The organism is Nonlabens sp. (assembly GCF_018401815.1).
In the GTDB taxonomy this organism is placed as follows: Bacteria; Bacteroidota; Bacteroidia; order Flavobacteriales; family Flavobacteriaceae; genus Nonlabens.
Window position 1 is genome coordinate 1 of record NZ_JAGYKG010000003.1, and the last position, 57671, is coordinate 57671.

General features: G+C 37.7%; 38 protein-coding genes (1 of these 38 running past the window's edge). 22 read left to right on the top strand and 16 right to left on the bottom strand.

The window, feature by feature from the left end; genetic code table 11:
• Window positions 1-326: 326 nt before the first annotated feature.
• Window positions 327-3578, bottom strand: a complete 3252-nt coding sequence (locus tag KG732_RS06730; protein WP_213521762.1) for a S41 family peptidase — start codon at window positions 3576-3578, stop codon at window positions 327-329.
• A gap of 456 nt (window positions 3579-4034) precedes the next feature.
• Here KG732_RS06730 and KG732_RS06735 point away from each other — a divergent pair, with 456 nt between their 5' ends.
• Window positions 4035-4790: a GH25 family lysozyme gene (locus tag KG732_RS06735; RefSeq protein ID WP_213521764.1), complete on the top strand. Its 756-nt coding sequence runs from the start codon at window positions 4035-4037 to the stop codon at window positions 4788-4790.
• Window position 4791: 1 nt separating this feature from the next.
• Here KG732_RS06735 and KG732_RS06740 read toward each other — a convergent pair whose 3' ends face one another.
• From KG732_RS06740 to KG732_RS06795, 12 genes are all read right to left on the bottom strand, one after another.
• Window positions 4792-5964, bottom strand: a complete 1173-nt coding sequence (locus KG732_RS06740) for a cytochrome c peroxidase (RefSeq protein WP_213521766.1) — start codon at window positions 5962-5964, stop codon at window positions 4792-4794.
• A gap of 108 nt (window positions 5965-6072) precedes the next feature.
• Window positions 6073-6564: a DUF2807 domain-containing protein gene (locus KG732_RS06745; protein WP_213521774.1), complete on the bottom strand. Its 492-nt coding sequence runs from the start codon at window positions 6562-6564 to the stop codon at window positions 6073-6075.
• 373 nt (window positions 6565-6937) lie between these two features.
• Entirely contained in the window at window positions 6938-7756 is an 819-nt protein-coding gene (gene kdsA, locus KG732_RS06750) for a 3-deoxy-8-phosphooctulonate synthase (protein WP_213521776.1), read from the bottom strand.
• Between the two features lie 15 nt (window positions 7757-7771).
• Complete coding sequence (locus tag KG732_RS06755) at window positions 7772-8173, bottom strand: rhodanese-like domain-containing protein (RefSeq protein WP_213521778.1); 402 nt, start codon at window positions 8171-8173, stop codon at window positions 7772-7774.
• On the bottom strand, window positions 8173-8493 hold the full coding sequence (locus tag KG732_RS06760) for a rhodanese-like domain-containing protein (RefSeq protein WP_300980369.1): 321 nt from the start codon (window positions 8491-8493) through the stop codon (window positions 8173-8175). Before KG732_RS06760 ends, KG732_RS06755 begins: the two co-directional genes overlap by 1 nt.
• 7 nt (window positions 8494-8500) lie before the next feature.
• A complete protein-coding gene (locus KG732_RS06765; RefSeq protein ID WP_213521779.1) occupies window positions 8501-9916 on the bottom strand; it encodes a rhodanese-like domain-containing protein in 1416 nt (471 codons plus the stop codon).
• A gap of 179 nt (window positions 9917-10095) precedes the next feature.
• Window positions 10096-10794 (bottom strand): thioredoxin family protein, encoded by a 699-nt coding sequence (locus KG732_RS06770; RefSeq protein WP_213521781.1) that lies wholly within the window; start codon window positions 10792-10794, stop codon window positions 10096-10098.
• On the bottom strand, window positions 10791-11270 hold the full coding sequence (locus KG732_RS06775; protein ID WP_213521783.1) for a TlpA disulfide reductase family protein: 480 nt from the start codon (window positions 11268-11270) through the stop codon (window positions 10791-10793). Before KG732_RS06775 ends, KG732_RS06770 begins: the two co-directional genes overlap by 4 nt.
• Window positions 11271-11371: 101 nt before the next feature.
• A complete protein-coding gene (locus KG732_RS06780) occupies window positions 11372-11869 on the bottom strand; it encodes a YkgJ family cysteine cluster protein (RefSeq protein WP_213521785.1) in 498 nt (165 codons plus the stop codon).
• A 434-nt stretch (window positions 11870-12303) separates the two neighbouring features.
• Window positions 12304-13191, bottom strand: a complete 888-nt coding sequence (locus tag KG732_RS06785) for a bifunctional 5,10-methylenetetrahydrofolate dehydrogenase/5,10-methenyltetrahydrofolate cyclohydrolase (RefSeq protein ID WP_213521787.1) — start codon at window positions 13189-13191, stop codon at window positions 12304-12306.
• A gap of 193 nt (window positions 13192-13384) precedes the next feature.
• Window positions 13385-14713 carry a signal recognition particle protein gene (ffh, locus tag KG732_RS06790; RefSeq protein ID WP_213521789.1) on the bottom strand — a complete coding sequence of 443 codons (1329 nt, stop codon included), beginning with the start codon at window positions 14711-14713 and terminating at the stop codon, window positions 13385-13387.
• A 175-nt stretch (window positions 14714-14888) separates the two neighbouring features.
• A complete protein-coding gene (locus KG732_RS06795) occupies window positions 14889-15770 on the bottom strand; it encodes a Brp/Blh family beta-carotene 15,15'-dioxygenase (RefSeq protein WP_213521791.1) in 882 nt (293 codons plus the stop codon).
• 86 nt (window positions 15771-15856) lie between these two features.
• On the opposite strand from KG732_RS06795, the gene KG732_RS06800 reads away from it, so the two are divergent.
• Window positions 15857-16588, top strand: coding sequence for a bacteriorhodopsin-like (locus KG732_RS06800; RefSeq protein ID WP_213521793.1), 732 nt, complete (start codon window positions 15857-15859; stop codon window positions 16586-16588).
• Between the two features lie 333 nt (window positions 16589-16921).
• Here the strand turns inward: KG732_RS06800 and KG732_RS06805 are convergent, their stop codons facing one another.
• The 3 genes from KG732_RS06805 to KG732_RS06815 form a co-directional block, all read right to left on the bottom strand.
• Window positions 16922-17353, bottom strand: coding sequence for a peptidylprolyl isomerase (locus KG732_RS06805; RefSeq protein ID WP_213521795.1), 432 nt, complete (start codon window positions 17351-17353; stop codon window positions 16922-16924).
• Window positions 17354-17616: 263 nt separating this feature from the next.
• On the bottom strand, window positions 17617-18792 hold the full coding sequence (locus KG732_RS06810; protein WP_213521797.1) for a hypothetical protein: 1176 nt from the start codon (window positions 18790-18792) through the stop codon (window positions 17617-17619).
• A gap of 62 nt (window positions 18793-18854) precedes the next feature.
• Complete coding sequence (locus KG732_RS06815) at window positions 18855-23996, bottom strand: DUF4347 domain-containing protein (RefSeq protein ID WP_213521799.1); 5142 nt, start codon at window positions 23994-23996, stop codon at window positions 18855-18857.
• Window positions 23997-24378: 382 nt separating this feature from the next.
• Here KG732_RS06815 and typA point away from each other — a divergent pair, with 382 nt between their 5' ends.
• From typA to KG732_RS06915, 20 genes are all read left to right on the top strand, one after another.
• Complete coding sequence (gene typA, locus KG732_RS06820) at window positions 24379-26184, top strand: translational GTPase TypA (protein WP_213521801.1); 1806 nt, start codon at window positions 24379-24381, stop codon at window positions 26182-26184.
• 617 nt (window positions 26185-26801) lie between these two features.
• Window positions 26802-27743, top strand: coding sequence for a GNAT family N-acetyltransferase (locus tag KG732_RS06825; protein ID WP_213521803.1), 942 nt, complete (start codon window positions 26802-26804; stop codon window positions 27741-27743).
• Between the two features lie 279 nt (window positions 27744-28022).
• Window positions 28023-28322: a hypothetical protein gene (locus KG732_RS06830; RefSeq protein WP_213521805.1), complete on the top strand. Its 300-nt coding sequence runs from the start codon at window positions 28023-28025 to the stop codon at window positions 28320-28322.
• A gap of 44 nt (window positions 28323-28366) precedes the next feature.
• Window positions 28367-29467: a DegT/DnrJ/EryC1/StrS aminotransferase family protein gene (locus tag KG732_RS06835; protein ID WP_213521807.1), complete on the top strand. Its 1101-nt coding sequence runs from the start codon at window positions 28367-28369 to the stop codon at window positions 29465-29467.
• The gene (locus KG732_RS06840; protein ID WP_213521809.1) at window positions 29468-30760 is read left to right on the top strand and encodes an O-antigen translocase; all 1293 of its coding nucleotides are present in this window, start codon (window positions 29468-29470) and stop codon (window positions 30758-30760) included.
• Between the two features lie 304 nt (window positions 30761-31064).
• Window positions 31065-31832, top strand: coding sequence for a 3'-5' exonuclease (locus tag KG732_RS06845; protein ID WP_213521811.1), 768 nt, complete (start codon window positions 31065-31067; stop codon window positions 31830-31832).
• A 136-nt stretch (window positions 31833-31968) separates the two neighbouring features.
• Window positions 31969-34746, top strand: a complete 2778-nt coding sequence (locus tag KG732_RS06850) for a triple tyrosine motif-containing protein (protein WP_213521813.1) — start codon at window positions 31969-31971, stop codon at window positions 34744-34746.
• A 302-nt stretch (window positions 34747-35048) separates the two neighbouring features.
• Window positions 35049-38213, top strand: coding sequence for an arabinogalactan endo-1,4-beta-galactosidase (locus KG732_RS06855; protein WP_213521815.1), 3165 nt, complete (start codon window positions 35049-35051; stop codon window positions 38211-38213).
• Window positions 38214-38224: 11 nt separating this feature from the next.
• A complete protein-coding gene (locus tag KG732_RS06860) occupies window positions 38225-39646 on the top strand; it encodes a glycosyl hydrolase family 16 (protein WP_213521817.1) in 1422 nt (473 codons plus the stop codon).
• Window positions 39647-39703: 57 nt separating this feature from the next.
• A complete protein-coding gene (locus KG732_RS06865; protein ID WP_300980371.1) occupies window positions 39704-40534 on the top strand; it encodes a glycoside hydrolase family 16 protein in 831 nt (276 codons plus the stop codon).
• Between the two features lie 84 nt (window positions 40535-40618).
• Complete coding sequence (locus KG732_RS06870) at window positions 40619-41392, top strand: PKD domain-containing protein (protein ID WP_213521821.1); 774 nt, start codon at window positions 40619-40621, stop codon at window positions 41390-41392.
• Between the two features lie 175 nt (window positions 41393-41567).
• The gene (locus KG732_RS06875) at window positions 41568-42980 is read left to right on the top strand and encodes a glycosyl hydrolase family 16 (protein ID WP_300980372.1); all 1413 of its coding nucleotides are present in this window, start codon (window positions 41568-41570) and stop codon (window positions 42978-42980) included.
• A gap of 30 nt (window positions 42981-43010) precedes the next feature.
• Window positions 43011-43859, top strand: a complete 849-nt coding sequence (locus KG732_RS06880; RefSeq protein ID WP_292889194.1) for a glycoside hydrolase family 16 protein — start codon at window positions 43011-43013, stop codon at window positions 43857-43859.
• Window positions 43860-43999: 140 nt separating this feature from the next.
• Window positions 44000-47461, top strand: coding sequence for a hypothetical protein (locus KG732_RS06885; protein WP_213521828.1), 3462 nt, complete (start codon window positions 44000-44002; stop codon window positions 47459-47461).
• Window positions 47462-47635: 174 nt separating this feature from the next.
• Window positions 47636-48802: a glycosyl hydrolase family 17 protein gene (locus tag KG732_RS06890; protein ID WP_292889204.1), complete on the top strand. Its 1167-nt coding sequence runs from the start codon at window positions 47636-47638 to the stop codon at window positions 48800-48802.
• Window positions 48803-48890: 88 nt separating this feature from the next.
• Complete coding sequence (locus tag KG732_RS06895; protein WP_300980397.1) at window positions 48891-50360, top strand: glycoside hydrolase family 30 protein; 1470 nt, start codon at window positions 48891-48893, stop codon at window positions 50358-50360.
• Between the two features lie 5 nt (window positions 50361-50365).
• Window positions 50366-52705 (top strand): MFS transporter, encoded by a 2340-nt coding sequence (locus KG732_RS06900; RefSeq protein ID WP_213521834.1) that lies wholly within the window; start codon window positions 50366-50368, stop codon window positions 52703-52705.
• Between the two features lie 2 nt (window positions 52706-52707).
• Complete coding sequence (locus KG732_RS06905; RefSeq protein WP_213521836.1) at window positions 52708-53637, top strand: glycosyl hydrolase family 17 protein; 930 nt, start codon at window positions 52708-52710, stop codon at window positions 53635-53637.
• A gap of 235 nt (window positions 53638-53872) precedes the next feature.
• Window positions 53873-56152: a beta-glucosidase BglX gene (gene bglX / locus KG732_RS06910; protein WP_367271491.1), complete on the top strand. Its 2280-nt coding sequence runs from the start codon at window positions 53873-53875 to the stop codon at window positions 56150-56152.
• A gap of 124 nt (window positions 56153-56276) precedes the next feature.
• Window positions 56277-57671, top strand: the beginning of a protein-coding gene (locus tag KG732_RS06915) for a VCBS repeat-containing protein (protein WP_213521840.1). 1896 nt of this gene lie beyond the right edge of the window; the window shows 1395 of its 3291 coding nt (coding positions 1-1395); its start codon is at window positions 56277-56279; its stop codon lies beyond the right edge, outside the window.

The following is a 57671-nucleotide window of genomic DNA, read 5'->3' on the forward strand; positions in this document are numbered from 1 at the left end:
CGAGGTCACTTTGCTTTAAAGCGATAATACAGCAGATTCCTTAACTAATAAAAGCGAGTTATTTTTCAATAACTCGCTTTTGTATTTGTAATTGCAGGTGCTTCGCTTTCGCGAAAGCGTACCCAGCTCTCTATTCTTAGCATTACAAAAGCAACATATAGTGGGTTCTAACAAGGAATTGTTTTTAATGTTGTTGCAAATGCCGCACAAAAGAACGGCTTGCACCATCTAGCGCAAGCCGTTCTTATCATGTTTCTGGATGTCAAAAGCTCTAGTCTTTATGCTAACACCACAAGTCTTTACTTTTTAGCAAGCAGCAATGATTCTTAGTTTTTATCCCAACCTGTTGCTTTTTTCCAGCGTACCGGTGCCGCAGGTTCCGGTTTTGCTTTAAACTCTTGAGTAGGTAACAGATTTAATGCTACTTGAACTGCTTTTTCTAATTGTGGATCTATTCCTGAGGATACGTTTTTAGGATCTTGAATGACTTCTATATCTGGTGCTACACCAACTCCTTCTACCGCCCAATTTCCATCGAGATCAAAGAAGCCACCGCGTGGTGCCACCATTCTTCCGCCATCAATAAATCTTGGGGTGTCCCAAGTTCCTACTAATCCGCCCCAAGTTCTGGTACCTACTATAGGCCCTATGTTTTGTTGCTGGAACATATAAGGAAGTAAATCACCACCAGATCCAGCCCGTTCATTAATAAGCATCACTTTAGGGCCAAATATTCCTGCCATCGGAGTGGTCCAAGGCTGGTTGTCATTTGCCTTGCTGTTAAAATACCCCATAGGCTCGCGATTCATAATATCAATTATGTAGTCTGCCGCAGAGCCACCACCATTATTACGCTCATCTATAATTACTCCTTTCTTATCTTGTTGAGAAAAATAATACCTATTAAAGGAAGTAAAGCCACCATCACCGGTGTTGGGTACATAGACATAAGCCAGTTGGCCGTTGGATAACTCATCCACTTGACGTCTGTTAGCTTCTATCCATTCTACCGTTCTTAAACCACGTTCACTTCTTACAGGTTTTATGATCAACTTTTTGGCATCTTTCTCTTTACCAGTAGAACTCACTTGAAGACTTATGGTACGATTTGCTGTTTGTTCTAGAAGTTGGAACGGATTTAGGTTTTCGCTTAAAGCGGTACCATTAATAGCGTGTATATAATCTCCTTCTTGAACCTCAAGTCCAGGCATAGCAAGTGGACCAGTTATATTGGGATTCCAGTTTTCGCCGGTATATATTTTCTTAATTCTATACATTCCCTTGTGCAGCTCCAAATCTGCTCCCAATAAGCCTACAGGAACATCATTTACATCTGGTAGGTCTCCGCCAGAAACATAGGAATGACCTATGGCGATTTCACCACTCATAATGTCTACCACATAATTGAGATCTACGCGATGCCGCACGTCTTTGATCCAGGGTGCATACCATTCATAAACTTGATTCCAAGGAGCTCCATGCGTATTATCTACATACAGGAAGTCTCTCATATAACGCCAGCCTTCTTTAAAGATTTGGGCATATTCCTCTTGCGGATTGACCTTAATTTGCATGGAAGTGTTAAGGCTTTCTTTTCCAGCGGCATCTGCTTTGGTATCGTTCAAACTCCAGTTACCTGATTTATAAATTAGAATATGGCTGCCATCATAGGAGGAAACCATAGCGTTGACAGCAGTGGCAAATTCTTTTGCTTTCTGTTCTTTTACATCGTATTTGTGAACTTGGAGTCCGCTTTTATTAGGAATATTTTCTGCAATAAAAACAACTCCAGCAGGACCTTTAGTCATGCTGATATAATTTCTAGCTGGAAGGTCCATTGGGACGATGCGTTGGTAGATTCCTTCTTTATCTATAATTACTGTTACATCGGTATCTTCTTTGTCAGCATCCTTCTTTTTGTCCTTGTCCTTGTCCCTGTCGGTTGTTAGGTCTGATTTTTCTTCATCCGTTTCGGGTAGGTGAGGTGCTTTAGCAGTTTTAGACAGTACGACGGCATATAGAGATCTGTTTAAAGATTTATCCATAGAACTCATGTCCAACCATCCAGAAGAAAGACCGTAATCCGTGCTGGTCAATGTGTATAGATAGTCTCCAGATTCATCCCAAACCGGGTCGATAGAATCTGCTAGTGGGTCTGTGATTTGAATGGTTTCCTTGGTGTCTATATTGTAAGCAAAAATGGCTTTGAAGTGGCTTTTCAACTGTTTGCTGTAAGCGATCCACTTACTGTCTGGTGACCATACAGGGTTTAAAGTTCTGTTGGGATGTGCAAAATTATCTGTTGCTACTATTTCAGCTGTTCCAGAAGCAATTTCAAGTACATAGGCGTTAAAGTTGGTATCTGTAAACGTGAGGTACTTTCCGTCTGGAGACCAGTCAGGTTGAAAGTAAAACGTAGGATTTGCTAGGGCTATGGTTTTTTTATCAGCCCCATATTGATCGGTAATGATCAATTGGTATTCTCCGCTTTGATCAGAGAACCAAGCTATTTGATCTCCTTTAGGCGACCAGATGGGACTGCGGTCTGCAGCTGCGGTAGAGTTAGAGATGTTACGCCAGGTACCCTTTTCTTTAGGTACTGTAAAAATTTCACCTCGGTGTTCAAATAGAACCCGTTGTCCATTAGGCGATATATTAGGATTGGTTAAGTCTGAAGCTTTTACTTCTTCCCATCGCTCTCTAGCATAGTTGTAATCGGCATTTACATCAATGGCAAGTGGAGTGGTCTTTCCTGAAATCGGATCCAAAAGATGCAAATAACCAGCTTGTTCATACACGATTTGATTCTGGTCGGTGTCTAAGTTTTTTACATCAAACCTCTTGTGAAAAGTAATTTGTTGTTCTTCTTTGGTTTTGGGATTATAGGACCAGATGTTACTGGTATAATCCCGCTCAGAAATGTAATAAATTACTTCCTTATGCCATATTGGGGTTAGATGACGTTCCTGATCTAATTGAGGAGTAGTTTGCAATTCTTTAGTCTTTAGATCTACGATCCAAATAGGAAGGGCTTGTCCACCGCGGTAGTTGCGCCATTCTGAATCCCAAGAAGTGATAGGTGTATAGGCCAGGTATTTCCCATCGCTAGACATATTTCCAAAAGCAGCTCTACCTATATCTATTTTACTAGGAAAGTGCTCCTTAAGGCCTATGGTAAATAAATGACTGGATTGAGTTGGTTTTGATTCCCGATCAGACCTAAAAATAATTTTATGATCAGGGGTCCATCCTTGGACAAAATCTCCACTGGGATGAAAGGTGATTCGTTGAGGTTCACCGCCAGAAGAAGGAATCACATAGACATCCATATTACCATCGTACTCTGCGGTAAAAGCGATCATACTTCCATCTGGTGAAAATTGTGGCGTCATTTCGTAGCCTATATCGCTTGTAAGGCGTACGGCATTACCTCCAGAGGTACTGGCTTTCCAAAGATCATTTGCATAAGAAAAGACAACTTGACCTTTATGTATACTGGGTTGTCTTAAAAGTTGTGTTCCTTGACTTGTTGCCAAAATTCCAGAAAGTGCGAGAAAAATGCGGAATATGTTTTTCATAGTTGCTGTATTGTGTTTACAAGATATAACATTTATATATGTGGTGGTATTCGGTTTTTTATTTTCTGGAAAATAAAAGCAGTTGCGCAGGACATGAAAGGAGAACCCTAATTTTTTAATAAGGCTAAAGTTCAAAGCTTGAAGTAGCACTATTGATCTATTCGGCAGCAGGTCAAGCTTCCATTAAAAAAGCTGTAGATAGAGCCTCTTAAAGCATCGAGTTTTTAGAATTCTACCTACAGGGATTTAGTCTTAACTATATAAATGATAAAAGGCTGATTTATTTTTAAAAAGCAAGAGAGACATTTGTAAATTTATAACCTGATACAAGTAGCTAACAAGGAACCACCAATAGGGACTTTTTATCGATTGAGAACGCTGTAATAGCATTTGTTCTCTGCAAGTGGTACCAGGAGAAGAAACTAATCAGCAAGTATTTAAATCCATAACAAAGAAATGAAGCCTAAAAAATGGACAATAGGAATCGCTATAGCAGGAATTCTTTTAGTTGCGGTCGCCATTATAACCATCGAGCGTTATTCTTATCACAGCAGTCCTCGACAGCCTGCTAATACCTATTTACACCAACGAATCAAGAAATTCCAAATTCAAGGAATAGATATCAGTCACCATCAAGGAGTTATTGATTGGCAACAAGTACGACATCCAGATACCACCCAAAGTTTTAATTTTGCTTTTATAAGAGCAACGGTTGGCATGTCTAAGGATAGGCATTTTAAAAAAAATTGGGAAGCAGCTTCGCAACAAGGCTTCTCTCGAGGAGCCTATCATTATTACTGGAGTAATGTCAATAGTACCAAGCAAGCTCATCATTTTATGGAAAGCGTTTCTATAGCAAAAGGAGACCTTCCACCTGTACTCGATATTGAAGATATCTCCACTATTCAAAATAAAAAGTCCTTAAGAAAAGGACTTAAAAATTGGATTCAGATCATTGAAACTCATTATGGGGTGCAACCTATTATATACAGTGGGGAAGCTTTTTATAGAGATGTTTTAAGATCCGATGCCTATTTTAACGATTATCCAAGAATATGGATTGCTAACTATAATGGAGTTGCCTCGCCTCGTATTTCATGGAAGTTTTGGCAATACACCGATCGCATGCCTGTAGATGGTATTGAAACATTAGTAGATGCCAATGTTTTTAATGGTTCACGGGAAGAATTTAACAGGCTTTTAGTTCCTTAATTTATGGTTGAATAAAAGGGTTGCTCCATTTTACATTAGTGTATATATCATTACCGGTTAAGGTTTTTAAAAAATTTACTAAAGCTTGTTTATCAGCAGCAGATAGGTTCAATTGTTGACCTATTGGGCCATTAGGTCCTAATCCTTGAAACAATAATGGGTCTAGAAGTTGCTGGTCAGTCATATCTATATGGTTATAGTGTTCTACCATTTCTAGTAAGGAATTCAAAGAGCCGTTATGCATAAGAGGTCCATTAAGGTTGCCTGCTGGGTTTTCCAAATCTCTTAACGTAGGAGCTCTTGTGTTATTGTGATCAAAAATGCTTGGATCTGCAATGGTCGCTATAATTCCATTGTTGTGTATATTATCTTTTATCGCAAACTCTGGTGGTGCATGGCAACTTATGCATCCTGCACCTCCATTTTGTGGAAGGGTCGTAAATAAAAATTTCCCACGGTTTTCTGACATGTTATAGTTAGGGAACGGCTGCCCAGGAGTTCCAGCTAATGAAAGGCCCTCATCGTACTTAGAATCAAATGACTGAATACTTAAAACAAATTGAGCAAGACTTTCTTGTAAACGTTCTTCAGTAACCATCTGGTCACCATAAACATGATTAAAAAGTACTTGGTAATAATCAATTTGAGATAATTTACTTAATAGGTCGTCAAAATTAGGAGCAGCATTTTCGCCGCTAAAACCCATTTCTAAATGATCCTTAATGGGGTCGGTAACTTGTCTTTCTAAAGAGTTCACTCTTTCATTCCAGAAATAATTATTTCCTTCTTGAAAACCAGTATTTACCAACCTCATACTATGTCTTACTGTTATTCCGTTAACACCTATGCTAGCTATTGCAGTATCACCGAACGCATTTTCTTGTTGATGACAACTAGCACAAGCAATCGAATTATCAACAGATAATTGTTTGTCGTAGAATAAAATGCGTCCCAAAGTAGCTTTTTGATTATCTATGGTATTTCCTGTTTCAGAAAAGCGTATGTAGGTTGGAATACTTGTGTTTTGATAATTAAAAGTGGAATTAAGGTTTATGTTTGTACCAAACACATTTTCTAAAATAGCTTGATCTACAGGTAGGTAATCCTCTTCACTGCTTTGACAGGAAGTAAAAGAAAAGAGAATAATTAAAGCTAAAACAACACCAATTTTCATAAAGAATATTTTGTTAAGATCGTTCTAAATATAACACGTTTAATTTTAATAGTAAAAAAGGCTTTAGCACCACTCCTAATTCCTTTTTTAAATCCATAAATAAACGTTTTAATTGGTGGCTACCCGGATCCCATCAACCGTTTCATCAGTAGATTTGGCATTATTACAAATAACTTTACTGTCATTGGAGCGCAGTATTTGGAGTTTTTTGATCTCGGTATCACCCGTGTTGACAACAGCACCGTTTTGGGCAAGAATAATCATCTTGTCTTGATAGTTGAAATTTGTTAAGGTCACCTGGGTATTACCTGTTATAGAAAGTGCTTCTATATCGTTGGTATAAATACGAATTTTAAGTCCAGGAATACTTTGTTTTGAATTTTGTGTGATGACCAAAGAATTATGATCAGATGTAACGTTTAAGCCTTTTAGATTTTCTGTGTTTTTATTGAAAATAATTTGACTTTTATTAGAATGCACTAGTTCTACTTGAGCGTCGGTGTTAATTTTGATTTTGGAGAAGTCATCAACTTCTTGAATACTTTGTGCGGTACATAATCCTACAAAAAGGGTGGCAGTTATTACTAGTATTTTTTTCATGTCTTAAAATTTTTAATTGTTAGTTTATTACCACATAGACCTGTCATTTCATAAATTGTTACAGGTTCAGCTGGTTTTGTTGCATTCATAATTTTTTTCAATTATTAATGAAACAACAGTTAGGATACAGCACTGTAGTTGCTCATTTCAGCAGTAGTCGGAATAGGAATAAAATAGATTTGAATGGCATCTAATCCAATAGCCTTTGTTTAATTTGATCTTACTTATTAACATTTACTGGATCTCCTCTTATCTGTAAGCGCTATCAGAAGCTCTTTTCGACGTCTCTTTATAAAAATTTTGATGGAGAAAGCGCATAAAAAAACGCTGCTATTTTTAAAATAGCAGCGTTGCGTTTTAAGAGAATGGAAAACTAAAACGAGTTGATTGTTTTTCTAATTGCCACCAGCCTAGTTAGAAGGCCTTCTAAATATTGAAGATCCAGCATATTGGCCCCGTCGCTTTTTGCGTTTGCTGGATCAAAGTGTGTTTCTATAAATAAGCCATCTACTTGATTGACGATACCTGCGCGAGCAATAGTTTCAATCATATCTGGTCTACCACCAGTAACACCGCTGCTTTGGTTGGGTTGTTGCAAACTATGTGTCACATCAAGAACGGTAGGAGCAAATGCCCTCATTGTTGGAATCCCTCTGAAATCTACAATCATATCTTGATAACCGAACATCGTACCACGATCTGTGATCCATGCTTTATCACTTCCAGTATCTTTTACTTTTTGTACGGCATGTTTCATTGCTTCCGGTGACATGAACTGACCTTTTTTAAGGTTCACCACTTTGCCGGTTTCTGCTGCTGCGACCACTAGATCCGTTTGTCTTACGAGAAATGCAGGAATTTGTAACACATCTACATATTCTGCTGCCATTGCGGCATCGCTTAGTTCATGAATATCGGTTACCGTAGGGATGTCAAATGTTTCAGAAACTTTACGTAAAATTTTTAAGGCCTTTAGGTCTCCTATACCAGTAAAGCTATCAATGCGACTGCGATTTGCTTTTTTAAAACTGCCTTTAAACACATAAGGTATTTTTAAATGATCGGTAATTTTGACTACTTTTTCGGCTATTCTTAATGCCATATCTTCTCCTTCGATGGCACATGGTCCAGCGAGTAGAAAGAAGTTGTTGGCATCTAAATTTTTAAGTTTAGGTATCTGGTTAAGTTGCATAAAATGCTTTTTTAATTAATTATTAATAATTACTTCTCTGCCGCTTTTTTCCCATTTGGAAATTCCACCTTGCATATCATAAACAAGAGTGAAGCCCTTATCTCGCAAAATCTGAGCACATCTGATACTCTGTCGACCTTTATTACAATAGACAAGAAGCGGTTCTTTCTTATCCAATTGATCCAGAGAATTATTAAAATCCTCGTTTTCTACCTCAATATTGATCGCATCTTTAATGTGTTTATTGGTAAATTGTAGCTTGCTGCGTACATCAATTATCTTCACTTGATTCCATTCCATCATCTTGGCGGCTTCTTTAACAGACACTTGATTGATGACTCCTGGTTGATCATTAAAACAGCTTTGCACTGAGAACATTACTAAGGATGCTAGTACTATTTTAATCAGGCGTTTCATTATTCTGGAATCACGGTGTCTCCATCCCAATTGCTGTAACCACCTGTAAGGTTAAAGGTGTTTTTTAAACCCAATTGTTCCATAATCTGGCAAGCCTGCATACTTCTACTACCAGCACGGCAATAAACGTAATAATTTTGGTCGCCGTCCATGTTGTTCATGGCGTTCATAAACTCTTGAGGTTTAAAGATATCGTAATGTAAAGCACCTGGGATCATCCCTTCACTTACTTCTTCATCGGTGCGAACATCGATAATGAAGCCATTAGTATCTTGAGCAGTTTGCTCTTTCCATTCTTGGTTGTTGAGATCTGTTATCATAATTCTGTTATAAGGAACAATTGCTAGTAGCAACTATTTTTTGATTTTTTAAAGTAGTATTCTTAATGGCTCCATAACCACCCGCTACATTTACTACATTTTTAATTCCGTTAGCCTTTGCAATACTAGAAAATATTACGGACCTGTAGCCACCTGCACAATGGATGTGATAGGTGTTATCGGCATTTAATTTTTTTATTTCTTCATGCACCGCACTCAAGGTATGCAGCGGCACACCACAAATATGCCCAGATTCATATTCACCTGGTTTGCGCGTATCTATAGGATTCTTTATAGAACCATCTTCTAAACCGTCTACAAAATCTTGTGCGCTACTATTTTTAATGGTCGAAACTTCCAACCCATTATTTTTCCAAGTGTCAAAACCACCTGATAAGTATCCTTGGGCATTATCATAACCTACACGTGCAAGTCGGGTCACCGCTTCTTTTTCTCTCCCTTCAGGGACCACTAGAATTATTTTTTGATCTATATTTTCAATTAAAGCACCTACCCATGGGGCAAACTGCCCATCCAGACCTATAAACCAAGAGCCTGGAATGGCACCTGCCGTAAATTCTTGTGGGGATCGCGTATCTAAGACCAAATATTCAGGATCTTCTGCCAGCGTTTTAAAAGAAGCTAGTGGTATAGGAGTTACTCCTCTTGACATAACTTCGTCTATGCTGGAATTAATGCCTTTATTCATCCAGACATTTTTAGGAAAGTAAGCTGGAGGAGCTTCTATACCGGTAGTGAGTTCTTGTATAAACTCTTCTTTACTTAAAGTAGTAGACAGTGCGTAATTGGTCTTTTTTTGGTTGCCTAAGGAGTCACTGGTTTCTTTACTCATATTTTTACCACAAGCGCTACCTGCTCCATGAGCTGGATATACGGTAATGTGATCAGGTAAGGGCATGATCTCGTTTCTTAACGAATCGTATAAATGTGCTGCCAGATCTTGTGGGCTTAAGTCAGATTTTACAGCCAAATCTGGCCTACCTACGTCACCTATAAAAAGAGTATCACCTGTAAATAAGGCTTGCTCACCCCCCTTTTCATCCTTTAAAAGGTAACAAGAAGATTCCATGGTGTGGCCAGGAGTGTGTATTAATTGTAAGGAAACCTTACCGAGTTGAAATACTTGTAAGTGTTCCGCTTTCGCGAAAGCGTAACTTGTAACCGCATTGGGACCTATTACAATGGTAGCCCCAGTTTTATCTGCTAAATCTACATGTCCAGAAACAAAATCTGCATGGAAATGCGTAAGAAAAATATAGGTAATGGTCACGTCATCCTCCTTAGCACGATCTATATATTGTTGCACCTCTCTCAGAGGGTCAATGATAGCAGCTTCTCCATTTGAGGCAATGTAATAGGTTCCTTGAGCAAGACATTGTGTGTAATATTGTTCTAGGATCATGAAAATAATTTTATGCGAAAATACAATTTATAAATCTCAGAAATAAGAAAAGCTTATGGGTAGATGCCGAGTTTGTATAGAAAATAGTGATAGTAATTTGCACCAGTAACCATCTGAGGCTATCTAGATAAAAGATTTTTTTAGCCTCTATTTTGAAATTCTAACATCAATGGATAGGATCACTTAATACGGCATCCTATGGCCGTAGATCTAGTTTGCTTTATAGGTTCACCGCTAAGCAAGGCTTGTAACGCATTTTCAAGGTAGGTATTCTTGACCTCATTTGCATCTTGATACTTATCGTCAATTGCCCCTATATATTTTACAATAGGGTTCTTACCTTCTTTTTGAAGTAAGAACACATGAGGGGTTTTGGTAGCACCGTACTGTGGATAAATTTTTTGTCCAGCATCTAACAAATAGGGAAAAGTAAACCCCTTTTCTTTTGCTCTTACTTTCATAGCCTCAAAACTGTCAGTAGGGTATTCTTTTGGGTTGTTAGGATTGATGGCGATAACCGGGTATCCTACATTTTTATATTTTTGGTCTATAGCTATGATTCGGTCTTCATAGGCCACACTGTATGGGCAATGATTACAAGTGAAAATAATAACAAATCCTTTTGCATCCTTAAAGTCTTTAAGAGATGTGGTACTTCCATCTGTATTTTTTAAAGAAAAATCTGTAGCGGTATCACCTATATCGTATCCTTTTATAGTACTGATTTCTCGCGCTGCGCTTGCATTTTTTTTCTCTTTATAAGGTGCAGGTCTTTCGGCAAAAAGGTTGTTACGTTCTTTACCCTCTAGCATTCCAGAAAAAAATGAAATGGCAAGTCCACCTATTAAGAGGATCACTAATATTTTCAAGGTCTTCATAAAAATTCATTTATGGCATCCTCCAATTCTTTATAGGTCAATGCTTTGTTGTAAAATTGTTTTTTGTCTTTAGAGATGATTAAAGTCACCGGTATAGCTCCGTCCCAGTGTTGGTCAACTATGGGGATCCACTCTGCTGCATAAGGATCGTCTAGAAGCAGTACCTGAGATCTTATTTGATTGTTTTCTAAAAAAGGTTGGACCTCACTTGTTATATTTTTTGCATCGTCTAAAGAGATTAAAATGACCTCTACCTGATTCTTATAGGAAGCTCCTATTTTTTCAAAATAAGGCAATTCTTCCACACAAGGGGCACACCAAGTAGCCCAAAAGTTGATCACTTTTATCTTTTCATTATCGGCAACAAGAGCTTGTTGTAATCCATTTTGATCTATAGCGACCGCCTTAGCAATAGGTCGTTGATCACAAGAAACCAAGCTAAGTATTAAAAAGGCGATAAGTAGATTCCATTTCATTAGCTCAAATATAAGAGAGGAATCGCTGACTCAAAAGGGTTTAACAAAAGTTGGCTCAGAATTTAAGAAACTATAACAAAAAACGTTGTGGCCAACTATTCTTATGAAGCAGGTAGGTTAGCTTTCATGCGTTCAACTATCTTATAGGCAGCCGGGCAAATGGAAGTGTTTGTCACAGTAAGTGTTCCTATTTGATAAATTTTTCTTCGGTCGGTATGTGGGTATTCTCTACAGGCTTTAGGTCTCACTTCGTATATAGAACAATAATTATCTGTTCCTAGAAAATGACAAGGTGTTTGCTGTAATACATAGTCTTGGTCTTCATCAACCTTTAAAAACTGATCAATAAAATCACTAGGCTTCATTCTAAAATGCTTGGAAATTCTGTTGATGTCTATATTGGTAAATAGAGGCCCTGTAGTCTTGCAACAATTGGCACAAGTAAGACAGTCTACTTCTTCAAAAACTTCATTGTGAATTTCTTGAACGGCAGCGTCAAGTCCTTTTGGTTTTTTCTTGCGCAGTTTTTTAAAAAAGTCGGTGTTTTCTTTTTTCTTTTGTTGTGCGAGTTGAGGAAGTTGTTGGAGGAAGTCTTCCATAAGTGCTGCTGTTTTTATTTTAATGAACTCCTCATTAAGTGGAGCAATTCTTTAGAGCAAGCACTTAATTATAGGAATAAAAAAAGAAGTGTGTTGCTTTGAAAAAATCTAAGATACTATCTATTTGCCATACTGTTAGCTCAGAGGGCAAGGAATGCAATGATCAGGTGGAATAAAATCAAAATTCTGGAATCACCTTAATATAAATAGCTGTTCCGTAGCTTCTATATAAGGGTCTACCTACTGGAATAAGCTCTAGTTAGAACCGATCGCTCAGCTCACCTTAAAAAAAATTATCATCACTTTTAGATTACTAAGAATCCATAAGTTTAGAATGCGTGATAACCGAATCCTCCTGCATAGAACAATAACGCTTGGGTTTTTTATACGATCTCACTTTCGCGAAAGCAGCTTTCTAAATATTACTTATAGGATTATTTTGCAGCCGCTCTATGACGTTCTCTAGCTAACAAGGTGTTCTTAAGCAGCATGGCAATGGTCATAGGACCAACGCCGCCTGGAACAGGAGTGATGTAACTTGCCTTTTTAGAAACATGTTCAAAATCTACATCACCAGTGATGTAATAACCTCGTTCTCGAGATTCATCAGGTACACGAGTGATTCCTACATCTATAATAACCACATCGTCTTTCACCATTTCAGCCTTTAGGAATCCTGGAACTCCAAGAGCAGTAATAATAATGTCAGCTTGAGAAGTGATTTGAGTTATATTCTTGGTATGACTGTGAGTAAGTGTTACTGTTGAGTTTCCAGGAAATCCTTTTCTTCCCATCAATATACTCATAGGTCTTCCAACAATGTGAGATCTTCCAATAACAACCGTATGTTTCCCTTGAGTTTCCACACCATAACGATCCAATAATTCCAGTATTCCAAAAGGTGTAGCAGGGATAAAGGTGCTCATATCTAGCGCCATTCTACCAAAGTTAGTAGGGTGGAAGCCGTCCACATCTTTATCTGGGTCTACGGCCATCAAGACTTTTTGGGTGTCAATTTGTTTAGGTAAGGGCAACTGAACAATAAACCCATCTATTTCTGGGTTATCATTGAGTTGTTTGATTTCTTTAAGAAGTTCGGTCTCGCTGGTGGTATTAGGTAAGCGTACCATGGTGCTTTCAAATCCTACACGTTCACAAGCGCGTACTTTAGAACCTACATAAGTAAGGCTTGCGCCGTCATTCCCTACGATTACTGCTGCAAGATGAGGTACTTTTTCCCCATTAGCTTTCATTTCTTGAACGATCTCAGTGATTTCGTTCTTAATGTCATTACTGGTTTTTTTTCCGTCGAGAATAATCATAGTTATGCGTAATGGTTAATGCGGTTGTAAAATTCACCAATAACTAGTGAATTAAAAACTTTAGAGACCCACACTTATTACCTATTTGTTAACGATAAGGTTTGCGAGGTGTTCCATAGTGATCTAACAATACTTCCTAAGCGTTGTCTTAGGATGTGTTAGTTTAAAATGTATTCCAAAAACAGGTAATGAATTATTTCATATTACCCAAAGCACTCATCATGGCTTTTCCTTTACCACCTTGCATCATCTTCATCATTTTGCTCATCTGGTTAAATTGTTTCAGCAGTTGGTTGACTTCAGTTACAGAAGTACCACTACCTTTTGCAATACGCTTTTTACGAGAGCCGTTTATTACTTGAGGTTGCGTGCGTTCTTCCATAGTCATGGAGTGTATAATGGCTTCGATACCTTTAAAGGCGTCATCGTCTATATCCACATCTTTGAGCATTTTTCCTGCACCAGGAATCATACCCATAAGATCTTTCATATTACCCATTTTTTTAATTTGCTGAATCTGAGAAAGAAAGTCGTCAAAACCGAATTGGTTCTTTGCAATCTTTTTACTCAGCTTTCTTGCCTCTTCCTCATCAAATTGTTCTTGTGCGCGTTCTACCAGAGAGACTACATCTCCCATTCCTAGAATACGGTCTGCCATACGTTCTGGATAGAAAACATCGATGGCTTCCATCTTTTCTCCAGTACCTATAAATTTAATAGGCTTATCTACCACAGATTTGATCGATAAGGCAGCACCACCACGGGTATCACCATCTAGTTTTGTAAGAACAACACCGTCAAAATTTAAAATATCATTAAAAGCCTTTGCCGTATTCACAGCATCTTGACCGGTCATGGAATCTACTACAAAAAGGGTTTCCTGAGGTTGAATTGCTGCGTGGACATCTGCAATTTCCTTCATCATTTGTTCATCTACCGCAAGACGACCAGCGGTATCAATAATCACGGCATTAAAACCCTTTTCTTTTGCGTAGGCAATTGCGGCTTGGGAGATCTTTACTGGATTCTTCTCTTCGCGATTAGAAAACACTTCAACTCCTATAAGTTCTCCTACTACGTGCAATTGATCTATTGCCGCAGGGCGATAAATATCACAAGCTACTAAAAGTGTTTTTTTGCTCTTTTTAGTCTTTAAGTAATTGGCTAGTTTACCAGAAAAAGTAGTTTTACCAGATCCTTGAAGACCAGACATTAGAATTACGCTAGGGTTACCACTAAGATTGATACCAGCGGCATCCCCTCCCATCAGGGCTGTAAGCTCATCTTTTACGATTTTGGTAAGAAGTTGGCCGGGTTTTAGTGTGGTGAGTACACCCTGACCTAGTGCTTTTTCTTTTGCACGAGCTGTAAAATCTTTGGCGATTTTATAGTTCACATCGGCATCTACAAGAGCGCGACGTATTTCTTTAAGAGTATCTGCAACATTTACCTCGGTAATGCTGCCGTATCCCTTAAGGACGTGCATGGCTTTATCGAGCTTGTCAGTTAAATTATCAAACATATTTTTAACTCATTTTTTGAAGATTGCAAAGATAGTATTTCAAGGGTTGATCTTCAAGGTTTTCATTTGGTTTGTGAAGTTGGTTAAGATCTCACATTTACGATGTGAATAGCAAGTACTAACTTCTTTAAGTGTTCCGCTTTCGCGAAAGCGAACTAACAACAAAGCTTATAACTTATTTTTTGTGCAATTGATTCATTACAAACACATGGGGGAAGGTAATGCCGCCCAAAAATGCAATAATGGTAGAAAGGAAGAGGCTGGTGTAGTCTTTTAAAAAATAATAAAGCAGTGCTAAAAACACTAAAGCACCAACCCAATAAACTAAGGAATTCAGCAGGTATTCTTTAAGCGTTGCTATAGTAACTTTTCCATTTAAGAAAACAATTTGATTGTAAATGGAGGGTATGCTGTGCCATAAAATAAAGTAAATGGCAAAACCCATAAGTAAACTTGCTGTTTGAAATAAAACGTAAAGTATAAAAAGGTAAAACAGTTCTCTACTTATCATACTCCATGACAAGGCCTTTAAAACTTTCTGTGAGCTGATAATCATTATGGTCGCCGAGACTATAAAAGGGTACAATAAGTAATTGAAGGTAATCTCTGTTTTTAAGAGGTCATTAATAATAAGGACACTTTCGGTATGATGGATAATTAATAAGGTAAGGATGATGTTAAACCCATAAGAAGTTAAAAATAGATGGTACACCCATGAAGAGGCGATCTTATATCTTTCAAAATGTTCTTGTCCAAAATGATAACCGCTTATTAAAATAAATAGGAATAAAATGACTTCTGGAATGATAAAAAACAAGGTAAAACCAGTCAAAACTATTACTGCGTAGATCAAATTAAAAGAAAAAAGCTTTTTTTTTGTAATTTTTTTTTGGTTAAAAAAAATTTTAAGATCATTGGCTCCATGGCCTACGCCAATGGTCAAAATTAAAAAATATCCAAGCGCAAACTCCACATTATCAGGTATTTGAATAGAGCACCATAAGGCGAAAAAACTAAGTACCATGATGATGTTATAGAGCTGGAATTTCATAGGCATGAACATTTGTTTAATATTAACATTGTAAAGTTAAACAATATTAATTCTGTTTTTGTATATTTACTGGAATATATAAACCAAATATTATGACTAAATTACTTTTAAATCTTGAGGTAGCTAAATTGGCTGCTGATGATTATGTAGGATTTACATTCTTCGTAGGATGTATGGCTATGATGGCAGCTAGTGCCTTCTTTTTCTTATCCATGAGCAGTTTTGACAAGAAGTGGCGAACTTCTATCCTGGTTTCTGGATTAATTACCTTTATTGCAGCAGTGCATTATTGGTACATGCGCGATTACTGGGCTAGTTTTGCAGAGTCACCAGTATTCTTTAGATACGTTGACTGGGTACTTACTGTTCCGTTGATGTGTGTTGAATTTTATTTAATTTTAAAAGTTGCAGGAGCAAAGAAGTCTCTAATGTGGAGACTTATTTTCCTTTCTGTAGTGATGTTAGTTACAGGTTACCTAGGTGAAGCTGTAGATCGCGATAACGCATGGTTATGGGGTCTTGTTTCAGGTATAGCGTACTTTGTAATTGTTTATGACATCTGGTTCGGTCAAGCAAAGAAATTAGCTGTTGCTGCTGGCGGGGAAGTACTTGCCGCTCACAAAACACTTTGCTGGTTTGTACTAGTAGGATGGGCAATTTACCCAATTGGGTATATGGCTGGAACTCCAGGATGGTATGAGCCTATCTTTGGTGGATTTGACCTAGATATTGTTTACAACATCGGTGATGCTATCAACAAAATTGGTTTTGGACTAGTAGTTTACAACCTTGCTGTATTAGCTTCTAAGAAATCAGAAGCATAATACTTACCGACCATTAACTAATTATAAATGGCTCCTTTAACGGGAGCCATTTTTTATGTGTTTTATTCAAGCTAATTGCTGTAATGGCAATTGTATAAATGGGGTTAGGGGAGGACTAGGAAGCTTTAGAAGGTATTGTGAAACATACCCTCTTTAGTCCACTAGATCTCCAAAGCATTGCTTAGATCTCTTTGATCAGAGTTATTTCTTGCGGTAATACCGGTTGTTAGGCTATACTATTACTGGTTATAAATGACAACCTAAACATGCCAATATAAAAAAAGCCCATCGAGATGTTACTCGATGGGCTTTATTACATCTAGGCAGTAGGGATTAGTGAATCTCTACAACTTCAAGTTCAAAAACCAGGTCTTGTCCTGCTAGTGGATGATTAGCATCTACTATAATGTGATCTTCTTCTACTTGTGCAACACGCAATTGTTGTTCTGTACCATCAGGGTTTTTGGACACAAGTCCCATTCCTACCTCAGGGTTAATTTCTTTTGGAAGTTGAGTCCTTTCTACTTTATGAAAAAGTTCTTCAATAATTTCTCCATAAGCTTCTTCTTTAGGGATTTCAATGGTTTTCTTTTCATTTACTTTCATATCAACTAGGCCTTTTTCAAAACCTGGAATCAACGCTCCCTGACCTAATTGAGCTTCTAACGGTTCTCTTTTGGCTGAAGTGTCAAATACTTGTCCGGTTGCTTTTAATTTTCCTGTGTAATGCACTTTTACAGTGTCATTTGATTTAACTTGACTCATAAAAATTGTTATTTTTTGTATCAGTAACAAAGGTATGGTTTGTAAATACGTATCAAAGTTTAAGGGACTATAATCCCTTTTATTAAGAAAGGCTTAACGGTTAGAAGATTAAAATCCCTGATTTAATGAGAGAATTGCTATTTAAAGCAACAAATCTTTACAATGCCAACTGGTTAAAAATGAGTTTCGACTATTTTTTAAAACACGGAGCAGGTTGGTATTGAAAAAGGTAGACAAAATACAGTTGTTGGATAGGATATTGTTTAATTCAAATTTTCCCAAACACTGCCATTCCATAGTCTGACTTTGTTATTACTGCTGTCGTAATAGAGATCTCCTGTCGAAGGGGTAGTAGGAGCAAGAGCTCTAGGAGTTAAATGTATGATATCGCTTATTTTTAACTCCCCTCTTATTTCTACCTCATCGGTATCAAATTTTCCATAGATTAAAGGGTCGTCATTGGGATCATTTTGAATAATTAGGGTATTGCTCGCAGTAGTTTCTCCGTTACCAGCTCCAAAACCTATAAAAACATTGTTGTTTCCAGTATTCCAAGCGCCACTAGTAGCTCCTAAATAAGTATTGGAGTTTCCTGCAGCATTATCCCGTCCGGCTATGGACCCAATAAAAACATTTTCATTTCCTACACTGGAGTTCAAGCCGCTAGCGCTGCCTAGAAAAGTATTGCGCAGTCCCGTGGTGTTAGATTGGCCTGAAGTTTGTCCAAAAAAACTATTTTCAGCACCTGAAGTGTTCTGGATTCCTGTACGTTCTCCAAAGAAGCTATTTTTAGAGCCATCTAGATTTGATACACCACTTTGAGAACCGAAGAAGCTATTTTTATCTCCTGTGGTATTGCTTTGACCACTATTAGCACCAAAAAAACTATTATCTAGACCAGAGGTATTAGAGGCACCACTATTAGCTCCTAAAAAGGTAGATCTAGTCGTAATGGTGTTATCGTTGGCTTCCCCAGCATTTTCGCCAATAAAAACCGATTCTCCTGTGTTTAAAAAATCCAGTTGCCCTTTTTGAGTGAATCTAAAAAATAGGATGTTATTGGTTTTAACATCTAGATCTTGAGCGTCTGTGGTTCCAATAAAATCCACACCATTGACCGTGCCAGTGTTTCCATTTAAAGTCCAATCTTTAGAGGAGGTATCACTGGTCACCAAACGCACCCATTGTGTGCCGTTCCAATAATAAAAACCAGTGGTTACATCGCTTACAGTTGCCGTGTTGTACACCAGTAAGCTTTCAATATTTCCATTTACAATGGTCGAAGCGTCATTGGTTCCTGTTAGCGGTAGTCTAGGTATGAGTATTCCAGTGTCTTCAGATACGACGTCTAATGAGGAAGATCCGCTAGGAGTTGCGGTATTTAAACCTACCTGTCCTGGCAGGCTGCTAGAGCATAGGATCAACAGTAGCCATAGCATGCATCGGATTTTAACTTGCATTGGTTGGTAATTACATTTATTTAAGTTCATAATTTATGGTATTAATTAAGTGATTCCCAAACAGTACCCGTCCAAACTTTTAGTTTATTATCTCTGGAGTCGTAATACATATCTCCTGTATTAGCTGTTGATGGGATTTGAGTTTTAGGAGATAGGTTTAATTTATTTTGTATGATCAATCTTCCATTAATCTGAAGCGAATTTGCTTGAAAATCTCCAATAATAAGAGACGCATTTAGGTTGTCATTTTGAAGTACAAAAAGATCGTTAGCGCCAGTTATCAAACCATCTGCATGGTGACCAATAAAGATATTGCCCTGACCTGTATTGGTAACGCCCGAATAACTTCCTAAAAAAGTATTGTGATCAGAAGTGGTAGTTGCCACGCCAGCGTTCTTGCCAATAAAGACATTGTAATTCCCTGTGGTTAAAGCAAAACCGCTATTTTCTCCTATAAATAAGTTGTGATTCCCAGTGACATTAGATAGGCCTGCAGCATTTCCAAAGAAGTTGTTGTACACCCCTTTTGTGTTTTGATTCCCACTGCGTTCACCGAAGAAGCTATTACCACCAATACCACATGCTGTCAAGTGGACTACTGTAGGAAGGTCGTTGTAGATCGTAGAACCAGAAAGATCCGTTACAGTTTGGGCACTACTTGTTCCTTGAACAGTCGCTTGGTTGGTTATAAAACCTGTGGCAATATTTGTTGGATGAATAGTATAAGTGGCCGTATAGACCCAAATTTCTGTTGTATCTAACTCGCCATTTCCATTGGTGTCCCCATTACTATAACTTATAACAGGTAATTCAGCATCTGTAAGGCTTACTGCTGTTAAATTAGTGTTGCCAAGGTTGGTCACTTCAAAAGTATAAGTAACTGTCTCAGAGGCATCGGCACATCCGTTGCTATTGGTATCAATAAAAGCTGCTGTTTGCACCAACGCAATGTTTGTTACTAGCACACTAAGCGTTCCCGATTGTACTTCTCGTGCACAAACATAATCCACATGTGTAATGACTACAACATATTGTTGACCGTCTAAAGCTTCGGTTGCGATAAGGTCTAAACTGGCATTAGTTTCTCCAAATATGGCGGTACCACCTGTATCAGGATTGCCTAGATACCACTGATATCTGATCCCCGCGTTGGCATTACCTAGTGAGGTATAACTAGGTGTTGTGGTTGGCGCATTACCTATAAAGGTAGTGGTCTCGTCTCCGCGAGCACTAACGCTAAAGCTTACGGCATCACCGTTGTTTGCCGTTTGGTTGGTTGTTGCACTTGTTATTTGAAGTCGAGTAGCTATGTATTCATTGCCGGTAATACCATTGTAACCACCTGTGCCGCCGATAACAAGACCGTTAGCGTCAAAACCAGTACCGTCTAAAATACCGTCATTATTAGCATCTATCCCTCCTGATTCCACTACATCATAGCAGCCATCGTTATCAGAGTCAAGATCTAAGGAATCGATAATACCGTCTAAATCGGTATCTCCTACCGTTTGTTCTATTTGAAAAGTCAGATCTCCATCATTATCTCCATAAAAATCATCAGCAAAAACAACATAGATCTCCCCTGAAGTTGCTGGAGTAAAAGAAAGGGTGTTGTTAACCGCAAAAACTTCTCCTAATAGTTCATCCACTCCTGGGTCGTATTGCCCGTTTCCGTTGGTGTCCACCATACCTAAAAACCTCAAGCGGTTGGTGTAATCTGCAGCTACTAAATTGGCAAATGGAAGATTCACTGATGTATTGGGATTTCTAACATGGTTATTTGCATTATCTCTGTAGTAATTTCCATCTAAATCTACCCACCTGCGGTCGGCACTCTGATCAAAAAAATACTTTAAAATAGACTGACCACTATAAGGTCCACCACTGACTATGGCACTGCCTATGGATGAAGTAGGGGAGGTAAATCGGATGGTAATACCCGCGGTGATAGAAACACCAGAAGATTGCCATGCCTGGGTAGCTGTATTGAAGCTCGAAGATGTGGAAAGCACAACCACTTGATTTTCATTAACGTCTAGTATACCATCATTGTCGTCGTCTAAATCACAAATATCAGAAATACCATCTCCATCAGTGTCAAGATTGTTTGAAATAGCAGCGTCACATTCATTATTTGAAGCATCACGATAATCGTAATCAATAGTTAGTGCGATGGCATTACCACCGCCTGGATTCACATCGTTATCACTGTCTAATAAGGTGAATAAGCCACCGGTATAAGCGTTTCCATTGACGTCGTTATAATTGTCTATGGATTCTGAATCGTCCGAAAGGCCATTAGCGCCTACTCCATTTGTAGGGATAGGTGTGTTGGTAAAACTTTCTACTCTATCATTAATCCCATCGTTGTCGGTATCAGTGTCGAGGTAGTCCATTTCATCAGTACCATCTGTATTTACAGGGATTAAACCAATAGAGCCTGTGCCATCTGAGTTTCCGTTTGGTGTGGCATCATAGGCGTTATCAAGCCCATCATGATCATCATCAAGACCTGTAGGAGGAATGTATCCTGCGGTGGTTTGTGCTTCTATGTTGTCTGGAATACCGTCGTTGTCGGAGTCCAGGTCAATACTGTTTTTGATGCCATCGTTATCTGAGTCTTTCGATAATGGCAAGCTACACGCATCGGCTATACGAATACTGTGGTTATTAGTACTACCTCCAGTAGACGCGGTAAATCCAAAATGCACATTTGATTCTCCTGCAAAGAAATTGGTGATTAAATCAGCAGTGTAAGCATCGCTGTAAAGGTTATCAAATAAGTAAGAAAGTGTTTGGGTGGTGGCATTCCACGAGATAACTATAGTGTGCCATTGTCCATCTTCTATGTTACCTGAAGCTCCTAAGGTTACATTTGGTCTTAATATAGCAGTTGGAGAAGTCTGATCTGAATCCCAGAAGCTTGCATGATCTGCAGCGATCTCAGGAAGGGAAGTATTAGAATTGTCGAAGGTGTCGAATTCCATAACAATACCATTTTGAATGCCTCCAGCACCAATCGCATTTCCTGGTAGACCAACAGCATTAGTGCCTAAAGGGTCGTTGTGAAAGGTAACCGTTATGCCGTCAGCTCCATTATTAGTAGTTCCAAAATTTGCCTCAAAACTTAAAGTAAAACTTTCATTAAAATTGATTCTGCCAAAAGACCAAGCCTGTCCGCTTTGATTGTTTAGATTGGGGGTAAGTTGAAACTCGTTGGCTGAAGTTTCTGAAGCGTCTCCTGTAATATTTAAGTATTCTGAAACGTTGCCAAGCAACTCTTTTTCTCGACAATCTACGATGCCATCATTGTCATCGTCTATATCGCAAATATCAGAGACACCATCTCCATCGGTATCTACATTTCCAGAGGCAATAGGGTCGCAGGGGTCAGGGCAGTTTGCATCTTGTACAGCATTATTCTGGCTACTCCCTACAGGTTGACCACTTCCAGTGGCTATGGTTGGAACTCCATTGGCATCTACTCCACCTACAAGCATGTCGTTAGCATCAGTGTTGGCGGTAGTAAAATTTGCTCCTCCTTCAATTGCATCACTACAGCCATCATTATCTGAGTCGGTATCTAAATGATCTGGAATCCCATCGTTGTCGGTATCTTGTCCACTGCATGCAATAGTAATAGATGATCCAAATTGACCGTCTACACTAAATTCAAATAGATGAGGATCTTTTCCATCGTCATCTTGTCTACTTCTAATTATTATAGAGGTTATTGGAGCTGAAGAGAATACGTCAAACACTCTGATAACTGGTGAGGCAACCGCATCATAGCTCGTGGCATAGGTAGGCCCTACTTGTGTGGCTCCATTAAAAAGCACTACTTCTAACCCTAAATATTTGACTGGGTCATTGCCTTGTTCACTGTTGCCCCAATAAATACTTATTGGAGTAGCACTAGGTAAGGTGGTCCCAAAATCCAAATGAAGATCGTTGTTTGGTGGATGATGAATTCTACGTCTATTATTAACAGCGTTAGCCGTATTGGCATCAAACAAGTCGGTAAAAGTAGCATTCGAAAAATGAGCAGGGAGTCCTCCGATCAGTGTAATAGTAGCGGTAGTTTCTACACAACCTTCGGCAGTGTCTAAAATCCCATCATTATCGTCATCTAAGTCACACACATCAGAAACTCCGTCACCATCGGTATCTAAGTTTCCTGAAGCAACAGGGTCGCATGGGTCTATTATGGTTTCTGTAAATAAAATTTCTTCTATCCAAGGATCCCATCTTATTGGACCACCACCTACCCAGAGAAGTCTGTAACCTATATAGGCAGTTGTATTGCCACTTAGGTTGATTACTTCTTCCTCTGCAGTTACCGTACCCGTCATTGTAATTGTTCCTGTTAGATCAGTATAACTGGCACCGTCAAAGCCTTCCACTCGGAATTGTGTCGTTGGGCTTAAAAATGAAGTGTTAGGATTATATGAAGTATCTAATAAAAATCTTAATTCTGTAATAATAGCGGCCTGATTAAAGCCTATATTAAATATTTCTCTATTAGTACCTGGGTAATTTTGGTTGTTTAAGTAAAAGTTTTGTTGGTTGAGAGTCCCATCGTTTAAGACGGCAATGTTACCTGTGCTGCTCAATTCAGTAGTTACTGAGGTAATAGTTGACTGTAGGGTATACTCATAATTTTTAACTTCTAACGGGGTCGCATTTCCGCCTATTTCTAAAATCCAATCTCCAGTTACACCAGTAAGATTAGTAGAAGCTGCAACTTGGATATGTAGTTCTTTTTCTAGGTAGGTAATTGCTGCTTTTCCTTTTTCGCCTTGAGCGAAATAGCAACCATAGATGTTAAGGCTCCTTTGTCCTGCAGAGATTTCGTGACCTCTTTGTCCTGCGGCCATTTCCCCAAAGGGGAAAGAAAAATGAGTTTTTACAAAAGTTGCTATTTCTTCTGCACCTATCCATTTATTATTGATGAACAGTTCTCCTGGGCGGCCATGAGAGAATAGGTAAAAACCTAATTCATCTTTAGGCAAAGCATTTTGCAATATATGGGTGTCCTTTAGAGCGTTATCTATATGATAATTTGGCACCTTATTGGTGTACTGGTAAGTAATTGTTGCACTTGAAAAAGCAGTGAATAAAAAAACTGATATTAAGCACCACAACGTTCTACTAATCGTATACTTGAAATAATTTCCCCTCATTATCATAAATTATGGATTCCTTAAACTCTGAAATTGAGAATTTTAGCAAAAATACTTTTTTTATTATCCAAGTATAGGGTTCATTACATTTATTTACCTTTAAAAAGGTGTATTTCAACGATTTTAACAGTAATTAAATGAAAAAATTATCAATTGTTAATAAAATAAAGGTATTTAATGCTTTTAAATTAACCGTTAGTCAATTATTCTATATTTAGAAGGATCCTAGAGGTTGGAGGTTGTTTTGCTTTCGCGAAAGCAGTATTCCCAAATGAGCCTATTGAAAATCAGATAGTTGGTGATAACGATCATTTAACGCAACAAAGTGTTAAAAACCAATAAATAAGAGTATTTTTGCAGCCGCTTAGAAGCATTTTTTTTTATGAAAGATATTAGAAACATCGCGATTATTGCTCACGTAGACCACGGTAAGACTACGTTAGTAGACAAGATTTTACACCATTGTGAAACCTTCCGTGAGAATGAAACTACCGGAGATTTAATTCTTGATAACAACGATATTGAACGAGAACGCGGGATTACCATCCTCGCAAAGAACGTATCAGTAATGTACAAAGGTACCAAGATCAATATTATTGATACTCCTGGTCACGCCGATTTTGGTGGTGAGGTAGAACGTGTATTGAACATGGCTGATGGGGTACTACTTTTAGTAGATGCTTTTGAAGGTCCAATGCCACAAACTCGTTTTGTATTGCAAAAAGCAATCGACTTGGGATTAAAACCATGTGTAGTAGTTAATAAAGTCGATAAAGAAAATTGTACTCCAGAGGAGGTACATGAGTCTGTTTTTGACTTGATGTTTGAACTAGGTGCTGAAGAGTGGCAACTTGACTTTCCTACTGTTTACGGTAGTGCAAAGAACAACTGGATGTCTGACGACTGGAAGAATGAAACCACTGATATCGAGCCTTTATTAGATATGGTGATTGAGCACGTGCCTGCTCCTAAAGTAGAAGAAGGAACAACTCAATTATTGATTACTTCTTTAGATTTCTCTAATTATACTGGACGTATTGCAATAGGTCGTATTAAAAGAGGATCTATTAAGGAAGGTCAAAACGTATCTTTATGTAAGCGTGACGGTTCCATAACCAAAACTAAAGTTAAAGAAGTTTATGTCTTTGACGGTATGGGAAAAGCCAAAGCAGAAGAAGTAATGGCTGGTGATATTTGTGCCATTGTAGGACTAGAAGGTTTTGAAATAGGGGACTCTGTTGCCGATTTTGAGAACCCTGAATCCATGCCTACTATTGCTATAGATGAGCCTACGATGAGTATGCTATTTACTATTAATGATTCTCCTTTCTTTGGTAAGGATGGTAAATTTGTGACTTCACGTCACATTAATGACCGTTTAACTAAAGAATTAGAAAAAAACCTTGCCCTACAAGTACATGATACTGGTAGTGCAGATAAATTCATGGTTTATGGACGTGGTGTGTTGCACCTTTCTGTATTGATCGAAACGATGCGTCGTGAAGGTTATGAAATGCAAATAGGACAGCCACAAGTTATTATCAAAGAAATAGACGGTGTTAAATGTGAGCCTATTGAAGAGCTTACCATAGATTTACCTGAAGAAGTAAGTGGTAAAGCGGTTGAAATGGTTACTTTAAGAAAAGGAGAAATGACTAGTATGGGGCCTAAAGGGCAACGTATGGTGTGCGAATTTAAGATTCCATCTCGTGGGATTATCGGGTTGCGTAATCAATTGATTACAGCTACTGCTGGAGAGGCAATCATGAACCATCGTTTTATAGGTTTTGAACCTTTTAAAGGAGAAATTCAAGGACGTATCAATGGCTCTATGATTTCTATGGAAAAAGGAACGTCCATTCCTTATTCTATGGATAAACTGCAAGATCGTGGTAAATTCTTTATTTACCCAGGTGAAGAGATTTATGGTGGTCAGGTAGTAGGAGAAAATTCTAGACCAGATGATTTAGCGATCAACCTTACAAAAACGAAGAAACTTTCTAACGTGCGAAGCTCCGGTAATGATGATAAAGTAAAGATCGCACCGCCGGTTAAATTTACTTTAGAAGAAGCATTGGAATACATACAAAAAGATGAGTATGTTGAAGTGACTCCAAATCACTTAAGATTGCGCAAAATTATTCTTGATGAAGGAATGCGTAAACGTGCAGGAAAACAACTTTCTTAATTATACTTAAGAAGTAGTAGGTAAAAAAGACTGTCTGAAAAGACAGTCTTTTTTGTTTAAAAAGCTTTTAGAGTTTGTTGACATTCTTAAAAGTTGCATTTAGTTGGCGTTCTCCAAACCTAAAGGCTGCGAAAACTTCTGTTGTATTAGTAAGGAGTGTGGATTAGAAAGCTCTCCCTTTAGGGCAGGGGAAAAGCATTTAGAGTTCGTTTCCGTTCCCCATCCCTAAAGGGTGCGGAAACTTCTGTTGTATTAGTATGGAGTGTGGATTAGAAAGCTCTCCTTTTAGGGCAGGGGAAAAGCTTTCGGAGTTCGTTTCCGTTCCCCAGCCCTAAAGGCTGCGATTCGTTTCCGTTCCCCAACCCTAAAGGCTGCGGAAACTTCTGTTGTAGTAGTAAGGAGTGTGGATTAGAAAGCTCTCCCTTTAGGGCAGGGGTAAAGCTTTTAGAGTTCGTTTCCGTTTCCCAGCCCTAAAGGCTGCGAAAACTACTATCCTATAGTTTAAGGGGGTGGGTTACAAAGTCCCCTGTTAGAGCAAGGGAAAAGCATTAATTTTAAATTAGTTTATCAGTTCAAAAAGGTCGCTTCTACTTATCTTAGCGTCTTAATCATTTTAATTGAGGTTACAGGTCCAAAAATATCATCCAGAAAATGCTGCAGAGTGGAACGCTTTTGTAAAGCAATCGGTGAATGGGTCTTTTCTTCTTGAACGTGATTTTATGGATTATCACCAAGAGCGATTTGAAGATCACAGTCTAATGTTGTATTTAGAAGGGCAATTGATGTGCTGTATTCCAGCTCATGTAAAAGCGGGTGTTTTTTACAGTCATCGGGGTTTAAGTTATGCTGGTTTGGTCATCAGCGCTGCCGCAGTATCAATTATAGATCGTATAGTCGATGCGTTGTTGGAGTATGTGAACGGTTGTGCTTTCGCGAAAGCGGAATTACAACTGCCACCAGTAGCCTATCAACGTATAAATAAAGAAATAGCAGCCGTTTTACAATATAAAGGTTTTATCTCTAATCGAAAATTGCACAATCAGTCCGTAGCATTAGATCAAGAAATACAGGTATCACCTAAAAAGTCTATAAGGTATCGCAATGGAAAATACGAAGGATTGAGAATAGAAGTTTCAAATGATTTTAAGAGTTTCTGGGAAGAAGTTTTACTACCACAATTGGCAGCACGTTACCATTCAAAACCAGTACACAGCTTAGCAGAAATAGAATTACTCGCTTCAAGATTTCCAGAGAATATCGTTCAATATAATGTGTATAGAGAGGATGCATTACTTGCAGGGATCACTTTTTTTATAAAAGGGGAGATAGTGAAGTCTCAATATACTGCTAGTTCTCCAGAAGGCTTAAAGACAGATGCAGTAGCTTATGTTTATATGGAGGCAATGAAGGAATTTAAAGAAAAAGGATGTTCTATTATGGATTATGGGCCAGTGAATGAAAAAGGCGGATCGGTAAATAAAGGATTACAGCGTTTTAAAAAACAACTGGGCTGTCAAGAAGAGATATGGGAACGATGGGAATTTGATCAAAACATCTAAGGATAAAAAAAACCACCAAATAATAAGTTGCTGTCAAACACTTACTATACGGTGGTCATTCAACCAAACTTAACTTATTTTTCTTTTTCATAATATTTTCGGGTGGTTATAATTAAAAAAGGCTAATTCAATAATCTACACTTGTACGTCCAATGTTATGATGATACAAATTTAATAGATTTACATACTTGAAGGTGCTAACATCTAGTTAAGCAATGTTAAGTAGTGTTACCTTTATATATTAAAAAACAAATTAAATTTGCAACAGAATTTTAACAAATGAAGAATACAAAGAAATCATTTCACTTTGCCGTGTTTTCGAGTGTATTGCTAATCGTTTTTACGATTTTAGGCCAGACCGTAAGGACGGCAGCCAATACCATCAATGATATCACTGCTTACTTCATCACCTTATTTTTTATAAGCATTTTTTTTGGTGCTATTTTTAGTGTTTTGAGTTTTAAAGAGCCCTTTCACTGGAAAAAATATGTGGGAATAGGAATTAACTTCTTCTTTTTGGTGATGACCAGCCTTGCTTTGATCGGTAATTTAAAAGACGTCGTAGAAGCTTTTAGTTAAAGCACTTTCGATGTGTTATCTTCGTTATCTAGTCCAAGAATGAAATGATACCATCTTATATTCCATATTTAGACCTACAACCTCATAACAAAAGGTTTGCGCAACAAGATCTAAAGACGTTTAAGGAAATCCACGCGACGGGAAAGTTGATAGGTGGAGAATGGGTGAACAAGTTTGAAAATGCTTATGCCTCCTATTGTGGGGCAAGTAACTGTATAGGGACGGCAAATGGGCTGGATGCATTAACCATTATTCTTAAAGCCGAAGTCGCTTTGGGAAACCTACCTGAAAAGGCAAAGATTGTTGTGCCAGCGCATACTTATATCGCTACTTTTCTAAGTATCCTGCACGCGGGGATGCAACCTGTTCCTGTAGATGTGGAGGAGCTTACTTTAACAGCACAAGTGCTGCGGCAGGTCGATCAAAGCTATGATGCCATTATTGCAGTAGACATTTATGGCAAGTTAGTAGATGATGAGGTATATGCCTATGCAAGAGAGAAGTCAATTCCTATTTATTGTGATACGGCTCAGTCACATGGGGCAGTTAACGATAGAGGTGTCAAGTCCGGAAATCTAGCTCGAGCGAGCGCCTTCTCGTTTTATCCAACAAAAAACCTAGGTGCTCTTGGAGATGCAGGTGCGATAACCACGAGTGATGAGGATTTGGCAATTACTTGTCGCAGCATAGCCAACTATGGTAGATCAAGCCGTTTTGTCAATGACTTAGTGGGAATTAATTCTAGACTTGATCCGTTGCAAGCTGGTTTTTTAATCAATAGATTGCCACAACTTGATACCGATAATCAAAGAAGAGTAGAAATAGCTAAGTTTTATATCAAGCATCTTCAAAATAACAAAGTAAGATTGCCTTCAGAGCACTTTATTAAAAATAATGTAGTCCACGTCTTTCCAGTTTATGTAGGTGATAGAAAGCTTTTTGTAGATCACTTAGATCAGGAAGGCATAGGTACGAGTGTGCATTATGAAGTGCCGCCACATCAACAAAAAGCATTGAAACAATGGAATCATCTTAGATTTCCAGTTACAGAAAAATTACATCGCACTGAAGTAAGCTTGCCATGTCACCCTTTAATGACTTTAGAGCATCTGCAAAAGGTAGTACAAGCAGTAAACGCCTACTAAATGAGAAGACTTTTTCATCAACTTCATAAAAATGTACTGCTCAAAGTAGCTGGGTTCAATTCTATTCATGTAGTTCTGAAAATAGGAATAGGTGCCATCATGTCTAAAATTCTTGCTGACTACGTAGGTGCGGCAGGATTGGGAATCCTTGGTAACCTGCGTAATTTTACTCAAGGGTTACTTACTTTTTCTGTGTTAGGACTGGAAAATGGACTGGTTAAAAATACAGCCCAATTTCAGCAAGAGCCGGCTGAGTTAAAAAAGGTATTTGGCACCGCTTGGGTATGGAGTATATGCGCCAGTATCATAGCAGCTGTTGTGATATTCTTTGCTGCTTCATGGTTGGATCAAAAACTTATAGCGACAGAGGTAGACTTTTCTATGGTTTTTAAGGTTCTTGCCTGTTCGCTGCCTTTTTATGTAGTATTCGTTTTCATTACCAGCCTGATGCAAGGTTTAGAGTGGTTTAAGAAATTTATTATTCTCAATATCATTATAAGTATTTTGGTTTTTGGAACCTCTGCGATTTTGGTGTATCAATACAATCTTACCGGAGCTTTATATTCGCTTGCTTTGGTTCCTTTTTTACAATGTATTGCAGCTGTTGTTTTTTGGTGGTTTCAAGGACAAAAAAGCTTAAAACTCCAAGAACTGCTAAATCTTCACTTTGATAAAAAAGCCAGTCGACAGTTGCTTAAGTACAGTGTTATGGCACTAGTAAGTGCATTGCTGATTCCGTTGGTAAACATCTTGGTAAGAGATCAGGTCAGAGCAGAGGTGAGTGATGAAGCCGCTGGATGGTGGGAGGCTGTCGTGCGTATTTCTGGATTCTACATGCTCTTTGTAACCAGCTTGATCAGCCTTTATGTCTTGCCTAGTTTGAGTAAAGATAACAGTCATAAGAACTATAGAGCTACCGTCTGGAAGTTTTATACCACTATAGTACCACTTGTTATTGTGGGGCTTATCCTTATTTATCTCTCTAGAGATTTTATTATTAGTATTTTGTTTACGGCAGAATTTGACGCTTCTAGTGGGCTATTTAAATGGCAACTCCTAGGTGATTTTATAAAGATTGTCACTACGGTTTTAGCCTTTAGATTTATAGCTATGAACGACCTTAAAAGCTACCTAATAGCCGAGCTATTAAGTATAGCGTCTTTCTATTTATTAGCTTTTTATAGTATACCCGCTTACCAAGAAGAGGGTGTTGTAATAGCGTATTTAGGTAATTATTTATTTTATTTAGTGGTATTGCTCTTCCTTTTGCGTAAAGAACTTTTTACTGTGTGATACCACCTTTAATTTTTATAGAGAATACTGTTTTGTCTATTTCTTATAGGGTCGCTAATAGCAGTAACAGTTCATTTGACTCAAAAGGATTTTTACAGCAGCAAGCAACTATCCCGTTTATTACAGCCTATTTTTATAGGGGTTGTGGTTTGGCTTAAAAATATTTAAATAAAAGGGTTCTTAAATGATGCGCGACTAGGGATGACCAACTTATATTTGTAAATCATTTTGTTTTAGTTTTTGTCGTTTGTGGGGATTCCGCTTTCGCGAAAGCGCGTATTTTAAAATTCAATCGACACTCCTTATGGAATTACAACTCAATAGACCTATTTGCTTTTTTGACCTAGAAACGACAGGTACGAATATCTCTAAAGATAGAATCGTTGAAATTTCTATACATAAAGTTTTTCCTAACGGAGAGGAGAAGACTTATACGTTTAAAGTAAATCCTACAATTCCCATTCCAGCAGAAACTACTGCAGTGCACGGCATCACAGATGACATGGTCAAAGACGCTCCTACTTTTAAAGAAAGAGCTCACGAGGTTAATAATATCATCAAAGATGCAGATCTGGCAGGCTTTAACTCGAATAGGTTTGACATCCCATTGTTAGCCGAAGAAATGTTGAGAGCCGGAATAGATTTTGAAATAGGAAATAGAAATGCGATTGATGTGCAGAATATTTTTCATAAAATGGAACAGCGTACCCTAGTGGCCGCTTATAAATTCTACTGCCAAAAAGACCTGACCGATGCCCACAGTGCCGAGGCTGATACTATTGCTACTTATGAGGTTTTAAAAGGGCAGTTAGACCGATATCCAGAGTTGGATAATAATATGAAATCTCTAGCAGAATTTTCTACTCGTCGAAAGGCAGTCGATTTTGCGGGAATGCTTGCTTTTAATGAAGCTGGTGAAGAGTGTTTCAACTTTGGGAAGCACAAAGGTAAGCGCATCGTTGATGTATTAGATCAAGAACCTGGATATTACAGCTGGATACAAAATGCAGATTTCCCGCTTTATACAAAAAAAGTTCTTACCGCTATTAAGCTACGTGGCTTTAATAGCTAAGGATTTGTTGAGGTAAATTCGATGAATGATGTATTTAATTGACTTCATATACAGAGTTTTAGCCGATTATAGGATCTTTATTGTATTAGATATGTTGAGGTATTTTTTTTACTATATTTGAGTAAATGAATTTATCTTGAAAACACTACTTTATTTATTCTTATTTATAAATGTAATTTTTACCTCTGCTCAGGAGCTTCCACCGATTCATAATTATGAGCCATCCTTATATCTTGCTGGTAATCAAAACTGGATGGTATCAGAGTCCGAGGACCATTTTATCTATGTAGCTAATAACAAGGGGTTGCTAGAATACAATGGATCTCAATGGACGTTGTATACCACTCCTAATGAGAGCATAATGAGGTCTGTAAAGGCTCAAGGGGATCGCATTTATACAGGTTGTTATATGGATTTTGGGTATTGGATAAGAGATGACAGCGGTATATTGAATTACACTTCCATCATTGAAAAGACAAACTTCCAATTACAAGAAGATGAGCAGTTTTGGAATATAATTGTTAAGAAGGATTATGTTCTTTTTCAATCTCGTTCTCATATTTACTTTTTTGATATCGAATCAGGTGATATTGCTCCAATCGCTGAACAAACGGAGATCAATAAGTTTTTTCATGTAGGAGACACTTATTATTATCACGTATTAGGAGAAGGCTTATTTCAGGTAGTTAATAAAAAGGCAGAGTTAAAAGGTGCTTCCGACTTCTTCCTGGAACAGACCATCATTTTAATGTTTGAACACGACTCTAAAGTATACCTTCTTACTCAAGATGCGGCTATATACCAATATAACGACGGTGAGGTGGATCTTGTGGGCACTTGTGATTTAGATCAAAAAATAACAGTTTATAGCGCGTCTTTGTTGAGTGACAACAACCTCTTATTAGGGACCATTGCCAATGGGGTGATCTCAATGGATCTCAATGGAAAAGTAAATTATACCTTCAATCAAGGCGATGGATTGGCAAATAATACGTGTTTATATGTTTTCGAAGATAGTGCTAAAAACGTGTGGTTGGCATTAGACAATGGAATCAGTTCTATAAGTATAGATTCCCCTTACCAGGTGTACAATGACAAAGACGGAAATCTGGGTACTGTTTATGCCTCTTATCAAAGTGATGACATTTTATACTTGGGAACCAATCAAGGATTGTTTTACAAGAAGTCGGGTCAGGATAAATTTTCGTTTATAGAAGGAACAGAAGGCCAAGTATGGTCGATCAGTGAGCATCAAGGTGTTGTTTTTTGCAATCACCATTTAGGTGTTTTTGTACTAAGTGAATCTAAAGCGCGACGACTTAAAAATACTATTGGGACTTGGCAATTGTATTCGGTTCCGAATGCCCCCGACTTGGTAGTAGCCGGAACCTATAAAGGTCTTCAAATATTAAATAATAGTTCAGGAGAATGGGAATTTCGGAATAAGATTGAGGGTTTCGATATTAGTTCAAAAGATATTATTGTGCGCGATAATGTTGTTTACGTCAACCATGAATATAAAGGAGTCTTTAAAATTTTACTTAATAAGGAATTTACTAAACTAGTAGCATATGAAAAAATAGCAGTATTGGGGAAGGGCATAGGTTCTGATATCATGGATTTCAAGGGAAAGATCTTTTATTCTAAAAGAGACGCTATCTATATAAAATCCTCTGATAATGGTGAATTTGTAAAAGATAATGAGTTGAGTAAGATTGTCGCTGGTGATCAATATACTTCTGGAACTTTTATTAAAAATGATGGGTATTTATGGCTGTTCAACAAGAGTAAGATGTATAAGATCAGCATAGAAGATATCAATGGTAAGTACAATGTAGAGAGTATTCCACTAGGTCATGAACTGAGAAGAGAAAAAATTGGTTATGAAAATTTAACTAAAGTAGGTCCAAATAATTTCCTGATCGGCACCTCTTATGGCTATACAACGCTCAATCAAAATCGGAAGAACAACCTTTCGCATAAAGTATACATCAATAATTTATATCGCTTGGATAAAAGTATACCAACTAGCCTAAGTTTAAAAAATCCGTCAGAAGTACCTCATAAAAATAATCATTTACAAATTTCCTATTCCTCCCCTTTTTTTAAAACCTTAAGTGTTGTAGAATATCAATACAGGCTTCTGGGGGAGAACCAAGAATGGAGTACATGGAGTAAAGTGAATAGCACAGAGTTGAAAAATTTATCCTACGGAGCATACACATTTGAGGTCCGTTCTAGAGTAAATACCCTAATATCTGATAATGTTGACGCCGTTAGCTTTACCATTGCACGGCCTTATTACGCAACTAATACCGCTATAGCTTTTTATATTTTCGTCGTAGTGCTCATTATTTTACTACTTAATGGATTTTACATTTGGTATTTCAAAAAGCAAAAACAGATAGCGCTTCAAAAGCAGCAAAAGGAATTAGAGTTAAAAAGCCTGACTAATGAAAAGAATCTAGTAGAGTTGCGTAATGAAAAATTAAAAAGTGACATCGAACATCGAAATAGAGAACTTGCTATATCGACAATGGCGATGATTAAGAAAAATGAAACTCTTAATGAACTAAAGGTGGAGCTGGATAACTTACCCAAGACTGTAGCGTCTAAATCTTTAAAAAAGATGTTGGATAAAAATTTAAACAGCAGGCAAGATTGGCTCACTTTTGAAGAAGCATTTAATAATGCGGACAAAGATTTTTTCAAAAAAATTAAGGAATTGCACCCTTCACTTTCTTCTGGAGATTTAAGATTATGTGTGTATTTAAGACTTAATTTATCCTCAAAAGAGATCGCTCCACTCTTAAATATTTCCCCTCGTAGTGTGGAGATAAAACGATATCGTTTGCGTAAAAAACTAGCGCTTTCACGCGATGATAGCTTAACTAGTTACATTGTTGAGATTTAATTCTTTGTTATTTTGTTTTAAATAACACAACATAGCTACATCAATATTTGAGATCAGCCATAAGTTTTTTTAAATATAAAATTATAAACACTTATTATTAAGGTTTTTATAATTTTATTGGAAGATCATGACAGAATTATATATATTTATATGGATGTATATTTTTTGTTGTGTTTGAATTTGATTGTTCAAGTTTTCCAGAATATATATTTAAAAAATTAAAATCAGTGCGATTAAATACATTTAAAAAGCAATCGTTTTAATCAATCCTTAATTAACAACCTATCTATACCTCTTTATATATGAAGAATCTTTTATTAAGTATTTCGTTGATCTTTTTTGCATTTTTTGGTTTTTCACAAAATCAAAAAGTTACTGTTTTAGAAGACATGAATGGTCATACCCTAATGGTGGACGGCAAGCCTTTTATTATTAACGGTATGAACTGGGATTACGTTCCTATTGGTGAAAATTACTCTTATGATTTTTGGGCAAAATCAGACGACTTTATTAAAGCAGCACTCGACTCAGAAATGGGTTTATTGAAGAATATGGGAGTTAACACCATTCGTGTATATACAGGTATGCAGCCTAAATGGGTATCCTATATCCATGAAAATTATGGTATTTACACCATGATCAACCATTCCTTTGGGCGGTACGGTCTTACTTTAGATGGTACTTATGTTTCCAACACAGAATATGCCGATCCAAGAGCCCAAGCATTGCTTTTAAAAGAAGCGACTAATTTAGTCAAGGATTTTAAGGATACACCCGGCCTATTGATGTTTATGCTAGGTAATGAGAATAATTACGGTTTGTCATGGGGAGGTGCTGAAACCGAAGATATACCTATTGAAACCGAAGGAACAGTGATCACTAGGGCTCGAGCCATGTATAAACTGATGAATGAAGCAGTCGTTGAGATGAAAAAGATCAACAGTGACCATCCTATTGCTATTTGTAATGGAGATTTATTGTATTTGAACTTAGTTGCCGAGTATTTGACGGATATGGATATTTATGCCACTAATATGTATAGAGGTGTTTCTTTTACTGATGCCTTTGATCGCGTTAAAAATGAATTAGGTAAGCCTTTGATGTTTTCAGAATTTGGCTCTGATGCTTTTAATGCGTTAAATAATAAAGAGGATCAAAAAATGCAAGCGTACTATATGGTGAATAATTGGAAGGAAATTTACCAAAATGCGGCCGGTCTCGGTAAAGCTGAAAACACTATTGGGGGTTTTACATTTCAATTTAGTGATGGCTGGTGGAAGAAAGGCCAAACCAAGGATTTGGACATTCATAATTCAGAAGCAAGTTGGTTGAGTGGAGGCTATTCTCTTGATACTGATGGGGTATCTAAAAATATGAATGAGGAGTGGTTTGGTATTTGCGCTAAAGGTCCTTCTAATGAAAGAGGTTTATATGATCTCTATCCACGAGCAGCTTACTATGCCTTAAAGGAAGTGCATCAATTGAACCCGTATGCTGGAAATAAAACCTTAGATGTGATAACCAATTATTTTGAAAAAATCCAGTTGATGGATGCAGTACTTAGGGCAAGAGGAGATAAAGCGGCTTTAGATGGTGGTAGCAACAATAAAATACGTTTAAGCAACCTTCGAGCAGAATTTACCACTTTTAATACCGGAGGCAGTCTTATTACTACCCCTGAAAATGCAGATCCAGACAACTCTGTGTATCCTAATCAACTAGGTTTTGATCGTATGGAATCTTATTTTGTGGGAGTTGAAGGGAATCCATCAGCTAATATGAGGGCCGAAGTGAATTTTAACATCCTGGGTAATGTTGCAGAGAATCCCATTGACGAAATATTTTATGAAAACAGGGGGCGTCCTCAACAAGTAGAAACCCCAGACGGGATTGTACAATTAAGAGATGTGAATAGGGTACAAGTGTACAATGCTTCTTATGAATGGAACACGAAAGATTTTGATGTTAGAGGTTTTTATAGAACAGGTCATTACCACTGGGGTTATGAAGGAGATTTCTTTGGTTTATATCCAGAGACCAATTACGGACCTAATTTAGATATTTATGGTGGAGAAACATTAGGACTAGAAGTTGACGGAAAAAATGAATTTTCCGGATTAAAGGCCGCTTTTGGACCTCAATTGTGGTGGGGGGCTAATCCAACAGCACTTATTAAATACTCTCGAAGTATTCATAATTTCAATATTACGGGAATATATCATAGAGACTTACAAACAGAAATTCAACTGGACGAAAATGGAGTGCGTATTTTAGATCAAAATCAGGTGCGTAGTGGTATTATTCCAGCTTTTCCTATGGAAAGAGCTACTCTTGTAGTAGAAAGAGACTTGGGTAAATTTGGATTTACCTTAGGTGGTATTTGGGGTGGAAGCCCACTAAATGGAACCAGTTATCAGGATGTTACAGGAGTAGAAGGTAATTATACTGTTTTTAATGATAAGGTGAAGTCAAGCGATAACTGGGGAGGAAAAGCTAAAATGACCTATGAAGGTGGAAAAGTGAATGCTTACCTGCAAGGAGGGGTAATGGGTCTTGTCGCTAATGGCGGCGCAGATGCAACACAAACCTTTACTGGCTGGAAATTAAAAGATAACGGCAGTGGTAACCAATCTAATTTTTTAGCTGGTATGACTTATACTATGGGCGATTTACAAATTGCACCAAACTTTTTGTGGCAAAAGCCGCTGGTAGACCCTATGCCTAATAATGTAGGTGCACCAGGAAGATTAAGAAACTTTATTGATGATCCATTTGCTGTTAGAGCAAATAGAGAAACTACTGCGGGTGAAATTTTGTTTACCTACGACCCTACACCTGGAACTTGGATGTATCAATGGGACAATGATCGTGCTGAAGACGCCGAATTTGCTATGAGTGCTGGTTTTGTATACCGTCATTTACCTACTACTCAGGATGCAGCTATCGGTTTTGGAGCGGATCGTAATTTCCTCAGATTTCCTAACTCTGCTCCAGCTCTAGATTTATATGAGGCACATACGCGTATCGTTTCCAAACTAAGTCCTGAATTGGGAATTATCGGTAACTTCTACTACGGTAACGGTCAAGGTAATGGAGATAGTACTAGAGAAATAAAGCGTTTTGGTGGTGATATAAGAGCTATTTACAAAACAATTAAAGCCACTGCACAAGTCAAAGTTAATGACTGGGGGCCATTTGACTATTACAGAGATTTTAACATCACATTCCCTATGCAATTAATGCTGGATGTTTCTACTACCTTAGGTAAGCCAGACTGGTTTATTTTACCTAGTACTACGGTGGGTCTTAGAGGGACATGGAGATCTCTTGATGCTAATTCAGGAGGAAGGTTTGCACCAAATGCAACTGCTGAATTTGCAAGTGAGCCTATCATTAGTCCAGTGGGATTTCCTAATGGAACGGAGTGGGAAATAAGAACCTATGTTCATATCAATATAGGTAACTAAACACATGAGCAATGAAAAATAGAAAACCTACTTATTTTAAGGACTTAAGCCTTATATTTTTAATACTAGGTTTAATTGTTAGTTGTGAGCGAGATCTATCAGAGGATTCTGTTGTAGCTACTTTTCCTAATACAGGTGAGGTTTTTACAGATAATCCTATCAATCTTACTGACGAATTTTTCATTTCTTTTGATCCAGCTCAAGGTGCTAATACTGAAGGTTTCGGTATTGATAATAATGTGGCTTACGCCGGTACTAGCTCTATACGTATAGATGTTCCCGCTCCTAATGACCCTAACGGAAGCTATATAGGAGGTATTTTTAAAGATCGTTCCGGCGGTCGTAACCTTACAGGCTACGATGCATTAACGTTTTGGGCAAAGGGATCTTTAACAGCAACAGTTGGTCTAGTAGGTTTTGGTACTGATTTTGTAGATGATAAATATGCAGTAGGTTTAGAAAATATTCAACTTTCTACTGATTGGAGGAAGTACACGATTCCAATTCCAAATGCCTCAAGACTTCTTCAAGAAAAGGGAATGTTTATTTTTTCTGCTGGTACACAAAGTACTAACGGTTTGGGGTATACGCTATGGATCGATGAGCTTAAATTTGAAACTTTGGGAACCATTGCACAACCACTTCCTGTAATTTTGGATGGGGAAGACTTAGTGCAACAATCCTTTACAGGCTCATCTATCAGGATTTCTGGATTAACACAAACTTTTAATATAGCATCAGGTGAGAATGTAACTGTTCAAGCAGCTCCTTCGTATTTTGATTTTGTATCCTCTGATACAAGTGTCGCTGCCGTTAATGAACTAGGCATAGTTTCTGTTGTTGGTTCTGGTACGGCGTTTATTACGGCTACTATCAGTAGTGTTTTAGCTAGTGGTTCCTTAGAAGTAACTTCTACTGGCGCTTTACCTGCGGCGCCTATCCCAACATTGCCTTCCTCTAATGTTACATCTATATTTTGTGACGAGTATACTAATGCAACCAGTAGTAATTTTGAGCCAGGATTTGGTGGATCTACCACTCAAGCTGCGGTGGTAACTGCAAATAATGACTCTGTGTTAATTTACTCCAATAACAATTTCACAGGTATTATTTTTGATAATACAGTAGATGCATCTGCTTTGTCGTTTATGCATGTGGATGTATATGCGCAGCAAGCAGGTGTTCAAGTTGAATTTCAAATTAGAGATATTGGTGCTAATGGAGTGATTAACACCAATATTTTTACAGGACAACCTGAAGGCGATGATGCAGATTACAGATTCACCACAGGAAATTTAACTGTCAACGGTTGGAATTCTTTCGATATTCCATTGACGGGTGGCATTCTTAATCAGAAAAATAATCTAGGCGCAATTATTTTGGCAGGGGGACCCAATTTTATCTTGGATAATATATACTTCTATACTCCATAGAAGGGTTAATAATCACTATCAAATAAGAGATCTATGGACAGCATATTTAGAAAAATAATGATAAAATTAATTGGTAAATCATTGGTAGTACTTACCTTGTTGATGCTTACTAGTTGTGACCCTAATGAAGCACAACGAGTTGCTAGTTTTGATAACTTAGTGATGCAGGATGAATTTGACATAGAGGGCACACTTGATAGCAATTTATGGACTTTTGATTTAGGTAAAGGACCAGGTAATGATGGCTGGGGCAATAATGAGCTTCAATACTACACTGACAGAACTGAAAATGTGACCGTCGAAAATGGTTATTTATTAATCACAGCTAAGGAAGAAGCTTTCAATGGTGCTAACTATACATCAGCTAGAATCAAAACTGAAGGTCTTTTTGAGCAAGCGTATGGGAGGTTTGAGGCTCGTATAAAAGTTCCGTACGGAAAGGGTTACTGGCCTGCATTTTGGTTATTAGGAAATGACTGTGGACAAAATATTTGGCCGCAATGTGGAGAAATTGATATTATGGAATATTTAGGAAATATGCCCACTACTGTTTTTGGTAGTGCTCATGGACCAGGGTATGCTGCAGGAGATGCAATTTCAAAAAAATATGTCTTAGAAAATGACAGGTTTGATACTGGATTTCATGTATTTGGGATGGAGTGGGCTCCAGATTACATCAACTATTATGTTGACGATGTGCTTTATCAACAAATCACCAAACAAAATGTATTGGAGGAAACCAATGGTGAAGGTCAGTGGGTTTTTGATCATCCATTTTATATCATACTTAACGTGGCTATAGGTGGTAACTTACCAGGTTCACCAAATACAGAAACTGTTTTTCCACAAACGATGATCGTAGACTACGTAAGAGTATACCAAAAATAACACAGTCAAAGAGCCTTAGCAGCCCTTTTATTTCAATTTGAAATAAGAATAGCTAGTGTTTATTGGACTTTAATATATATTAAAATGATAAAAACATTAAAATGTTTTAAATCAATAGCCCTACTTTTTATAAGTATGGCTTTATGGAGTTGCAATGAGGACGATATTGTTGTTGCTGATGACCTGTACGCAAGATTTACGCAAACTATTAATCAACGTACAGGAACGGTTACATTTATAAACACTTCTACTAACGCAAGTACCTATGCATGGGATTTTGGAGATGGAACCTCTTCCTCAGTAATTAACCCTGTTAAAACTTATAGCACAGGAGGGTCATACGTTGTGGTGCTCCAAGTCAGTAATGATAACGGTGCAACAGCTCGTTTTGAAGACACCCTACAAATTGACGAATTGTTTGACGGTGGACTGTTGATTAACGGGGACTTTGAAAACGGAGTTCATCCTTGGATCCAAGGCGTGGATGAAAATAATCCTGCACCAGTGGTTTCGGTTGCAGGTAATACATATTACCAAGTAAACATAAGCAATCCTAATTCTAACCAGCCGTTTCTAGTGAATTTAAGCCAAAAAGTAGAAATTACCCAAGGAATGACGTACCTGCTAACTTTTGACGCCTGGTCAGATCGCAATAGAACGATCATAGCAGGAATAGGATTAAGTGGTGGAACTTTTGCTAATAACAGTCAGACAGTTGCTATTACTGATACTCAACAGCAATATCAATTAACTTTAATAGCTTCCAATTTTGGAGCTACAGATGCTCGAGTGTTATTTGATTCTAATGGAGAAGCTGGATTGGTAACTATTGATAATGTAAGCCTAACGCAAGAATAAAAATGCATCAAATAAACTAGATAATTAAGAAAATTAAGGAACCCAATTAAAAAAATGATTATTACGCTATACAAGTTTCGTTAATGCTGTTGAACCCTCGTACTGGTTTATTAATAAATATTACAAGCTAAACGTCTCTTGTGTTTTTAAATTTTAAAATAAAAAAGGAACAAAAATGAAAATTAGTAAAAGAACTTTTTATAAAATGTCATTAACACTCGGTGTAGTGTTCATGACAACAGTAAGTTGTGAAAGAGATTTATCAGATGATGCTGTACTAGCAGGCTTTTCAAAAACAGGAGAGATTTACACGGACACCTTTGTCAGTATGGGAAGTGATTTCTATTTGCCTTTTGCAGGTTCAAAACCAGATGCATTTTCTGTGGATAGTCAAGTAGGTTATCAAAGTAATTCTTCTATACGTATAGACGTACCTAACGCAGTGGATCCTACTGGGAATTATGCTGGAGCAATTTTTCGTGTGGACGGTGCAGGAAGAGACTTGTCAGGATTTAATGCGCTGACATTTTGGGTAAAAGCTTCTCGAGGAGTTAGTGTAGATGCATTTGGTTTTGGTCAAGACTTTTTTGGAGACAAATATCAAGTTACTGCAAATAATGTAAATGTAGGAACGAATTGGTCCAAAGTGATCATACCTATTCCAGATCCTTCAAAATTAGTAGAGGAACGCGGTGCCTTTTGGTATGCTATGGGAACTCAAGGTACTGGAGGGTCGGGTTATATCGTTTGGATGGATGATATCAAATTTGAAAACTTAGCCACTGTGGCACAACCTAGACCTGCTATTTCTAATGGGGAGGATGCCTCTACCAGCTCTTTTATAGGGGTTAATTTAAAGGTTACGGGTTTAATACAAACATTTAACTTAGCTTCTGGATTAGAACAAGTGATCACAGTTGCGCCAAGTTATTATGATTTTACAGCATCTGATCCTAGCGTAGCCGCTGTCGATCCATTTGGAAATATCGCGGTATCGGCTGCAGGAACTTCTGTGATTACGGCTACCCTTGCGGGGAACGATGCCGCAGGTTCGTTAACAATTAATTCACAAGGTAACTTTCAGTTGCCACCCGCACCTACGAGAGATCCAAATAATGTTATTTCTATTTTTAGTGATGCGTACACCAATGTTCCTGTAGACTATTATAATGGATTCTGGCTTCCTGGTTCTTCCACTGGATCAGCCGATTTTTCAGTGAATGGGGATAATATTTTGAATTATACGAATTTTAATTATGTTGGTACTCAAACGTCTAATCCACTAGTAGATGCCTCAAGTATGACGATGGTGCACTTTGACCTGTATATTCCGGGACCAGTTCCAAATAACTTTGACTTTTTGATATCTATAGAAGATTGGGGTCCTAACGGGGTCGATAATGGGGGAGATGATTCTAGACAACAAATATTTGTACGTCGCAATCAAGTAGTCGCAGACACCTGGGTGAGCATCGATGCTCCTTTAACTCTTGTTAATAGGGATAATATAGGACTTATTATCTATGAAAACATTAATTTTTCTTCATTGAGAAATTTTTATCTCGATAATGTCTATTACTACAACTAGTCGTTAACTATGTCAAATTCAACAAAAATAATGAACCTTACACTTCAAATGATACATACTAAATTTATACTCCGTTTGGGGATTTTCGTTGCTTCTGTAATGCTTACCCTAAGTTGTTCTCCTGATGATAAACAACAAGTTACAACAAAAAATAATCTTGTATGGCAAGATGAATTTAATATAGATGGTGCTCCTGATCCATTGATATGGGGAGCTGATATAGGAAACGGTGAGGCCGAAGGAATACCTGGATGGGGAAATGAAGAACGTCAGTACTACACCGACCGTCCAGAAAATGTGGTGGTTGAAAATGGAGTGCTTAAAATTACGGCCCTTAAAGAATCCTTTCAAGGTGCTGATTACACATCGGCTAGAATTCTTACAAAAGGGAAGTACCAAAAAAAATACGGTCGTTTTGAAGCTAGAATAAAGTTGCCTTGGGGACAAGGATTGTGGCCAGCGTTTTGGTTGTTAGGGGATGATAACAACGGGGCTCAGTCATGGCCGCAAATAGGGGAGATAGACATTATGGAGTATAGAGGTCAGGAACCAACCATAGTGCATGGCAGCATGCATGGTCCTGGTTATTCAGGAGGTCAAGCAATAACTAAACAATATGACCTAGTTACCGATAGATTAGACACCAATTTTCATGTTTATGGAATAGAATGGGGTCCAGGATACGTAAATTATTATATAGACGACGTGCTTTATAATCAAATTACCCCTGATGATGTTACTGGAAATTGGGTGTTTGATGATAATGAGTTTTACATCATCATGAACGTTGCTGTTGGAGGTACGTTTGTCGGTGCTCCTGGGTTAAATACGGTTTATCCACAAACCATGCATGTAGACTATGTGCGCGTGTATGAGTAATTTTTAACCTATAAATTAATTTGAATTAAAATAAACATAGCTGTTGCGCTTTCGCGAAAGCGAAACAGCTATCCCTCCTTTGAACTCCTTTTAATATAAAGTCCCTAAAAAGACCTATAGAAAAAACTATAAATTGACCAATGAATAAAAATTTTACCTACCTAGGAAACCAAAAAGCTGCTTTTGATCAAAGTAAGGTAAAGGGTGACCTTGTTGATTTTGAAAACGAAAAATATTACAAAATAACTAACCACGATGCTATGCGCCCATTTTTTATGAGTATAGTAAGTGATTCCAATCACTGGATGTTTGTATCTAGCAATGGGGGACTAACTGCAGGACGCAAAAATAGCGATGCAGCTCTTTTTCCTTATTACACGGATGATAAGATTACAGAGTCCAACGATATTACGGGTAGTAAAACTATCATAAGAGTTCATAATGAGAATCGAGACCTCCTTTGGGAGCCTTTTTCAAATCGATACTCGGGTATTTATAAAATTACACGCAATCTGTATAAAAATGCCTATGGCAACAAGCTGGTTTTTGAGGAGATCAACCACGACTTCAACCTTACCTACAGATATCATTGGAATTCAAGCGATAGGTATGGATTTATCAAAAAATCTGAATTGATCAATCTGGGTTCTGATTCTTTAAAATTGACGGTTTTGGATGGTTTACAAAACATACTGCCAGCAAACGTAGGGGAAGACCTGCAAAAAGCCTCAAGTAATCTTGTAGACGCCTACAAAAGATCAGAACTACAACAAGTAACAGGTATTGGGATTATTGCTCTAAGTGCAGTTATAGTAGATAAAGCAGAGCCCAGTGAGGCACTTAAAGCTAATATAGCCTGGTCGTTGGGGCTTGATAATCCTACTTACTTGTTGTCAAGCTTGCAATTAGAAAACTTTAGAAAAGGAATAGCAGTAAAGCAAGAGACTGATATTAAGGCAGAAAAAGGAGCGTATTTTACCGTTTCTGATGTACAACTCCCTGCGGCAGAAACTAAAGTATGGTACACTGTAGCAGATGTCAATCAAAATATTGTTTCTATAAACGATATCTCCAACCAGATTCAGAAAGATGCACATCTTATTGAAAAAATTCAAAAAGACATCGAATTAGGTTCTCAAAAACTAGTAGCCCTTGTTGCCTCATCAGACGGATTGCAATTAACAGCAGATCCGTTAACCAACAACCGCCATTTTGCAAATACCATGTTCAATATCATGCGCGGGGGGATTTTTGATCACAACTATGTTATTGAAAAGCAAGACTTCTTAGAATATCTAGAAGCTGCAAATGTGGAGGTGTTTGAAAATACTCAAGAGTTACTGCTAGAGCTTCCATCAGATTTTAATCTAGATGTTTTAAATCAAATAGCCTATTCTCAGAATCATCTAGATTTTAAAAGGTTAGTAATAGAGTACTTACCTTTAAAGTTTAGTAGAAGACATGGTGATCCTAGCCGTCCTTGGAATAAATTTTCTATCAATACCCGCAGTGAAATTGATGGTTCTAAAATATTAGACTATGAAGGAAACTGGCGGGATATTTTCCAAAATTGGGAAGCTTTATCTCATTCTTATCCAGAGTTTATAGATGGAATGATCCATAAATTTTTAAACGCAACAACATTTGATGGTTATAATCCATATCGAGTTACAAAAGGTGGATTTGATTGGGAAGTTATAGAAGAGGATGATCCGTGGTCCTATATCGGTTATTGGGGAGATCACCAGATCATTTATTTGCTTAAATTCTTAGAATTTATTCAAGATGTTTACCCGGGGAAACTAGCTGCTTTTCTAAATGAAGACCTCTTTGTCTATGCAAATGTTCCTTATAAAATTAAGGAATATGTAGATATTTTAAATGATCCTAAAGACACTATTGATTTTGATTACCGGTTACAAGAAGTTATAGAGGAAAGAAGAGAACTATTGGGTGCAGATGGTTCGTTATTAAGAGACTCATCGGGATCCATTTATAAAGTGAATCTAATAGAAAAGCTATTAGCTACTATTCTTGCTAAAGTGTCTAATTTGATACCAGAAGCTGGAATATGGTTAAATACTCAAAGGCCAGAATGGAATGATGCTAATAATGCGCTAGTAGGTAATGGTGTTTCTATGGTAACGCTGTATTATTTACGACGTTTCTTAAATTACTTTAAAGACTTTGTAGAGGAGGCAGATATTAAGTCTTCTGCTATTTCCAAAGATTTGGAGGTGTTTTACACAGCGGTCACTACTACTTTAAAAAATCATCAAGGGGTACTAAATGGGTCTCTTAACAATACCCAACGTAGAGCTATTCTTGATGGCCTCTCCCAGCCAGCGAGCGATTATAGAAAAAACATCTATGATCACAATTTTTCTGGTGAGAAACAACATGTTTCAAAGGATAGTTTACTTGAATTTATAGAAATTACGTTAAGATATTTAGATCATAGTATCGATGCCAATAAGCGTAAAGATGGAATGTATCATGCTTATAATTTGATGACTGTCGAGGATAATGGTGATGTGAGTATTTCTAATTTATCAGAAATGTTAGAAGGTCAAGTGGCAGTCTTAAGCTCTGGGTATTTAAAATCAGAACAGGCTTTAGAGGTCATGAACGCCTTAAAATCTAGTGCCTTATTCAGAGAAGATCAATACAGCTATATCCTATACCCAAATAAAGACTTACCAGGATTTGAAGAAAAGAACATCATTCCTAAAGAGCTGGTTTCAAAGTCTGAATTATTACAACAACTGCTCCAAGATAATAACCAACAAGTCATTGTTCAAGATCTGACAGGAGCCTATCATTTCAATTCGAACTTCAATAATGTAAACAGCCTTAAAAAAGCCTTAAAGCAACTAGCTAAAGGACGTTATAACAGCCTTGTCAACAAGGAACAAAAACAGCTGGAAAAGACTTTTGAAGCTGTTTTTAACCATAAAGCATTTACGGGGAGATCTGGAACATTCTTTGGTTTTGAAGGATTAGGTTCCATATACTGGCATATGGTTTCAAAGCTATTGCTTGCTGTACAAGAATGTAGTTTAAAAGCAGTTAATGATGGTGAAAGCAGTGCGTTAATAGGCGAGATGTTTGATCATTACTACGAGATACAGGCAGGGATAGGTGCCCATAAATCACCTGAATTATATGGAGCGGTCCCTACAGATCCCTATTCACATACACCGGCAACAAAAGGCGCTCAACAGCCAGGTATGACCGGACAGGTAAAAGAAGATATTTTGAGCCGTTTTGGGGAGTTAGGTGTCGTTGTTTCTGATGGTGTTCTTGCTTTTAAACCTAGTTTGTTGCGACAACAAGAGTTTCTAGCAGAAGATGACGTTTTCAATTATATAGATGTGAATCAAAAAGAACAGGCCATTGCCGTAAGTCAAGGATCTCTGGCATTTACCTATTGCCAGGTTCCAGTGATCTATACGAATTCTCATCAACAAAGTATACAAGTGGTACATAAAGATGGTACAGAAAAAACCTTTGAGGAATTAAAATTGGATAAAACAACCAGTGAAAGTTTGTTTCGACGTACAGCAGAGATCAATCATATCATTGTAAAGCTAATCAAATAGGCTATGGAATCATAGATCATGTATTAATTCGCTTTCGCGAAAGCGAAAATTAAAACTAACCCAATGAACATCAATCGCAGTTTTAAAATAGGAATAGTAGTAGGACACTTATTTATTCTAGCAAGTTGCGGTTATCAACCAAAAGAACAGGAAGAAGTGAAGCAGAAGAAAGAAATGAATGCAGCAGATATTTTGGGTAACCCAGATTATCAAGCTATTTCTTATGGGGGTTATAGAGGGATTTCTAGAGAAGAGCAACCTACAATTGCCCAGCTTAAGGAAGATATTAGAATCATGGCAGCCATGGGGATAAAAATCTTGCGCACGTATAACGTACAACCTCATCTACCACATGCTTCCAATGTTCTCGCTGCGATACAGGAGCTTAAGAAGGAAGATTCAAATTTTGAAATGTACGTCATGCTTGGAGCATGGATAGATTGTAAAAATGCTTGGACTGGAATAGAACCAGATCACCACCTAGAGAGTGAGGCAAATGCTGGAGAGATAGCTAGAGCAGTGGCCTTAGCCTCTGCATATCCTGATATTGTGAAAGTAATCGCTGTAGGTAATGAAGCTATGGTGAAATGGGCCGCCAGTTATTATGTGCAGCCTGCTGTTATTTTAAAATGGGTCAACCATTTGCAGGGGTTGAAGAAAAAAGGCAAGCTCTCTAAAGATTTATGGATTACGAGTTCAGATAATTTTGCCTCTTGGGGGGGTGGTGATTATATTTATCATACACCAGACTTGACAAAACTATTAAAAGCGGTTGATTATGTTTCTTTGCACACCTATCCTATGCATGATACCCACTATAATGCTGTATTCTGGGGAACGTTAAGCTTTGAAAAAAGCTTGACAACTCATGAAAAAATGGATACCGCTATGCGACGCGCAAGAGATTATGCAAAATCACAATACAGAAGTGTTGTGGAATATATGAAGGTATTAGGTGTTGATAAGCCTGTTCACATAGGCGAAACCGGTTGGGCTTCGGTGTCAAATGGTCATTATGGGCCAGATGGTTCTAGAGCTACAGATGAATACAAAAGCGCCAAATTCTATCATTTGATGAGAGAATGGACTAATCAAGAAGGGATTTCTTGTTTTTATTTTGAGGCCTTTGATGAGCGATGGAAAGATGCTGCTAATGCACTGGGATCTGAAAATCACTTCGGGCTTTTTACCCTTGATGGTAAAGCAAAATATGCCTTATGGAATAGGGTTGATGACCAAACTTTTAAAGGGTTAACTAGAGGGGGTAAGCCCATTACTAAAACCTACAATGGAGATAAAGAGGAATTGATGAAAGACGTCTTATTACCACCTTTCAAATAAAATAACTGGAGAAGATTGATGAAGAAGGATAAAATACCACGAAATGAAATATAGTAAATATGGAACAATTTGTTTATTCACCTTTCTTATGTTAAGTTGTAAAGAGAAAAGTGAAAAGCCTGTAGAAAAGAAAAAACTTGTTGTTGAAGTTTACGAGACTTCTGCGTCTGGTAATCATCTAACTAAAGTGATGCCTTTTGAAGTACAGGACAGCACTACGGTAATTACGATTAATGAAGCAATAACCTATCAAACTATTACTGGATTTGGTGGGGCATTTACAGAGTCCTCTGCCTATTTACTCAATCGATTGAGTAAAAAAAACAGGGATACCATCATTAACGCTTATTTTTCTCGAGAGGGAGCAAATTACTCGCTTACGCGCACCCACATGAATTCTTGTGATTTTTCTTTATCGCAATATTCCTATTCCCCAGTGGAAGACGATGTGACCCTAGAACACTTTAGTATAGAAGAGGATAGAGATGATTTAATTCCGATGATTAAGGACGCTATGGCAGCATCTGAAGATGGTTTTAATCTATTTGCCTCCCCATGGACCGCAGCACCATGGATGAAGGATAATAAGGATTGGGTAGGGGGTAAGTTATTGCCTAAATATTATGATACTTGGGCACTTTTCTTTTCAAAATATGTGGATGCTTATGAAGCAGAAGGCATTCCTATATGGGGGTTTACGGTAGAAAATGAGCCGCACGGAAATGGGAACAACTGGGAAAGTATGCATTATACTCCCAAGGAAATGACCGATTTTGTTCAGTTTCATTTAGGACCTAAGTTAGAGGCTGACGGGCATGGGGATAAAGTTATTTTAGGTTATGATCAAAACAGAGCAGGTATTAAAGAATGGGTTGATGAAATGTATAGAGATGAGGCATCTTCTAAGTATTTTGACGGTACTGCCATTCACTGGTATGAAAGCACCTATGATTACTTTCCTGAATATTTACAATACGCACATCATAAAGCGCCAGATAAATACTTGATCGAGACAGAAGGTTGTGTAGATTCAGAAGTGCCGGCTTGGAAAGACGATCAGTGGTATTGGTCTAAAGAAGCTACCGATTGGGGCTGGGACTGGGCGCGTGAAGAAGAAAAGTATTTGCACCCAAAATATGCACCTGTAAACCGCTATGCGCGCGACATCATTGGGTGTATGAACAACTGGGTAGATGGATGGGTGGACTGGAATATGGTTTTAGACCGACAAGGTGGGCCTAACTGGTTTAAAAATTGGTGTGTTGCACCAGTAATTGTAGATCCAGATCAGGATGAGGTGTATTTCACTCCTCTTTATTATACCATGGCACATTTTAGTAAATACATTCGTCCAGGCGCTCAAGTTATTGATGTAGCATATACAGACAATGACCTTATGGTGACCGCTGCAAAGAATTTGGACGGCAGTATTGCCTTTGTTATTTTTAATGAAGGTATGAAGGATAAAAATTATGAATTGCGCTTTCGCGAAAGCGTGATCAACATTCATTTAGGCCCACAGAGCTTACAAACCGTTATTATACCAACTAAAAACTAAATATTATGTCCAGTACTACTCATAAAGTCCATTTTGGCCAAAAAGTTGCTTTCGGTCTAGGAATGCTGGCCAACCAGATGTTCCCCGCGGCACTAGGTATTTTTATGGTGGTTTTAGTTCAGAATCTCGGTTTTCCTACTTGGATGTGGGGGGTGTTATTTTTCCTTCCCCGAGTATTTGATTCCATTACCGATCCAATTATGGGGTTTATTTCAGACAATACAAAATCAGTTTGGGGTAGACGCAGGCAATACGTTTTTATAGGAGCGGTGATGATGGGGATTTCATTTAGTCTGATGTGGCAACTTTACGAAGTAGACTCCTTAAGTTATAACTTTATTTATTTCTTGATATGGTCTCTAGTTTTCTATTTAGGTCTCACCATATTCAGTGTTCCCTACGTAGCTATGGGTTATGAAATGAGTGATAATTTTCATGAGCGCACAGACATTATGGCGGTTGCACAATGGATAGGGCAATGGGCTTGGGTAATAGCTCCTTGGTTTTGGGTGATCATGTATGACCCTTCGTGGTTTGAGAATGGTGCTGTTGCTACTAGAACTATAGCTATTTGGGTGGGTGTTATTTGTGCTATTTTAGCCATGGTTCCGGCCCTTTTTATTAAAAGTACCTCTACTTTAAAGGATGATAGTTTAACTCCACTAACTATAAAGACAATAGGAGGCAGTGTTCAACAAATTATCAATAATTTTAAAGAAGCCTTTAAGATTGAAGATTTTAAAAAACTTTGTTTTTCGACATTCTTAATTTTTAACGCTTTTAATACAGTTGCAGGATTCTCATTTTTTATCGTAGTTTATTATTTGTTTAATGGAGATACAGCTGCAGCTGGTATTTGGCCTACATTGTTAGGAAGTATAGGGGCATTGGTAACTACCTTTTTGGTCATACCTGCCGTTGCAAAAATGTCCAAAATTTTAGGTAAGAAGAATGCCTTTTTATGGTCACAAGGGATATCAGTAGTGGGTTATGTGATGCTTTGGTTTTTATTTGTTCCAGGTAAACCTTACCTGTTTTTATTTGCACTACCTTTCTTTTCCTTTGGTATAGGAAGTCTATTTACTCTTATGATGTCAATGACTTCAGATGTAATTGATATAGATGAATTAAATACGGGAAAACGAAGAGAAGGTGTTTTTGGGGCTATTTATTGGTGGATGGTCAAATTTGGTTTTGCCATAGCAGGACTTTTAACCGGTGTTATTATGTCAATGGTGGGATTTGTACCAGACGCCGTTAACTCTGAAGCTGCTATTACAGGAATACGATTGTTTTACTCAGGTTTGCCAATAGCAGGTACACTAGGTGCCATGTGGATCATGCGCAATTACGATCTGACCGAGGAACGATCTTTAGAAATTAGTGCAGCGCTAGCCCTTAGAAAAAAACCCGTAACCAAACCGGTAAGTTCTTCTTATTACGAATTAAATAAGTTACAATCATTGGGTTCTTTTGAAGAAACATCTAAGTATCCAACTGATGTCAATATGGATGTGACGCTTACAGAATTATCCGAACATTTTAAAGTAACTTTAGAGGAGGGATTACATGGTATTTGTTTTAGTCCTTACAGGGAAGGTCAGGATGTACGGGATACGTTAACAGGTACCCAAATAGATCATAGAATGGAGGTAATTGCGCCATATACAAAGTGGATTCGATCCTTTTCTACCACCAAAGGAAATGAACTTATTCCGTTATCAGCGCGTTCTAAAGGTATAAAAACTTTAGTAGGTGCCTGGATAAGTGCCGATAAAGCTCAAAATGATTTAGAAATTCAAAATCTTATTGAGCAGGCTAAAAAAGGAATGGTAGATATCGCAGTGGTAGGTAACGAAGTTTTATTAAGAGAAGAACTCACTTTAGACGAGCTGCTATTTTATGTAAGAAAAGTGAAAACCGCTGTTCCCGATATTCAGGTGGGTTATGTGGATGCCTACTACCAATTTGTAGAAAACCCTCAGTTGGTAGAGGAATGTGATGTGATTTTAGCCAACTGTTATCCTTTCTGGGAAGGTTGTGATATAGATAACGCAACAGCATACCTCAATGAAATGCATAACATTGTCAGTAGAGTAGCAAAAGGAAAATCTGTCATCATTACAGAAACAGGCTGGCCAAATCAAGGTGATGATAATCAAAATGCAACTCCTTCAAAAATAAATGCCATGAAATATTTTGTAAATGTAACCAATTGGGCAAAAGATAAAGGAGTCGAAACGTTTTACTTCTCATCCTTTGACGAGTCCTGGAAAGTACGACAAGAAGGAGAAGTAGGAGCCCGATGGGGATTATGGGATAAAAATGAAAATTTAAAATATTAATTATGTCATTTAGAAACGAAGAATATCATCCGTATCAAGAATATCAAAAGCATCATGAACCGGACCCTGCAGATAGCTCAGGGATTGACTTTAAAGCGTATAACTCTTTAGAGGATTTGGAGAAGTTATGGAAAGATACTTTAAATACAGGTATACACGGGATTTGTTTTAGTATGTATGAAGATGGGCAGCAGCCTGGAGATCATATAACTATGGAACAAGTAGAACGACGTATAGGAATATTGAAGCCTTATACCAAATGGGTGCGATCCTTCTCTTGTATAGAGGGAAATGAATATGTACCTCAAGTAGCTCATAATAAAGGTCTTAAAACTCTTGTAGGCGCCTGGTTAAGCAATGATCTTGACAAAAATGAATTAGAGATTGAAGCCTTGATAGATCTAGGTAAAAAAGGTTTTGTGGATATAGCAGCAGTTGGTAATGAAGTGCTTTATCGCAATGACCTTTCTATTGAACAGTTATTAAAATACATCAAAAGAGTTAAAAAAGCCCTGCCAAATACTCCAGTGGGTTATGTGGATGCTTATTATGAGTTTGTAGTGCATCAGGAACTAGTTCAACATTCTGATGTGATTTTAACCAATTGTTACCCCTATTGGGAAGGAACACATATAGATTATTCCTTAGGTCATATGAACGATATGTTCCATCAAGTACTTAGTGTCAGCCAAGGTAAGAGAGTGATCATCACCGAAACAGGCTGGCCTAGTCAAGGGGAGAGTTTAAGAGAAGCACATTCATCAGCTATAAATGCTATGAAGTACTTTATAAACGCACAACGTTGGTCAAGTCAAAACGATATTGACCTATTCTATTTTTCTTCATTTGATGAGTCTTGGAAAAAAGGAGCTGAGGGTGAAGTAGGGGCCTATTGGGGCCTTTGGGATAAATTAGAACAATTAAAATTTTAAGAAATCACGAGTTACACTCCTTGATATTTATTAGATAATGATTCATTAGTGCATAGTGCAAGATGGAAGTGATCACCTTCATTGCAATGAGATGTTCAGCAATTTATAACAGGTAGCGTATCACTTTCGCGAAAGCAACCAGCAACTTGCTCCATACAGATTTTCCTTATTACTTACTAAGCTTACTATTATTAAAAATCCATATTATTTAACCGCCCTGATTCTTTGCATTTTGGTGATCTCTATCACCTCATGTAAAGATGTGATTACCTCTGATGCATTCTTTGAGAAAGATGCTACACATCTCGTTCAGGATGCCTTAGACAAAAAAGTTGATTCCGTTCTAAATTTGATGACTTTAGAAGAGAAAATTGGTCAAATGAACCAATATAACGGGTTTATGGACTTTACAGGTCCAGTTCCAAAATCTGAAGATATCAAGCGTAAATTGGAACACATTAAGTTGGGGTATGTGGGCGCTATGTTAAATGTGCGTGGGGTGAAGGAAGTAAGGGCTGTTCAAAAAATTGCGGTAGAGCAATCTCGTTTAGGAATCCCTTTGATGTTTGGCTTTGATGTGATTCATGGTTATGAAACCATGAGTCCTATTCCGCTCGCAGAGGCGGCAAGTTGGGACTTAAAGGCAATACAAGAGTCAGCTCGATTAGCAGCAAAGGAAGCTTCCGCAGCTGGAATCAATTGGACATTTGCACCTATGGTAGATATCTCTAGAGATGCTCGCTGGGGAAGAGTTATGGAGGGAGCTGGAGAAGATCCATTTCTTTCTAGTGAAATTGCTGTCGCTCGAATTCAAGGTTTTCAAGGAACCGATTTAACAAGTCAAGAATCCATTCTAGCCTGTGCCAAACATTTTGCGGCATACGGTTTTCCAGAAGCAGGAAGAGAATACAATAACGCTGATATTGGAACATCTACATTGTACAACACGGTCTTGCCTCCGTTTAAAGCATCAAATGATGCAGGTGTCAGAACCTTCATGAATAGTTTTAACCAATTAAATGGAATACCTGCAACTGCAAATAAGTTTTTACTAAGAGATATTTTAAAAGAACAATGGGGTTTTAAAGGCTTTGTAGTTTCAGATTGGGGCTCAGTAGCAGAATTAATACCTCATGGGTACGCCCAAGATGGTAAAGCTGCTGCAAAGGTAGCGGTTAATGCCGGTACAGATATGGATATGGAATCCCACCTTTACGTCCATGAATTGGCAAATCTTGTAAAAGAAGGACTCGTAGATAAGTCTGTAATTGATGATGCTGTTAGACGCATTTTAAAGGTAAAATTTGAATTGGGATTATTTGATAATCCTTATAAATATTGTGACCTAGAGAGAGAAAATAGAGTGACGGGAAGCAAAGAGATTATTGATGGGGCATTAGACATGGCTTTAAAATCTATAGTACTTCTGAAAAACGAAAACCAGCTGTTGCCTTTAGATAAAAATGGTAAAAATGTTGTTCTAATAGGAGCACTTGCTTCTGATAAAAACAGTGCGTTAGGAAATTGGAGAGCGGCTGCCAAAGAACATACTGGGATCAGCATTCTTGAGGGAATGCAACAGTATGATGCAGATATAGTATATTCTAAAGGACCTGAATTAATACTAGGCAAGGCCGAATTTACAAAAGAGATTCGTATCAATAATACAGATATTACTGGAATCTCTGAAGCCGTTAAGGCAGCAAAGGATGCAGACATAGTGGTAATGGTTTTAGGGGAACACGGCCTCCAAAGTGGTGAAGGCCGCAGTAGAACTCAATTAACCTTACCAGGGGTACAACAAGAGTTGTTGGAGAACGTATATGAGGTGAATAAAAATATAGTTTTAGTGCTCCAAAATGGAAGACCTCTATCCCTGCCTTGGGCTGAAGAACATATACCTTCAATAATAGAAGCGTGGCAGTTAGGTTCTCAAAGTGGTAATGCGGTAGCAAAGGTCCTTTATGGAGATTACAATCCCTCTGGTAAATTACCGATGTCTTTTCCTAGAAATGTTGGTCAAGTCCCTATTTATTATAACAGTAAAAGTACGGGAAGACCTAGTTTGCCTTCTCCAGATTTTGTGTTTTGGTCACATTATCAAGATGAAAAAAATGATGCCTTATGGGGTTTTGGTCACGGTTTAAGTTATACAGCATTTGAGTATGCTGATTTACGGGTTATAGACAACTTTAGCTCTAACGGAACTTTGGAGGTTACTGTAAATTTGAAAAATTCTGGTAAGGTAAAGGGCAAAGAAGTTGTTCAATTATACATCAGTGATAAATTTTCAAGTGCTGCTACTAGGCCTGTCAAAGAGTTAAAAGGGTTTGAGCTTGTCGAATTAGAGACTAATGCTTCTACGTGCATCAAGTTCCTACTAGATCAAAGTCACTTGGGCTTTTACGACAATGAAGGAAACTGGTTGATAGAAAATGGAAGTTTTGATATTTGGGTAGGAGGCAGCTCTGAAGCAGCTCTTAAAGCAACTATAGAATTAACCGCGCTGGAGTAAACATTAAAGCCCTATAAATCTTAACGTACTAGACAATAAAAGATGAAGTACAATTAAGATAATTACTACCTTTACTGTATTGATTGAATTCCAAACACGACTTTTAAAATATTAGACGATAAAAATGAAAAAATCAACTAGTCAATTCATAGTAGTATTAATAATCACAAGTTTCTTGATGAGCTGCAATAACGAGCCATCGCGCAATCGCTACCCTAAAGAGCTTCTAGGAGGTTTTAACTTATTGCCTTCTGAGGAAACGGGAATAGATTTTAATAATACCATCGAAGAGTCTAAGTTTTTCAACCATTACTTTTACGGTCAAATTTATTTGGGTTCTGGAGTAGCTATAGGTGATATCAATAATGATGGTTTACCTGATATTTTTTTTGGAGGGAATCAAGTAAATGATAAGTTATATCTCAATCAGGGCGATTTTAAATTTGAGGACATTACTGCTACCTCTACAATAGATCAACATTCAGGTTGGACTTGGGGCGTTACTATGGCGGATGTTAATGCAGATGGTTATCTAGATATCTATGTAAGTAGAAATGGCAATTCTTTAAAAACAAAAGATAGAGAGAATAAATTATTTATAAATAACCAAGACTTAACTTTTACTGAAAGCGCTGCTGCTTATGGCCTTGCAGATGCTGGTTTTTCCACCCAAGCGGTGTTTTTTGACATGGATAATGACGGCGATTTAGATATGTATCAAGTCAATCAACTCCCTGATAAAAAATTACTTCTAGTCAATGAAATACCAAGGGAGCAAGTTCCTTTATTTAGAGATAAGCTATATAGAAATGACAATGGTAAATTCAATGAGGTGTCCCATCAAGCGGGCATTTCTAGCAATGTTTCCTATGGTTTAAGTGTAAGTGCTTCTGACTTTAATAATGATGGTTGGACAGATTTATACGTTGCAAATGATTACGCAGAACCTGACTTTATGTATTATAATAACGGTGATGGTACTTTTACAAATGTTATAAATGAAAAGTTGAAACACATTACCCAATTGAGCATGGGCTCAGATACAGGGGATGTTAACAATGATGGTTTTATTGATTTAATGACCACAGATATGACACCAGAAGATCATTATAGAGCAAAGACTAATATGGCTTCCATGAGTACTGAAACCTTTAATAAAATGGTGGATGCTGGAGCTCACTACCAGTATATGTCTAACACCTTACAAGTGAATACGGGTTTAGGAACATTTTCAGACATCGCTAGCATGGCAGGAGTATCTTCCACAGATTGGAGTTGGTCTAGTCTATTAGTAGATTTAGATAATGATGGTTGGAAAGACATTATTGTTTCTAATGGTATAAAGAAGGATGTGGACAACAATGATTTTAGGATTACGCTTAATAATTTGGATAAAACCACAACATTAGATGATTTGTTTCAATTAAGTAAAGAGGCACCATCACAGAGGATAGCTAATTATGCTTTTAGAAATAAGGGGAATTTAGAATTTGAAAAGGTGAGTCAGAAATGGGGGTTT

Coding starts and splice junctions, on each gene's coding strand:
- KG732_RS06765 (WP_213521779.1), bottom strand. CDS start 9,916: ATGATCCTAGAACAATATTACACACAATGTCTTGCTCAAGGAACCTAT.
- KG732_RS06805 (WP_213521795.1), bottom strand. CDS start 17,353: ATGAGTCAAGTTAAATCAAATGACACTGTAAAAGTGCATTACACAGGA.
- KG732_RS06905 (WP_213521836.1), top strand. CDS start 52,708: ATGTCATTTAGAAACGAAGAATATCATCCGTATCAAGAATATCAAAAG.
- KG732_RS06830 (WP_213521805.1), top strand. CDS start 28,023: ATGAAGAATACAAAGAAATCATTTCACTTTGCCGTGTTTTCGAGTGTA.
- KG732_RS06875 (WP_300980372.1), top strand. CDS start 41,568: ATGAAAATTAGTAAAAGAACTTTTTATAAAATGTCATTAACACTCGGT.
- KG732_RS06885 (WP_213521828.1), top strand. CDS start 44,000: ATGAATAAAAATTTTACCTACCTAGGAAACCAAAAAGCTGCTTTTGAT.
- KG732_RS06900 (WP_213521834.1), top strand. CDS start 50,366: ATGTCCAGTACTACTCATAAAGTCCATTTTGGCCAAAAAGTTGCTTTC.
- KG732_RS06795 (WP_213521791.1), bottom strand. CDS start 15,770: ATGCCTATGAAATTCCAGCTCTATAACATCATCATGGTACTTAGTTTT.
- KG732_RS06860 (WP_213521817.1), top strand. CDS start 38,225: ATGAAAAATAGAAAACCTACTTATTTTAAGGACTTAAGCCTTATATTT.
- KG732_RS06730 (WP_213521762.1), bottom strand. CDS start 3,578: ATGAAAAACATATTCCGCATTTTTCTCGCACTTTCTGGAATTTTGGCA.
- KG732_RS06835 (WP_213521807.1), top strand. CDS start 28,367: ATGATACCATCTTATATTCCATATTTAGACCTACAACCTCATAACAAA.
- KG732_RS06760 (WP_300980369.1), bottom strand. CDS start 8,493: ATGATAACAGATCTCAACAACCAAGAATGGAAAGAGCAAACTGCTCAA.
- KG732_RS06880 (WP_292889194.1), top strand. CDS start 43,011: ATGAACCTTACACTTCAAATGATACATACTAAATTTATACTCCGTTTG.
- KG732_RS06895 (WP_300980397.1), top strand. CDS start 48,891: ATGTTAAGTTGTAAAGAGAAAAGTGAAAAGCCTGTAGAAAAGAAAAAA.
- KG732_RS06855 (WP_213521815.1), top strand. CDS start 35,049: ATGAAGAATCTTTTATTAAGTATTTCGTTGATCTTTTTTGCATTTTTT.
- KG732_RS06780 (WP_213521785.1), bottom strand. CDS start 11,869: ATGGAAGACTTCCTCCAACAACTTCCTCAACTCGCACAACAAAAGAAA.
- KG732_RS06870 (WP_213521821.1), top strand. CDS start 40,619: ATGATAAAAACATTAAAATGTTTTAAATCAATAGCCCTACTTTTTATA.
- KG732_RS06840 (WP_213521809.1), top strand. CDS start 29,468: ATGAGAAGACTTTTTCATCAACTTCATAAAAATGTACTGCTCAAAGTA.
- KG732_RS06775 (WP_213521783.1), bottom strand. CDS start 11,270: ATGAAATGGAATCTACTTATCGCCTTTTTAATACTTAGCTTGGTTTCT.
- KG732_RS06740 (WP_213521766.1), bottom strand. CDS start 5,964: ATGAAAATTGGTGTTGTTTTAGCTTTAATTATTCTCTTTTCTTTTACT.
- KG732_RS06800 (WP_213521793.1), top strand. CDS start 15,857: ATGACTAAATTACTTTTAAATCTTGAGGTAGCTAAATTGGCTGCTGAT.
- KG732_RS06890 (WP_292889204.1), top strand. CDS start 47,636: ATGAATGCAGCAGATATTTTGGGTAACCCAGATTATCAAGCTATTTCT.
- KG732_RS06770 (WP_213521781.1), bottom strand. CDS start 10,794: ATGAAGACCTTGAAAATATTAGTGATCCTCTTAATAGGTGGACTTGCC.
- KG732_RS06865 (WP_300980371.1), top strand. CDS start 39,704: ATGATAAAATTAATTGGTAAATCATTGGTAGTACTTACCTTGTTGATG.
- KG732_RS06815 (WP_213521799.1), bottom strand. CDS start 23,996: ATGAGGGGAAATTATTTCAAGTATACGATTAGTAGAACGTTGTGGTGC.
- KG732_RS06735 (WP_213521764.1), top strand. CDS start 4,035: ATGAAGCCTAAAAAATGGACAATAGGAATCGCTATAGCAGGAATTCTT.
- KG732_RS06785 (WP_213521787.1), bottom strand. CDS start 13,191: ATGATTATTCTCGACGGAAAAAAAACCAGTAATGACATTAAGAACGAA.
- KG732_RS06810 (WP_213521797.1), bottom strand. CDS start 18,792: ATGCTATGGCTACTGTTGATCCTATGCTCTAGCAGCCTGCCAGGACAG.
- KG732_RS06745 (WP_213521774.1), bottom strand. CDS start 6,564: ATGAAAAAAATACTAGTAATAACTGCCACCCTTTTTGTAGGATTATGT.
- kdsA (WP_213521776.1), bottom strand. CDS start 7,756: ATGCAACTTAACCAGATACCTAAACTTAAAAATTTAGATGCCAACAAC.
- typA (WP_213521801.1), top strand. CDS start 24,379: ATGAAAGATATTAGAAACATCGCGATTATTGCTCACGTAGACCACGGT.
- KG732_RS06755 (WP_213521778.1), bottom strand. CDS start 8,173: ATGAAACGCCTGATTAAAATAGTACTAGCATCCTTAGTAATGTTCTCA.
- KG732_RS06845 (WP_213521811.1), top strand. CDS start 31,065: ATGGAATTACAACTCAATAGACCTATTTGCTTTTTTGACCTAGAAACG.
- ffh (WP_213521789.1), bottom strand. CDS start 14,713: ATGTTTGATAATTTAACTGACAAGCTCGATAAAGCCATGCACGTCCTT.